Source organism: Pseudoalteromonas sp. P1-11 (genome assembly GCF_001399995.1).
GTDB classification, from domain to species: Bacteria; Pseudomonadota; Gammaproteobacteria; order Enterobacterales; family Alteromonadaceae; genus Pseudoalteromonas; species Pseudoalteromonas atlantica.
In genome coordinates this window covers 1-56361 of record NZ_LJSP01000010.1, presented here as the reverse complement: position 1 = coordinate 56361, position 56361 = coordinate 1, and the positions used below count along the sequence as shown (strand labels likewise).

Here is a 56361-nt window from a genome sequence, read left to right as displayed (position 1 = left end):
TACTTTTTTGCGCTAGAATTTCCATGTAACGCACCAGTTGGTCGTGCCTTACATGCCACTCACCTACTTCGTAACCAAGTACGTCTTGTGGGGTGGGTATTGTTTTATCAAACTCTACATCTTGTTCAAAATAATACGAAAGTGGTTTTGCCATACTTGAAAAGCTAAGTATTGCCACCATTATAGTTACTATCCAGCGCATATAAATCACTCTAAAAATGTTTGTTATTTGCACGCTAGCATTGCTTAAAATAGATGCCAACTTTTTACGCTCAACACTAGCCGCAACACGATGAGCGGAGTATGATATGCAGTATCCGAGTAATTTAGTCAAGTATAGACGGTTTTATGATTTCTATTTCCGAAACAGCACAAGCGCATTTTGCTAAACTTTTAGCAGATCAAGCACAACAAACTAATATTCGTGTGTTTGTTGTAAACCCTGGTACATCACAAGCGGAATGTGGTGTTTCTTATTGCCCAGAAGACGCCGTAGAAGACAGCGATATTCGTCTTAACTTTAATGGTTTTGATGCCGTAGTAGATACAGAAAGCGCTCCTTTTTTAGAAGAAGCTGAAATTGATTTTGTTACCGACAAAATGGGCACTCAGTTAACTTTAAAAGCGCCTAATGCAAAGGCACGTAAACTAAGCGATAACGCATCGCTAAATGAGCGTGTTCAACACATGCTAGAAACCGAAGTAAACCCACAGCTAGCTAACCACGGTGGCCAAGTAAGCCTAGTTGAAGTAACCGCTGAAGGTATTGCAGTACTTCAATTTGGTGGTGGTTGTAATGGCTGTTCTATGATCGATGTAACGCTTAAAGAAGGCATCGAGAAAGAAATGATTGCAAAGTTTGATGAAATCACCGGTGTTGCCGACATTACCGAGCACCAAGCGGGCGATCACTCTTATTACTAAGCAATAATGTTAAAGCCGCTTATTTATCGCTTAGGGAGTAACCCTAAGTTGAGTTTAACGCGCTTTTTTCGCGGCTTAGCACTGTTTGTGCTAGCCGTGATATTTATTGCCCTTGGCTACTACATCCACTTTAGTTTACAAATTATAGGTGTGGTTATTTTAATCCCGGCATTATTTTTTGCTGCATGGGGTTATAGCGGTATTTTTGCCAATCGTTTCTCGCAAGTTTTAAAAGATATGGGGCCAAAAGATCACGACCCCGACCTATGGAAATGACACGTTCGCTTAATCTAGCAGCTGATTAGTTGCTTTTAACTGCAAATACTTAATAATTAACGTAACGCCGCGCATAAGCATAAAGCAACTCATAGCCAGCCATAACGCATTATTTTGCCACTCTATAAACACCCAAAACACCCCAAAAAAGCCAACAGCAGCAGAAAAAATCATACTGTTACGCATATTTTTTGCCCGTGTAAGCCCTACAAATACGCCATCAAACAAAAAGCAGCTCATTGCTAACATAGGCAATACTATTACCCACGGTAAGTAATTTGTCGCAGCTTCTATTACCTCGGGTACATTGGTTAAAAGCTTAATAATAGCGCTGCCAAATACAGCAAAAAATACGCTGTATAACACGCCAAAAAGCATCCCCCAAAACACACTTATTTTTACCCACAATCTAATGTTATTAACGCTTCGCTGGCCTTTAGCTTGACCAACTTTGGCTTCGCTTGCATAGGCTATTCCATCAAGCGCAAAGCTTACTAACATTAAAAAGTTAAGTAACACGGCATTCGCTGCAAGCGTTGTTTCACCTATGCGGGCGCCATAAAAGGTCATGAAGCTAAAGCATAATTGCAAAATTAAAGAGCGAATAAATATATCTCTATTTAAACTAAGTAGCTCTGCCATTTTGCTAACACTGAGCCAGTTGGGCACGCTTAGCTCCACGCCTTGCTTTTTAGCGAGCTTAATCACTAGTAGCAACGCAAAAGCCAACGCGCTGTAATCTGCAATTAACGACGCCCACGCTGCTCCCGCTACTGCCCAGTCTAAATACACCACAAAATATATATCGAGCACTATGTTGGTAATATTGGTCACTAACAGCAAGTAAAATGGCCCTCGCCCATAATGTACGCCAAGCATCCAGCCAAGCAGCACTAAATTACAAAGTGCGGCAGGGGCACTAAATATACGAATACTAAAATACTGATATGCTTGAGCAAGAACCTCGCTATTTGCGCCTGATAAAAATGCAATGGCTTGTTTTATCAAGGGCGATAAGGCAATAAGCGCTAACGCCACACATACGGCAAGTAATAAGCTGCGTTTTAAAAGCGCTGCTAACTGTGTTAAGTTATTTTGCCCGTATGCTTGGGCCACTAACCCTGTGGTGCTCATACGTAAAAAACCGGCGAGCCAAAATAAAATAGAAATAACAGCTGAGCCAAGTGCGATGCCCGCTAAGTAATGTGCGCTACCTAAGTGGCCAATAACAGCGGTATCAACAATTCCTAACAGTGGGACAGTAATATTTGATAATATCATTGGACCCGCTAGCAACAGCAAGCTTTTATGGTGTGCCTTATTATGTTTAAGAAATTGTTTCATTTAGTTTTAATTACTCTCATTTGTTTATCAGTACGTGCTCATGCGGCGGTTATTTTACAGTATCACCATGTAAGCGAAACCCTTCCGGCTGTGACCAGTGTAAGCGCAAATACGTTTACCAAGCATTTGAGCTACTTAAAAGAGCATAATTTTAATGTTATTGCACTAAATGAGCTAATAAGCGCTATACAACAAGGCAAAACCTTACCTGAGAAAACAGTCGCTATCACCTTTGACGATGGTTACAACAATAACTACGAACAAGCAGCGCCTATTTTAGAAAAATTTGGTTACCCCTATACTATTTTTGTAAACCCTACCCTTATTGATGAAGGTAAAGGCTACGTAATGGGGTGGGATAAATTAAAAGAGCTCGCAGGCAAAGGGGCGTTAATTGCCAATCACACTGCTCAGCATGACTACCTGCATATTAAGCTAAAAGATGAGAGCGATGCACAGTGGCAAGCACGTATAAAACAAGATATTTTGCATTCTCAACAGCGTATTAAAGAAGAAATAGGCCACGACTATAAATACCTAGCGTACCCGTATGGTGAGTTTAATAACAAACTGCAAGCGCTTGTAAAAGAGCTTGGCTTTGTTGGCATTGGTCAGCACTCAGGCGCGGTAAATAAAAACGCTAACTTTACCCGCTTACCGCGTTTTCCAGCCTCCGGCTTTTACAGTAAATTAGATACGTTAATTACAAAATTAAACTCTCGGGCATTTAGTATTAAAACCCTAGATTACCAAGACAGTGTAACCTCACAAAACCCACCAACGCTCAGCATTGAGTTTGAAATGGGTGATTTTCATAAAAGTCAGTTTGCGTGTTATGTCTCAAGTGTTGGGCAGGCTAAGTTAACTTGGATAAACGACACAACTGTAAAAATTGACTCTCCAAAGGCGCTAAATAAAGGTCGTTCACGCTTTAATTGTACCGCCCCTTCTATTGAGCACCCTGGTAGTTACTATTGGTTTTCGCAGCCATGGGTTATTCAGTAGCAATTACACCTTTATAGCCTGATGCAATAAGCGTTGGGTTACTTTATCAAGCGCAACAATTTCGTGAGCGGCGCCTAAATCAACCGCCGCTTTGGGCATTCCCCACACCACAGAAGAAAACTCATCCTGTGCAATGGTGTAACCACCCGCTTGTTTAATGCTAAGCAAGCCCTTTGCTCCATCGCTCCCCATACCGGTTAGTAACGCTGCCACAATGTTTTTTGCGCCGCACTCAAGTAACGAGTTAAATAATACATCTACTGCCGGTTTATGGCGGTTAACAGGCTCAGAATCATCAAGCTCGCAATATAAACTTGCCCCTCTTTTTTTTATGCTTAAGTGCAAACCACCTGGGGCTATATAAGCCCATCCCGCAGTGAGCTTGTCGCCGTGCTGCGCTTCTTTTACGTTAATTGCACAGGTGCGGTCCATACGCTGGGCAAACGAGGTACTAAATACCGGAGGAATATGTTGGGTAATCACAATCGCAGGGCAATTGGTCGGCATTTTTATAAGCACTTCTTTTATTGCTTCTGTGCCCCCTGTTGAAGCCCCTATCGCTATTACCTTGTTTAATAAAAATTGTGCATTGCTAGGTAAAGGCTCGCTCACTGTGCTTACCTTTTTAAAACTTCTTACCCTTGCACCTGCTGCCACGCGCACTTTTTGCTGCACAACATATGCATATTGACTCATTTGCTGCTTAACATTCACGGTCGGCTTAGCAATAAAATCCACTGCACCAAGCTCAAGCGCTTCTAAGGTGATAGGCGAGCCTTGCTGGGTTAGTGTAGAAATCATCACAACGGGCATAGGTCTTAAGCGCATTAGGTTTCTTAAAAAGCTAATGCCGTCCATTTTTGGCATTTCTACATCGAGGGTAAGCACATCCGGATTGAGCAATTTAATCATTTCCCGTGCTTGATAAGGGTCTTCAGCACAGCCAACAACCTCGATATCGCTAGCCTGAGATAATATTTCGCTCAGCAAACGCCTTATCAGTGGTGAATCATCTATTATCAGAACTTTAACCATTACGGCTCCTAAAACAGCTCTATGTTAGTCTCGGTGGCTTTATCTTGTTGCTTAAGGTTTTGCAGGTAGCGCACTTCGCGTTTTTCAATTGTGTTATTGTGCAAATTCTTCAGCTTTTTTACGTGGACTTTGCCCGTATGCGGATGAAAAAAAATTTTTCGAGGCCACGGCCCCCCCATATCTTGTGCGACAAGATTGAGCGACTCTTCCTGAATATACGCATTAGCAAAGCTAATATTACCTATCCCTATGTCAGTCATTGCGCTAATTATTTTGCCGCCACCAAAGAGTTTTATTTTTAAATTTTTTCGCGCAGCACCACCTTTGAGTACTTCGTTGATCAGGTATTCCATTGCCCAATTTCCGTAACGGCAGCTCAAACTATGGGCACTGTTTAATTCTAGGCCTTTTTTTACTGGCAACATAAAATGATTTACGCCACCTATACCGGCTTTTTCATCGTAAACACACGCGGCTATGCACGACCCAAGCACTGTAGAAATAAGCTCATCATTTTTTGAGACATAAAATTCGCCAGGTAATATTTTTGCCACCACGCTTGTGCGCCCTGCATCCCAGTAACGTTTTATATGTTCAAACCCTGGGAGCACAGGCCTAAACTGTGCGTGCATTGTGTTGCTTTTGATACATGGTTTTCCCTAAATTTTTAAACTCAGAATGCTCTTTTCCCATACTCTCTGAGTGTCCTAAAAACAAATAACCGTCACGATTAAGTGCATTTGCATAACGTTTAAACAAGGTGTCTTTTGTTTCTTTATCAAAATAAATAACCACGTTACGACATAAAATTAAGTCAAACTGCCCTTTCATAGGCCATTCTTGTAAAAGGTTAAGGCGTTTAAAAAAAATGTGCTTATTTAACTGTGGTTTTACTTTATATGTTTGCCCGTCTTTGCTTTTTAAAAACCACTTTTTAAGTACATTGTTTTCTAAGCCATTTACATTAGCCGCGGTATAAATACCCGCTTGTGCTTTGGCTAATACATTAGAATCTAAATCGGTTGCTAAAATTTTTACATCCCAAGAACTTGGGAATAAATCGGCAAGGGTTATTGCTAAGCTGTAAGGCTCTTCGCCTGTAGAGCAACCCGCTGACCATACGCGTACTCGTTTTGTTACTTTGTTACTGCTAAGTAACTGCGGCACTATGGTGTTTTTTAAAAACTCAAAGTGGTGGGGTTCTCTAAAAAAGGAGGTTAAGTTAGTGGTAATAGCATTAATAAATGCGTCAAACTCAGCCTCTTTATTATTGTGTAAGTACTCTAAGTATTGAGAAAAGTTTTTAAGTTTATGCTCTCTTACCCTTCTTGCTAAGCGGGAATACACCATTTCGCGTTTATGATCGCCAAGCACAATTCCGCACGCGTTATAAACTAAAGTGGCAATGTCTTTAAAATTTTTATCGGTACATAAAAATTCTTTCATTGTCATACCATCCCTTGTAAAGCAGGCTTGCTAGGGTATTAACTAGCAAGCCAGTAATGACTAAAACTCTTCCCATTCATCTGCTGAGTCTAGAAAGTTTTCGCCTTTGGGTTGGGTATTTTTTAAATAGCCACTAGGTTGGCGCGCAGGGGGCGCTGAGCGTTCAAAGTGCGTATTTGGCAATGTGTTCATGCCTTGCTGCCCGAGTGAAAAAAAGTGCAATAACTGACGCATCTCGTTTGCTTGCTCAGCCATTGACTCGCCCGCCGCAGACGCTTCTTCTACAAGGGCCGCATTTTGCTGGGTCATTTCATCCATTTGGGCAACCGCTTTATTAACTTGCTCAATACCTGCGCTTTGCTCTTCAGAGGCTTCGGTTATATCCGAAATCATTTGCGTAACACGTTGTACGCTTGAAACAATTTCTCTGAGTGTTTCGCCCGACTCATTTACAAGCACAGAGCCATCGGTCACTTTTGCAACGCTGTCTCTAATAAGCTCTTTAATTTCTTTGGCTGCTCCAGCTGAGCGCTGCGCTAAATTACGCACCTCACCAGCAACAACGGCAAAGCCACGGCCTTGCTCACCCGCTCTAGCTGCTTCAACGGCGGCGTTAAGTGCCAGTAAATTAGTTTGAAAGGCAATTTCATCAATCACGCCAATAATGTCTGCAATTTTTTTACTCGACTCGTTAATGGCCGACATACTCGTTACAGCTCTATTAACTACTTCACCACCTTGAATTGCTTTCTCGCAGGTTTCTTCGGCTAAATCGTTAGCGACTTTTGCGTTATCTGCATTTTGTCTTACGGTACTGGTCATTTCTTCCATACTTGACGCGGTTTCTTCAAGTGATGAAGCTTGTTCTTCGGTACGCTGGCTTAAATCGGCGTTGCCTTGCGAAATTTCCTCTGCGCCACTGGCTACTAACGTGGCCGATGAGTTAATTCGATTAATCACATCGGTCAATTTATCTGCTGTGGTATTAGCATCTTGCTTGAGCTTATCGAACGAGCCTTGATACTCTTTTTCTATGCGTTTTGATAGGTCACCATTGGCCATTGCATCAAGCATTTGCGCGGTATCACTAACGGCATCATCCACAATTTCAACTAAGCTGTTTAAGCCTTGCGCTAAGCGTAAGAAAAAGCCTTCTTTACCTTTTTCATCTACTCGGGTTTCTAAATCGCCATTACCTGCATCGCTGACTAATTGTGCAATTTCTTTTTCTATTGCAACTTCGCCCGTTCTATCTTCCCACTCAACTACGGTGCCTATGCGTTCTTGTTCTGGTGTAAAAATAGGGTTTGCAACTAAACCAAACGTGCGCCCGCCTACTTTTATTTCGGCTCGGTAAGTTGTTGTAAGCTTAGCTAGTAGGTTTTGTTGATGAGCCGGATTTTTATGGAATATATCAATGTTTTGCTGCATTAAATTGGTGCTATCAAAATTTGGCAGCTCCTTTTTCAAATCATCTTCGGCAATACTCATCATCGATTTAACCGCGTTGTTCATGTATACAATTACATTTGAAGCATCGGCTATCATGGTGTTTGTTGCTACGGTATCAAGCGCTTGTTTTACTCGTAAGTTTTCTTGTGCTTCAGCACGTTCTTGCTCCACTTTTGCTACGCTATCGGTAATATCTTCCCACTCAACAATGGTGCCTAAATGCTTACCTTCATGGTTTATCCACGGTGTAGCAATTAAACTAAAAATAAGCCCCGCTAAACGTAACTCAGTTTTATAAGGTTGTTTTAAGTTTTTTAATAGTTCGCGTTGATGAGCTGGGTGCTTATGAAAATCATCAACACACGTGCCTATTAAATTATCAACAGAAAAACTAGGTAGCACACCTTGCAACTCAGTTTCTCGCGCTTTGAGCATTAACTTAACCTGATCGTTTACAAATACAATATTTAGGTCTTTATCGGCAATCATTACATTGGCTTGGCAAACAGTTAACGCACTTGCTAAATCGGCAGCCTTTTTAGACTCGCGCTCTAGCTGTTTTTGCGCGGTGATATCACTGGCGTATTTAATAACTTTATAAGGCTTGCCGCTTAAATCGAAAATAGGGTTATAAGAGGCTTGGATCCATATTTCTTGCCCTTGTTTGCCTATTCGCATGTACTCGCCCGAGTCGTACTCGCCTCGTCCTAACTTATCCCAAAATTGTTTATACTCGTTTGTTTTAGCGTATTCTGGGTCGACAAATAATTTATGATGCTGGCCTTTTATTTCGCTAAGTTGATAGCCTAAACCATTTAAAAAATTGTCATTGGCAGTAATAATTGTGCCATCAAGATTAAACTCAATCACCGCCTGAGATTTACTAATTGCCTCAAGCTGGCCTTGCGCTTCAGCGGCCTGTTTCTTTTGTTCGGTAATGTCGGTAGCAAATTTAATTACTTTTAGCACTTGCCCTTGGCTATCAATAATTGGGTTATAGGTAGCTTGGATCCATACTTCTCGCCCTCCATTAGCAAGACGCTTAAACTCATTAGAAATAAACTCACCACCGCGCAAGCGTTGCCAAAAATTTTTATACTCGCTGCTTTGTGCTTCATCTGGTTCAACAAACATAGAGTGGTGCTGCCCTTGCACTTCCTCTAAACGGTATCCCATTGCATTTAAAAAGTTTGAATTAGCCGTAATTATTCTGCCACTGGGTTCAAACTCAATAACCGCTAATGATTTATTTAATGCATTAACGATTAAGTCATTACTTGATTCTGACTGCTTCGGATTACTAAACCATCCCATGCCCATCACCACCTTTATGTTTGTTTTTGTTGCTACATAGCGCTTTGGCTATATATCCATTGTTCTTTGTAAATCTATCAACGAGACCATTTTTTCGCCCACGTTCACCAACCCTGCGACATATTCACAATTACTCGAATCAGACAGGCTAGGAACGGGCTTGGCGTCTTGCTCTGCAATGCTGTAAACATCTGAAACCGCATCTACTGCGATGCCCATTATTTTTGAATCATTTTCAAAAATAACTTTTACAACAATAACAACCGTTAATGGTCCATATTCAGTGCTTGGCAAGCCAAAACGTAAGCGTAAATCTATTATTGGCACTATGGTGCCGCGAAGGTTTATCACTCCTTTAACAAAATCCGGCGCGTTGGGTAGTACGGTAATTTTTTCCCAGCTCCTGATCTCTTGCACGGTTAATATATCTACGCCGTATTCTTCGCCAGCCATAATAAAGGTTAAAAACTGCTTAACGCCTTGCTGTTGCCCTAAATCAATTTTGTTGTTTAGCTCGCTTTGCTCACTAATCATGAAGCCTCCAGAGGTGTTTTAGATTCTATGATTAGCTCTTGGCTACCTGGTTTTTTAAGCCCTGATAATTTTATTAAGCCGCTAATATCAACAATTAACGATACACGCCCGTCGCCTAAAATAGTTGCTCCAGACACCCCATCTACTTTTTGGTAATTGGCCTCTAAACTTTTTATGACTACCTGCTGCTGCGAAAGTAAGTCATCTACCAGCAAACCCACTTTTTGGTTGTCGGTTTCAACAACCACCAGCAAGGTTTTGTCTAATGACTCTATGGCGTTTTGATGGTTAAAAATTTGATATAAGCGTAAAATAGGAATGTATTCGTCACGCAGCCTTAGTACATCTAAGTCTTTACCCACTCGGCTTACTTTAGTGATATCAATCTGTAGTGATTCAACAATAGAAATAAGCGGAATAATATAAGTATGCTGGGCAACTTTAACTAATTGCCCATCTAAAATGGCAAGCGTAAGGGGCAGCCTAATTGTAAAGGTAGAGCCAACGCCAGGCGCTGATGAAACCTCAACCGAGCCATTTAAAGATTGAATATTGCGCTTAACAACATCCATTCCTACACCACGCCCAGATAAGTCGCTAACCGCATCGGCGGTAGAAAAGCCGGGCATAAAAATAAGCTCGTTAATTTCATCATCTGTTAAATTACAATCAGCGGTGATCAGCTCATTAGCAATGGCTTTTTCTTTAATTTTTTGCGTATTTAAGCCTTGCCCATCGTCCATTATTTCTATCACGATATTGCCGCCTTGATGAAAGGCATTTAAGGTCACGGTGCCCACTGGGTCTTTACCTGCGGCAACCCGCTGTTCAATTGTTTCAAGGCCATGGTCGAGCGAATTTCTGACAAGGTGCACCATAGGGTCAGATATTTTTTCCATTACCGTTTTATCTAGCTCGGTTTGCTCACCTAATAATTTTAACTCCACCTGTTTATTTAGTTTTTGCGCTATATCGCGCACTAAGCGCGGAAACCGGCTAAATACAAAGTTAATCGGTAACATACGAATACGCATAACATTTTCTTGCAGGTCTCGGGTATTGTGCGCCAGTTGTGCCAAACCTTCTTGTAATGACGTAATGGTTGATTCGCTAATTTCTTGCTCGCTCAACTGATTTAACATGGCTTGTGTTATCACCAGCTCACCGACCATGTTTATTAACGAGTCTACTTTGTCTATTCCTACTCTTATGGAGGTAGACTCTGGTGCTGATGTTGGCTTTTTATCGGCTGTGGGTTTGCTTTTAGGTTTGTCGGGTGCTTTTTGAGCATCGCTAATAGGCTGTGTTTGAGCTGTGCTATCGCTGTTCTTTTCATCAGCGTTTGCGGTGTGAGACGTGTCTTCATCAAATAACCCGCCACAGAGCTCTATTTTTATATCGGCATCATCTTCTACCCATTCAAATACCTCTTTAATGGCGGCTTCTTTTTCGCTGGTATTTAAAAAAAAGCGCCAGTGTAAGTAGCACTCGTCACTGCTTAAATCTTTAATATCTGGGATATCGTCTAAAAAGGCCTGTGTTTCAAGCTCGCCGAGTTCAGCTAATTCGCTGATCATAAATAAAGGCTCGTTGCCTGTTTTAAAAAGGTGATGATGCGGTTTAAAATCAATTTGAAAGGTATTTACCTCAGCAGCAGCCGTTACTTCGCTTGCCTCGCTTGGGGCTGAATCGGCTTGCATTTCCAGTACAATTTCAAACTGTTTTTTTAAGGTTGTAGCGTGTGATAAATCAGGCTCTTGCTCTGCTTGCAGCTCACCGAGTAACCCACGCAAGCAATCAACAGCTTTAAGCAATAAATTAACGTGCTCGGTGGTGAGTTCGCGCTCACCTTGGCGTATTTGATCCAGTAGGGTTTCTAGCACATGGGTAAACTCAGCAACAGAGTTAAAGCCAAAGGTGCCACTGCCCCCTTTAATTGAGTGCGCAGCTCTAAAAATAGTATTTATTGTTTCTAAGTCTTCTTCGCCGGGCTCTAAATTTAATAGCTCGGCCTCCATTGTATCTAGGCCTTCAAAACTTTCTTCAAAGAACACTTCAAAAAATTGACTTAAATCTATACTCACGCCGCACTCCTCAGTTAACGAATTACTTTTTTAAGTACCGCTAGTAACTGATCCGGGTTGAAAGGCTTTACAATCCAGCCTGTTGCGCCAGCTGCTTTACCTTCTACTTTTTTATCTAATCCTGACTCTGTGGTTAGCATAAGTAGCGGCGTAAATTTGTAATCAGGAAGGCCTCTGAGCTCTCTGATAAGCGTAATGCCATCCATAATAGGCATATTTACATCTGAAATTACCGCATCAAAACTTTGCTGCTTGGCAATCGCGAGGGCTTCGCTGCCATCTTTTGCTTCGGTAACATCAAAACCTGCGGTTTTAAGCGTAAAGCTCACCATTTGACGCATTGACGCAGAATCATCAACCGCTAAAATTTTCTTCATATAAACCTCTAACCTTTACTTTCAAGTGTTAAATATTGACTTAAGCCAAGTTGATTAATGGCGTTTTGAAGTGCATCACTGCTGCCTACCCATACAATTTTATGGTGTATGGTAAGTAGGTGTTTTTGTAAGGCACACAAAAGTTGAATTGACGCGGTATCGGCTGAAACAACCTCACTGACATCTAAACAAATATCGTTGTTGCTATTGAGTTCTTGTAATAAATCTTGGTGAAGAGTCTCTACTTGCATAATCGCAAGTTCGCTTGGAAGTTTTAGCATTTTTTCAGGACTTTCCCTGTCAATTCAATTCATAACAAAAGCTTAGCCTTAGTTATTAAAATTGCCATAAAAGGCTCAAAAAAATTAATAAAACTTTTAAAAGTGGCGCTAAAAAGCAAAAAAGGAGCCTAAGCTCCTTTTAAAATGCGTGAAAAGTTTAAAACTAGTTTTTATAGTAATCCGCTATGTGTTTAAATTCGCTAATAAGTTGAGTGGTATTAATAAGGGGCACATTTCCTTGTTGGAATTCAGGCTTAAATATGGCTCTTACCGCTCCATTTGCATCAACTAAAGCCACCGAAGCACTATGATCGACCGCATATTCTGATTCTTGCGAGTCACTAATGGCATAAATTAGACCAAGCTCTCTAACCACCGGGAATAGGTTTTTGTGCTCACCCGAAACAGCTAAAAAGTCAGGGTTAAAATAATCAATATACGCTTTGCGCTTTACCGGCGTATCGCGTTGAGGGTCTACCGACATAAACCAAATTTGCAGTGGGTATTCGTTATGTAACTTTTTATACACGCTGTTTAGTTTAGCAAGCGTTAATGGGCAAATATCTGGACAACTGGTATAGCCTAAAAACACTAAGTTCCACTGCCCCAAAAATTGCGCTTTGGTGACTAACTCACCGTTTTGGTCGTTAAGAGTAAAATCAGAAAGAGGCTTTGCTTGCTCATACACTAAGGCTTGCACATCGGGTGCACTATTTTGCTCTGAGCAAGCGACTAATAAAAACGAAAAAATTACAACTAAGCTAATCCGTAACTGCTTCATAAAGGGAGCCATTTATCTATAAATAAGATCACGAAGAGTACCATTAAATGCACAATTGAAAAGCGAAATAAGTCCATTGCGGTATCATCGCTAGGGGCTAATTTAAGCTTAACCGCTTTATACAAAAAGAGTGCATTGAGCACACATGCGCCTACTAAATAAATACCGCCCGACATACCAATTAAATAAGGTAATACACATACAAGCGCCAGTAATATGGTGTAAGCCACAACACAGGTTTTGCAAAAATCGATACCGTGAGTTACTGGCAACATAGGAATTTTAGCGCGTTCGTAATCGCTTTTGCGTGCTATTGCCAGTGCCCAAAAATGCGGTGGGGTCCACGTAAATATAATCATTACGAGTAACCATGGCGCGGCTGCCATTTGATTGGTTTCAGAAACCCAGCCCAATAAAGGCGGCATTGCCCCAGCTAAGCCACCAATTACAATGTTTTGCGGTGTGGCACGCTTTAAAAAAGAGGTATAAATAAAAGCATACCCAACTAATGCAAACAAAGTAAGTACGGCTGTTAGAGTGTTTGCCCAAAGCATTAGCATTATAAAACCAGCAACCCCTATCACGCCTGCAAAGCTTAGCGCATGGGTTTTACTAAGCCGGCCTTTGGCTACAGGACGGTGGCGTGTACGCGCCATTTTTGTATCTATTTCGCTATCAACAACATGATTTATTACCGCCGCAGCGCCAGAGAGCAAACCAATGCCTAATAAACTAATAAATTGTACTGCAATGCCTCGCCCTACATCAGGCGCCAGTGCCAAGCCAACCCAAGCAGTAAGTACCAACATAGCCACTACTTTAAACTTGCTAATAGCTAAGTAATCTTGCAGTAAATTATAAGCACGTTGAATAAAAGGGTGTGCGCTAATAACCTGTAGTTCTTTTTTGTCGAGTGTGAGTGCCATAATTATTCCCCTTTAAGTGCGTGCTTTTAGGTAGTAACACAACCTAACCATAGTCAATAACAAGATAGCTGCCATTAAATTGTGCGCCAGCGCTACTCCAAGCGGAAAGTGCCAATGCACCACCGCAAGCCCCAAACTAATTTGGCAAAGTAGCGCAACAAGCACGCTGACAGTACAGTGTTTTATTTTTGCAGATTGCGCCTGACTGTATATACGCCACATAATTAGCGCCAACACAATGCATGTAACTAGCGCCCAAATTCTGTGTAGTAGATGAATAGACATACGCGCCTGTTGCGATAGCACTCCGTACTCATAATTACTGTGCTCCAGCGGCAGCTGAAACACACTACTGAGTGAAAATGGCTGCGCATAACTACACAGCGGTAAGCCATTACAGTGTGGCGCTGCATAATTTGCTGCAAGCCATCCTCCTAATGCAATTTGAATAACCAACACAGCCAATGCAACTAAGCTCAATGAAAAATAGCCTTTAGCGCTACTATCTCCGCCCTCTATGGGTTTAGTAGTTAAACGCAGGTATAAAAGAGTGATTAGCGATAAAATACTAAATCCCCCCAACAAATGCCCCATTACAATAAGTGGTTGCAAGTTCATAGTAACGGTCCACATACCCAGCGCAGCCTGAAATATAACTAACAATAATAAGGCTAGCGGTAATTTAACCGGCGTGTTTGAGTAATGGCGCTTTACAAAAGCCAATACAAATAGCGCTAAAATAAGCAACCCCAGCGCGCCTGCAAAGTAACGGTGGATCATTTCTTTCCACGCTTTGGCGGTTTCAAACATCATATCAGGGTAACTTTGGGTAGCCAGTGCGATATCGGCTTCATGCTTTGGTACAGTTAAAAAGCCATAGCAACCGGGCCAATCAGGGCAACCAAGACCTGCGTCACTTAAACGTGTATAAGCACCTAGCCCTACTACTAACAGCGCAAGTAACCCCGTTGCAAGTACCCAGTTTTTATAATTTTTATACATAGGAATCTCCCATTAACAATGCGCTATTAATTAGCTTGAACGAGAATAATTAAGCAGTTTTTTTAAATCTTTTAATAAACCTTTTTGCACTAAACGGTTTTCTTGTGGCTGCTCTTTAAACGGATACTCAAGCACCACTAACCCCATATGATCGATTAAATATAGGCTAGCGGGCTGCAAATTTTGTTGCGCGTTAAAGGTTTTCCAAGGAATGTTTTTAACTTTAGGCGCTCCCATTACAGCCATATCAACCTTGCCCTGATTTTTTCCTAAGGCGATATATAAGTTATCAAGCGCATTGAGCTGCTCATTGCACGAAGCATTACATTTATTGGAGTAATTAAGCGCAATTGTCCATTGCTTAGGGTTGTGTTGCTGCCAGTTTTCAAGCTTTACTTCGCGCTGTAAAAACTCGCCATTATTGGTAATGGCGCTCGGCAACCAGTCTAGTTTTAGCGCACCGTATGCAAGTACTAGCGGTACAGCGCAACATACAACAAACAAAACTAAGGGGTTATTTTTCATTGTTAGTCCTCTTTTTACTGGCAAAAATGGCCACCACTACACAGGCTAAGGCTATTAAAAACCATTGCACTGCATACGCTTGGTGCTTTTGCGGACTCATCACCACCGCTTTATAATGCGGTATAGCTAGCGCATCTCCTGCACCTTGACGATAAGCCATAAAATTAAATAACGATTGATTACTCTGCTCACTTAGCTTTTGTAAATCTATTGATTGAATTCGTTTTTGAAGGTCTTGTTTTGTCGAATTGGTTTGTAAGTTAAAGCTCGTTAAATTTCGCTCTTTTATCTGCGCTTTAAACGTAATATTACGTTTAGGAAGTTGGATGTTCGGTAGTTCGCTGCGTGAAATAGGCGCTTTTACCCACCCTAAATTAACGAGTAAAGCGTCACTTGCTTGGCTTGGCTTAAATAACACCAATAAATCGTAACCGACTTGCCCTTGGTAAACTTGGTTATCTAAAAGCCAGTATTGCTGATTTATTATTTTTCCGACAAGCTCAACCACTACACCTGTTTTATTCCACTTTGAAGGCATTGCCTGTAATTGCTGCCAGCTCATTACGCCTTGGGTTTGCATGTTAGCTATAGCTGTTAACTGTTGCTGCTTTTGCTCAGCCCTTGCTAATTGCCAATACCCTAAACGTACACATACCAGCACCACAGCTACCACAACGCAAAGTGCGATAAATGAGCTAAGCTTTTGTTTACGCCTTAAAATTAACTGCATAAAGGGTCAACCCAGTGATTATTAAAATTATTATTGTGCTGCTGTTACTATTTATACTTTTCAACTTGTTTAGAGCGTTATTTATTATGGTGACCGATAAATCTGGCGGTCGGCCTATGTCGCATTTTTTAGGCCGTCGCGTGCTGTTTTCTGTGGTGGTTTTGGTGATGGTGATAGCCGCTGTAAAACTTGGTTTTATAAAGGCTAATCACTCACCATTAGCCGTTACAACACATACACAAAAACAAATAAACACAGCCACACCACATCAACAAAATGCCAGTACCAAGCCGCTGCTTGAAACGCAAAATGTTTATCTTTCGTAAAGTGGCCTTTTAAAATACGCACAAATACAACAAACAAAATAATGGCGCCAAGGGTCACATGCATGCCATGAAAACCTGTCAGCAAAAAGAATGTATTCCCGTAAATGCCTGCATCTAGTGTTAAGTTTAAGTCGTTGTAGGCATAAATATATTCTTCTACCTGCAATGCTAAAAAGCACACACCCAATAAAATGGTTGCCCCTAGCATCACTTTTAGCGGTTTACGTTTATTGTTTTCAATGGCTACGTGAGCAAAATGCAAAGTAACCGAAGACGCTAATAAAATAAGCGTATTAATAAGGGGTAAGCCTTGCCACCCCATAGCTTGCGTGGTTTCACCTGCTGGTGTGGTTAGTAGTGGCCATACGGCCTCAAAGGTAGGCCAAAGCACCTCGTTGGTCATCGCATTATTCCCAGCGCCGCCAAGCCAAGGCACCGACAGTATGCGGGCGTAAAATAATGCGCCAAAAAAGGCCATAAAAAACATAACTTCAGAGAATATAAACCAGCTCATTCCTTGTCGAAATGAGCGGTCCATTTGCGCTGAATATAAGCCCTGATCAGACTCGCTAATTACATTTTTAAACCAGCTAAAAATCATATACAGCAGCACTGCAATGCCTGCATATAGCAAGTACACACCGCTGCCCCCTTCACTTTCTAAGTTCATGACTGTTAAAGCCGCACCCACTGCAATAAAAAATAACGCCACCGCGCCCACTATGGGCCAAGGACTTTGCTCGGGTACGTAGTAGTTTTCATAATTTTGATTCATGTTACTTGCTCCTAGTTTTACACTAGACATGCAGGCTAGTTATTACTTGCTACTAGCTGCTCACTAATATCAAATACGGTGTACGATAGAGTTAGCTCTTCTACATCGCTCGGCAGTGCGGTATCAACATAAAAAAGCAGCTTAAACTCAAGCTCCTCACCCGCTTTTAGCGGTTGTTGATCAAAGCAAAAGCACGCTATTTTATGTAAGTACTTGGCTGCCTTTCCGGGCGATACAGAAGGCACCGCTTGCATTACTTTATCAATATCACTGGTGTTTTTTGCGCTAAACATTACCTCACGCATGGCACCTGGTTTCACATCAACACTGTATTCTTTAGATTTAACAATAAACGGCGCACCACTTTGCGCATGGGTTGTAAAGCTCACACCTATTTCTCGATTTTGTGCAACCTGTGTACTTTGTTTAGCTTGCTCAAGCGATGGCTTGCCATTAAGCCCAGTTATGTCGCAGAACACGTCATATAAGGGCACTAAGGCAAATGCAAAAGCAAACATACCTATACAAATAAGAATTAGGCGCTTTAATAGCGGTGCATGTGTCATTATTTAATTTCCGGCGGCGTAGAAAAAGTATGATACGGCGCAGGAGAGTCCACTTCCCATTCTAAACCTTCAGCACCATCCCATACTTTTGCAGGGACTTTATCGCCCCCTCGGGCACATTTAATTACCACCGCCACAAAGAGTAACTGCGATAAACCAAAGGCAAACCCACCTATGCTTATGATTGCGTTAAAATCAGCAAACTGCAGGGCATAATCGGGAATACGGCGCGGCATGCCTGCCAGTCCTACAAAATGCATAGGGAAAAACAATACATTTACGCTTACCAGCGACAACCAAAAGTGCCACTTAGCCAAGGCAATGTTGTACATATTGCCCGTCCACTTAGGCAGCCAATAATAAGCCCCCGCCATAATCGAAAATATTGCCCCCGTAACTAACACGTAATGAAAGTGCGCCACCACAAAGTAAGTATCGTGATACTGAAAATCAGCAGGGGTTATAGCCAACATCAGCCCCGAAAAGCCCCCTAAGGTAAACAGCACAATAAAGGCAATACTAAATAGCATGGGCACTTCAAAACTTATTGACCCTCGCCACATAGTGGCCACCCAGTTAAATACTTTTACCCCTGTAGGTACCGATATCAGCATGGTCGCGTACATAAAAAATAACTCGCCAGCAACCGGCATACCGGTCGTAAACATATGATGCGCCCACACAATAAAGCTCAGTAATGCAATAGAGGAGGTTGCGTAAACCATTGAGGCATAACCAAATAGTTTTTTACGTGAGAATGTAGGCACTATGGTCGAAATAATACCAAAGGCGGGTAAAATCATGATGTACACTTCGGGATGGCCAAAAAACCAAAATATGTGCTGAAACATCACCGGATCGCCGCCACCTGCCGCATCAAAAAAGCTGGTTCCAAAGTATTTATCGGTGAGCACCATAGTGACCGCTCCGGCCAATACGGGCATAACAGCAATTAATAAAAATGCGGTTATTAGCCATGTCCAAACAAATAATGGTAGTTTCATCCATGTCATGCCTGGGGCCCGTAAATTAACAATGGTCACAATTACGTTTATTGCGCCCATAATTGAGCTAATCCCCATAATATGCACTGCAAACACAAACATTGCGGTGTTGTCGTTACTGTACGTTGTTGAAAGCGGCGCATAGAACGTCCAGCCAAATGCGGGGCCGCCTCCAGGCATTAATAGCGATGCCAATAAAATTAAAAAAGCGAAGGGTAAAATCCAAAAGCTCCAGTTGTTCATTCTGGGCAGTGCCATATCTGGCGCGCCAATCATGAGCGGTACCATCCAGTTAGCAAGCCCTGTAAAGGCTGGCATTACAGCACCAAACACCATAATTAAACCGTGTACTGTGGTCATTTGGTTAAAAAAGTGTGGGTCTACCAATTGTAATCCTGGCTGAAATAACTCAGCCCGAATAACCATGGCCATTGCACCGCCAATTAAAAACATAGTCAGCGAAAAAATTAAGTACATGCTGCCAATATCTTTATGGTTTGTTGTGTATAACCAACGTTTAAAACCTTTGGCTGGGTGATGGCCGTGGTGAGCGTCATTGGCGTTAGGTTGTTCTACTATGCTACTCATTAGTTCGCCTCCGCATCAAGTGCTGCCTGAATTTCACTAGGTTGGATGACATCACCCGTTTCATTACCCCACGCATTACGTTTATAGGTAATTACCGCTGCAAGTTGTTTAATTGAGAGCTGCTTTGCAAATGCCTGCATTGCAGTTCCTGGGCGGCCATGAATCACTACATCAATGTGATCTTTTATATCACCCAAAACAATGGGGCTGCCTTTTAGCGCAGGAAATACTCCCGGTAACCCCATACCAGTAGGTTGATGACACGCAGCGCAACTTGCCATATACACTTGCTCACCTAGTGTCATTAGCTCTTCTTTAGGAATTGTTGTCTCAAGCAATGCGGCATCAGCAAGTGCGGCTTTTTGCTTAGCTTGCTTAGCATCTGCAAGCCATGCGTTAAAGTCCTCTTGCGATTTAGCTTCAACCACCACGGGCATAAAACCATGATCTTTACCGCACAGTTCTGCACACTGTCCTCGGTAAATACCTTCTTCGTTAATGTTGGTCCACGTTTCGTTGATAAACCCCGGATTGGCATCTTTTTTAACGGCAAAATCGGGTACCCACCAAGAGTGAATAACATCATCAGAGGTCATTAAAAAACGCACCTTTTGATTAATTGGCAGTACTAAAGGTTTATCAACCTCAAGTAAGTAATTAGGGTTTTTATTAGCAAGGTTGGCTATTTCGTCTTGAGGGGTAGATAAAATAGAGTAAAACTCTACGTCTTCTCCCATGTATTCATAATGCCACTTCCACTGTGACCCTGTAATTTTAATGGTTAAGTCGGCCTTACTGGCATCTTCCATCGCAATGAGGGTTTTAGTGGCAGGGATTGCCATGGCAATTAAAATAACAAACGGAATGGCAGTCCAAAGAATTTCTACTTTGGTACTTTCATGAAATTGGGCAGGAACTGCCCCTTTAGATTTACGGTGATGAATCAGTGCCCAAAACATTATTGCGAACACTATCACCCCAATCACACAACATATTAAAAATATGGTCATGTGTAGCTGATATACATTATTACTTATATCGGTTACGCCCTTGCGCATATTGTATTGGCTATTAGCCAGCACTTGCTGCGGGAACATAATCAACACAAGCCACAAGGTAGAGGTCAGTTTACCCATGTGACGGCTCCTTTGATGCTATTGCGAATGCAAAGCGAAGAGGCATACGGCTTAAACGCCAATTCGTTATTTTTATTTTTTAACCAATCTTATTTTTGATCGGTATCGCTAGGACAACAAAAGGTTTGTGTATATTGTGTGTTCTCATAACTAAAAAGCTGTGAGTTATTGTTAGTCCAGCACATTAATGATTAGCTAAAAAACGTACAACAAGCAAGTTTTAGTATAAAAAACAATCAAGTGATATTTTAAATTTGACTAAATGACGGCGTATTAAATTGTTATTTAACAGCCAAGATACGAGCAAAATTAAGGGATGTAACACGCTTAGGAAGATAAAAGTATGAGTGAAAAAAAGTTTACAGCCTAAATAATTTTAGGGCGCTTTGAGATGGTGGAAGGTTTGTTTCTAAAACAAAAATGCACACTAAAAAGTGCGCATTTATAGATATTACTTAAAAATAGTTAAAAATTACATCCAGTCGGCATTTCTTATTACGCCAACGGCTAACCCTTCAATATTAAAAGATTCGTTTTCAAGGTCTACTTCAATTGGCGTAAACTCTTCGTTTTCGGCGTGTAATAATACTTTTCGGCCTGCTTTTTCTAGGCGTTTTACGGTTACGTCTTCATCTACTCGTGCAACCACAACTTGGCCGTTTTCTGCTGTTTGAGTACGGTGTACGGCAAGCAAGTCACCATCCATAATACCTATATCTTTCATACTCATGCCGTTAACACGCAGTAAAAAGTCGGCGGCTGGTTTAAACATGAGTGGGTCTATTTTACAGTGACTCTCAACATGTTCTTGCGCCAAAATAGGCGAACCCGCTGCAACTCTACCTATTAATGGTAGACCTAGTTGCTCAGGCTCCTCTTCTTCAACCAATTGAATACCACGGCTTGCGCCTGGTTTCATTTTAATAACACCTTTTTTGGCAAGCGCTTTTAAGTGCTCTTCTGCGGCATTGGCACTTTTAAAACCGAGTGTTTGCGCAATTTCGGCACGTGTAGGAGGCATACCAGTGTCTTTAATAAAAACTTTTATTAGTTCGAGTATTTGAGCTTGGCGTTTAGTTAATGGTCGCATACAACTGGTTTTCCATACAGTACATTTAACTGTGAGTATATACAGTTAAATAAAAATCGCAAATTTAAATTGTGCTTTAAAATAGCCAAATACACCGCACTTGGATAAATTTTAGGTAATTACAGACGTTCAGTATTTAAAATGCTATAAATTTGCTTTCAATATAAAGGAGTAATTATGAGTATTTGGCATCAACCCATCACATTAGAGCTTTGCAAACAGTTAGATGAGGGAATAAACGGCCAAGGCACGCTAATGAAAACCATGGGCATAGAAATAACCGAAATAGGAGATGATTACCTAGTGGCTACCATGCCTGCTATTCCTGAGCATCATAATCCTATTGGTATGGTACATGGTGGCGCAAATGTGGTACTTGCCGAAACCGTAGCAAGCTACGCCGCTAACTTTGTCGTGGACTTTACAAAATTTTATTGTGTTGGACAGGAAATTAGCGCCAGCCACTTAAAGGCCTCTCGAAATGGCACTTTAACCGCCGTTACTCGTGCATTTCATATTGGTAAGCGCAGTTCTGTATGGGAAATAAAAATAACCAATAGCCGCGGCGAGCTTTGCTGCGTATCAAAAATGACCGCAGCGGTTGTCGAGCGCAAATAATTAACTATGGCTACTTTTCGATAGGGTAAATCGTTATTTCCATACCAGCGCCAATGGCAGATATACGTAGCAGTGTATCTGCATGTAGAGCTTGGTTAAAACACTTAGGTGACGTGCCCGACTCAAAGCCTATATCAAACGTTCTGCGCGAACAGCTTAGCCACTGCTTAAGCGCATTACGTGAACACGACTCTATTAATTCACATAAGTGGTTGATTGCTTTGTCTGGCGTGGTTATATCACCTGAGGCTTCAATACGCGCCAATTGACGATATTCGTCTTTGTCATAATGCAAAACCATCGCGTTTTTCTTTAAGTCTGCCACCAGGGCGCTAATATCTTGTTTAGACTCAAGCTCTAGATCTACATTTAAAAATTGAATTTCCGACATTGTCTGCTTTTTACCCTCTTATAGTTTCATCGCAAACTTTAACGCAGTTTTACTTTTATACCAAATCAACTAAGCGCTAAACATGGCTTTATTCATAGAAAATACCTGTTTAAACGCCATTGGCACCTAATTTGCCTTATAAAACGGGTTAGGCTAGTTACGCTTAATTTTACCGTTTATGTATGAAAGTTATACACACACTGTGTAATTAAACGCTTCAGGAGGACAATTATGGTAGATCATGGCCCGCAAATTAAAAACGACGATCAGTACGATGCACTTCGAGATGAAGGCATGAGCAAACAAAAAGCCGCGCGCATTGCTAATAGCAATACTCATAAAACCGCAGTTAAAGGCGGCAAAGCCTCAAAGTATGAGCAGCGCACTAAAAAGCAGCTGTACAATAAAGCTAAAGAGCTCGGCATTAGCGGCCGCTCTAAAATGAGTAAACAAGGGCTAATAAATGCCTTACGTGAGCATTAAACACAGCCTCACTGATTTTTTATCGCTCCTTTTTATTATTTTTATAAAGTTAGAGTAAGCTTATGAATAACTGCGACAAAATGCCGCAGTAAAAGCATGGGCTGCTGTAATACACTAACGCTAAAAATAATAAGAAGCACAAAATGAGAAAACAACTATTTAAGCGCGCTCGAAAACTACATAAGTGGCTAGGCTATTTACTTGCCTTACAAATTTTAGCTTGGCTGTTAGGCGGCTTAGTAATGAGCGCGATACCACTTGAATACGTACACGGTAAGCACCTTGCTAAGCGCACACTTACAAACCCATTTACTCAAGCAGACTACCCCACATCACTCGATAATATTACTGCGCAAGTGCCTAACCCCACGCAAATAGTGTTTGAGCACTTTTTAACGATCCCGCTTATTACTGTTATTAATACTGACGAGCAGCAGAGCTTTAATGGTTTAACGGGGCGCCCTTTTCAGCCACCCACTAAAATACAAATTACCGCTAATGCACAAGCGCATTTACTCATCGACGCTAAGCCAATTAATACAACGCTTTTAAAACAAGGCACTCGAGAGGTGGGATACAAAACAAATGTGTGGCAAGTACAATTTAACGACACCTTTAATACCACGCTGTATTTGAATGCAATTAACGGCAAAGTTATCACCGTTCGCAGCACACTATGGCGCATATTCGACTTTTTTTGGATGCTACACATAATGGATTACGATGAGCGAGAAGATTTTAACAACCCGCTTCTCATCAGTTTTGCAGCCACCAGCGTACTATTTTGTTTATGCGGTATTATTTTATTAATACAAAACGTTAGGCTAAAAAAACTTACACGTGTTGGTCAATCAAAATAGGGTTGCCGTCTGGGTCGGTAATAATAAAACTTTTATCACCCACAGGTTCAACTTGGATATGAGCGTTTTGAAAATATTCGCTAAGCGCATCAACATCCTTAAACTCTGTAACGGTTTGTGCGTTTTGATCCCAGCCAGGATTGAAGGTCAGCATGTTTTTATCAAACATACCCGAGAACAAGCCAATTAAATACTCACCGTTTTTCATCACTAGCCAGTTTTGCTCTATCTCACCTGCAAACTCGCTAAAGCCCAACTTTTCGTAAAACGCTTTTGAGGCTCTAATATCTTTAACCGTTAAACTTATTGAAAAAGCACCTAGCATAGCCATCTCCTCGCTATTTTTATATCAGTATAGAGTGTACTAAGCATTGCGGATTAAAATTTGTTCAGGCTTTATCTTTTAGCAGCAAAACTTTAGACTAGCGCCTCCTGTAGTTCACGTATGTGATGGATATGCTTAAATTTATTTTGGCCTTTGTGGCTTGTTGTATTTGTTTTTCTGCATCGAGTGAAGAATTTACCCGCTTTTCAACGGCTAAAAGGCACTTAATTAAAACCCTACCCGAAAACGCCAAAAGCCTTTACTGCGGCTGCGACATTAAAAAACAAGGTAAAAAGCTAATCCCCGACCCTAGCAACTGTGGTTATATTCCGCGTAATACGTTAACTTCCTCTGGCAAGGTTAATGTACGTGCACTGCGTATAGAGTGGGAGCATATAGTGCCGGCGTGGGAATTTGGTCACCAGTTACAATGCTGGCAAAACGGTGGTCGTAAAAACTGTCGCAAGGTCAGTGCTAAATTTAGAAAAATGGAAGCCGATATAAACAATTTAGCCCCTGCTATTGGCGAAATTAACGCAGATCGCTCTAACTATCGCTTTGGTATGCTTAGCGAAAACGCTACCCAATATGGCCGCGGCCAAGTAAAGGTTAACTTTAAACAACGCGTTGTAGAGCCTCCTTTTTATGCCCGTAAGCGCATTGCCAACACCTACGCCTATATGCAAAAAACATACGGCTTAAAAATATCAGACAAACAACAAAAACTATTTGATGCCTGGCAAAAACAAGCATTTGCAGATAAAAGCAGCGCAAGTAAGCTGTAGCACACCTAAGTGTATACACTCATTTACATAATTTAGGGGCGAATACGTTGAATAAATGAGCGGGTGTTGTAGTATTTTAAACAACTTATTTACAAAAAGTAGTTTTGTATGTTTAAAAATAATAAAGCAACACTCGCTATTATTGCTGCACTTTCAAGCCTAACGCTTGTGGGCTGTGGCGGTGGTAGCAGCATGAATGAAACGCCCGACCCAGGCGTCACCCCCCCTGCTAGTTCAGCCCCAACTTGGACGGCAGGTGTATTTGAGCCATCGGAGGAGTTAAAAAACTTTTGCGAAAACCCACGCACAGGTAACGATCCGTTTAATAATAATGAGCCTTACCCAGACCAAGCCGGTTCGGCCCTTTACGAAAAGCTTTGGCTTCGCTCCTGGAGCGACGAAACCTACCTTTGGTATGATGAAATAGCCGATAACGACCCTGAAAACTTTGCTACAGTGGCCAATTATTTTGCCCAACTAAAAACCGAAGAACTAACCGACTCTGGTGATAAAAAAGATAATTTTCATTTTTCAGAGCCTTCTGAGGACTACTTTCAAGAAGCGCAATCAGGTGTAACCTCAGGCTATGGTATAAATTGGGCATTTATTGGCGACCCAGCTGATAGAATTTTACGTGTTGCCTACCTAGAAGACGACTCACCAGCAAGCCAAATTGGTTTTCAACGTGGCGATACTGTACTTGAAGTTGATGGCGTAAGCATTAATACCAGCACACAAGCAGGCGTAGATACCTTAAACGAAGGCTTATTTAGCCCCACTAATGGCGACTCGCACACCATCGTTGTGCGCAGTAACGATGGCGCTGAAAAAACCTTTAACGTAACTGCCGGCAACATAGAGCAAACGCCGGTTCAAAACGTAAAAACCATTACCACTGCAAATGGCACTAGCGTAGGGTACATGCAGTTTAATAGCCATATAGGTATTGCCCAAGAAGGCTTAATTGCTGCAGTTAATAAATTTAAAACCGATAACGTAGAAGAGCTTGTTATCGACTTTAGATATAACGGAGGCGGTTTATTAGCGCTTTCTTCGCAGCTGGCTTACATGGTGGCGGGCAGCGCCAACATTCAAAACCGTATTTATTACCAAACTCAGCAGAACGATAAACAACCGGTAGAGTCGCCTTTTCCGTTTATAGATGAAGAAATTGATTACTCAACTTTTTTTAGCACTGGCGAAAGCCTCCCCGATTTAAACCTATCTAAGGTGTATGTGCTTAGTACATCGGGTACGTGTTCAGCCTCAGAAGCCTTTATTAATGGCTTAAAAGGCATTGACGCCGAGGTAGTGCTCATTGGCGACACAACCTGCGGTAAACCATACGGTTTTACCCCAACACATAACTGTGGCACCACCTATTACACCATTCAATTTAGCGGTATTAACAGTAAAGGGTTTGGTGAATATGCAGCAGGCTTTACGCCAACGCCTACACCACAGTTTGATGCTGATGTAAAAGGCTGTGTAGTCAGTGACGACTTTGATAATCAACTAGGCGATCCAAACGAAGGGATACTCTCTACTGCGCTTTATCATATTGATAATAACGGCACGTGCCCTGTTAGCACCGCCTCTGCAAGTATTAAAACGCAAGTACAAAGCGCTGCTGGCGATAGCAAGCAGCTATTACCTTTAAACGCACCTAATAACGTTAACCGTGGCAATATGGATTTAACCTGGCCTACGTTAAATAAGGATAAGTAATGGCTAAACTACTGGCAATATTAACCTTATTATTTATTGGAGGCTGTAACAGTATGAGTAATGCCACTGCTAAGCCTGCACTACTAACCGAGGTAAACCCAGGCGTTATAGCCACGCTCCAGCAAGCGATTATAAAAGCAAAGGGCGGCACACTAGTTACACTGGCCGACACCGTTTTTACTAAACGCAGCGAGCTATTATTAAGCCATGGAAATAGTAAAGACTCAAATGGTATGCCCATAATGGGCGCGCATAATATCAAGCCAGAAAAGTTTGTTTTACAAATAATCGACAAGCAGTGCGTGCTTTATTATCCTAAAAAAGATATATCTATTGAGCTTAAAAACGTAAATTGTAAAGCACGATAAAATACTATTAAAAAGGCACACAGCATTTATGCTGTGTGCCTTTATCATTTTTCACTTGGTGTATAAGTCTTGATGCGGACCAAACACTTCGTAATGAATATGCTCGTTTTTAACACCTAGTGCCAGTAACTGGCTTTTCACAAACGCCATAAACCCAGCGGGGCCACATAAGTAAAAATCGCCATTTTTAAGAGGTAACTGTGTTTTTATGGCAGTTAAGTCCATTAACCCTGTAAAATCAGCCCCTTCACTACTTTGATTAAACCACGTAATAGTTTGCAAGCTGTTATAAGCCGTACTTAATTCATTTAAATAGTGTGCAAACGAGTGCTGCTGCGCATTTTCGCACGCATGTAAATACATAATATTTTGCTTAGGGTTATCGCTTAATAGCGTTTCGAGCATCGCAAGCATTGGGGTTTGCCCTACACCTGCTGAAATAAGTACCGCTGGGTTTTTACTATTTCGTAAAAAGAAATCACCTGCAGGCGGGTATAGTTCAACTATGTCACCTTGAGCTAGTGAGTGTAAATAATTAGACACCATGCCAGGCTTTGGCTGTAGCTCTTTTTTAACGCTAATACGGTAGTTTTTACCATTGGCTTTTTGTGAAATAGAATACTGGCGAATTTCTTCATATTCAGCGCCCGCTGGTTTAACTTTAATCCCTAAATACTGGCCAGGTTTATGGGTAATCACCGCTTTGCCATCTATAGGCGTAAGTGTAAAGCTTGTTACGAGTGCTGATTCAACCTGTTTATTGGTTATTTCAAATTGGCGCGTGCCCGCCCAACCACCGTGTTTATTTTTACTGTGCTCATATAAAGCCGCTTCTTCGGTAATACAAATATCAGCAAGCAGTGCGTAAGCTTCACGCCAAGCGTATTCTACATCTGGTGTAAACTGCTCTGGTATTAGCTCTTTTAAGGTGCCAATTAAGTGAGCACCAACAATGGGGTAGTGCTCTGGTAAAATATTTAAACTGGTGTGCTTATGGTTAATGCGCGCTAATGCCTCTTTTAACACCGCTAAGTTATCAATATTTTGGGCGTATGCCGCTAAGGCGTTAAACAAAGCAAATTGCTGACGCCCGGTGTTTTGGTTGCTCATATTAAAAATATTTTTAAGCTCTGGGTTATGGCTAAATAGTCGCTTATAAAAATGAGCGGTCACAACCGTGCCGGCCTGTGCTAATAACGGAACAGTGCTTTTAACAATCTCAATGGTTTTATCAGATAACATAATGTAGTCCTGTAGGTAAACTAACCACGGCGCCCATCAACACGACGGCGCGTTAATATAGGTGTGCAGTAAATTAAAAATAACAAAAAAGCCACTAACCACAGCAAAGCACTGATCTGCCAAGCAAAGTGTGGCCCAATAATTAAGGGGAGTATGGAGCGAGTAATAGCTGCCACCAGCACAAGCGCAAAAGCAACAGATATATATTTAGGTGTATTAAGCGTACGCCCTGTATGGCCTAGCGATACACGGGTCATCATGGCTAAAATCATCATCCCTATTGTGCCAATAGTGATAAGGTGGAGCGCATCTTTGAAGGGTATTACGCTTGTGTAAAAGCTCAGTGAAATCATCATTAAGCCAACACCTAAAGCAAAATAAGAAAAATGCAAAGACCATAATAAAGGCACTTTTAGCACGTTTGTATGCCACCAAAGTTTTGCGCGAATTAAGTGAAGCACAGCCACTATTGCAACAATGAATGCAGGGCTAATTGAGCTTAAAAATAATTTACTAATAAAAAATAAAGTAATTGCCAATATTGATAAATACAGCAGTGCTTTATCAATTTTAGGAGTGCGTACTTGCTCGCTAAGCGCTAAGCCTTTAGCAGTAAAAAAAGGAATAACCCGCCCTGCTACAATGCCGACCAGTAAACTGACAACCAGTACCGCAGTGTCAACCACAGCTAATGCAAGCTGCATGTTGTTATTTAAAACAAGGAGTAAATAAAGAGTATTAAGGGCGCACAACACGCTTAAAATAACTAAAAACGGGTAATTATTTTTACTGCGTGCTGTTAATAGCATATTAGCCAGTGCCGTAATTGCCCCAAGCCACCATGCTAGCTGTAGCAAAGTAACAAGCCATAAATTAGCATTAGCAAAATCAGGCAGCTTTATAAAAAATGCTAAACGAGCACTTATCCATACAAAAGTAAGTAGCATAAGTGCTTTGCCACTTATACTTTCAACGCCCGTCCAATTTTGTGCCGCCGTAAGTAAAAAACCGACTGCTACCACTCCTGCAAAGCCAAATAGCATTTCGTGCGCGTGCCAAAGTGTGGCTGGCATGGTTAAGTGCCAACTAGCATAGCCCGTTAAAATAAGTAACCAATACCCTATCGATAAAAATGCCAGCAAACCGCCTGCTAAAAAGTAGGGTCTAAATGCAAGCATCCATAACGGCCATTGTGTTACGTGATGAATAGCTATGTGCGCTGGCATTGGCTCTGTTAAATTTAGTGGGCGCATTAGCGTACTTCCTGCCCTAAACCATGTTGCGCAACACAACGCAGCACATAACTAACTTTTAAAATAGCTGCCACTACAATCGTACTAATATGCGCTGATATTTGTACCTGCATCGAAAAGTGCTCTGCGTACGGGTAACTAATTAAAATGCTCACAACCATACAAATAGCGCTAAGCCCTAATACTGTATTAGCAGTAAATAATAGCGATTTAAAAAATGCGCCTAACTCAACCTGGTTGTTTACATTATTTAGTGTAAGTGTGTTCATAACTACCTCAGCAACCATTAACGTTACTTAGCTATTACACATAGTGTGCCAATAAAATAAAACACTAATATTCAGTAAGTTAAATATAAACACTTTACAAATTGAGTCTTTATGACACACTCTAATTTAAATCATAAAAACACAAATAGGTCATTTTGACATGAACCCACAATTCAACCTTACCCAAGTGGCTTTAGAGCTTGCCCAGAGCACTCTGCACGAGCACAGCTTTGATCAATTATTGGCAACGGTTGAACGTGTAATACCTAGCGATGCCAGTGCGTTACTTATCGTGCAGGGCGAGCGACTTAAGCCCTTAGCCATCAAAGGTCTGATGCCCGACAGCCTTGGCAGGCGCTTTAAAATAGCAGAGCACCCTCGATTAGCGGCCATTTGTAGTGCAAACCACGCATTACAGTTTGCACACGACTGCCCCCTGCCCGACCCATACGACGGCCTGCTGCTGGCCAAAACGGGCGATATTCCTGTGCATGCCTGCTTAGGTTTACCCCTTTACGATAAAAGCACTTTGCTAGGCGTGCTTACATTCGATAGCTTAAACGCAAATGCCTTTTGCAGTATTAGCGCAGATACGCTCAGCACATTACAAACGCTGTGTAGTGCACATTTTAAAACGGCTCTGGAGCTTGCCCACTACAAACACCATGCACAGCATTCAAACGCCCTTGTGCAAGAGTTAACGCGTGATGCGCTTACTCGCGATGGCGGCGAAATTATTGGCCAAAGCCCTGTAATGCAAACGCTTAAAAATGAAATAAAACTCGTAGCGGCCTCTAATTTTAGTGTATTGGTGTTAGGAGAAACGGGCGTAGGAAAAGAGCTAGTAGCGCGTAATATTCACTTAAATTCTGTCCGAAAAGATCAACCGCTGATTCACTTAAATTGTGCTTCACTCCCCGAAAACCTTGCAGAGAGTGAGTTTTTTGGCCACGCCAAAGGCTCATTTACTGGCGCACAAAATGCCCGCCAAGGTAAGTTTCAGCTAGCTGATGGCGGCACGTTATTTTTAGACGAAATTGGCGAGCTACCATTGGCTATGCAAAGTAAATTATTACGTGTGTTACAAAGTGGTGAAATTCAAACCGTTGGTGAAGACACACCAAAATATGTGGATGTAAGGGTAATAGCAGCCACTAATCGTGATTTAAAACATGAGGTAGCGCAAGGCCGCTTTAGAGCCGATTTATATCACCGGCTAAGTGTTTACCCTATTACCGTGCCGCCACTTAATAAACGCGAGCACGACATAACTTTATTGGCTGGTTATTTTATTGAACAAACTGCCCGTAAATTAGGTATTAAACAATTAAAGCTAAGCACTGAAGCGCAAGTATTGCTCAACCAATACAGTTGGCCTGGTAATGTACGCGAGCTTGAACATGTTATTAGCCGCAGCGCATTAAAGGCTAAGCAAAGCCAGTGGCAAAACCCAATAATAACAATTACAAGCGAGCACTGCGATTTAGCCCAACAACCAAACAACAACGCGCACGTTAGCACGCCAATTACCGCCCACACTGCCCATCATCAGCCTTTAAAACAGGCCGTTGAATCTTTGCAATTTACGGTTATTACCGAGCAATTAAAACAGCATAATTATAATTGGGCAGCTACTGCACGAACCCTTGAACTCGACAGAGCCAACCTAGTTAGGCTTGCCAAACGCTTAGGCATTAAAGTTAAAAAAACTATTTAACGTGTGGCATGTTACTAAAGTAGGTTTTTAATAACGCAGCAAAGGCTTGCACTTTGGCCGTGCGGTGTACTAAATGGTGAGTAACCAACCAAGAGTCAAACTCCCAATGTAATTTGTCGTGCAATATAGGCACTACGTCGGGGTTATTTTCTATCGCGCTTTGATGCAACCCCCCTATGCCTAAGCCTTTAATAACCGCGCGCGCCGCTTCTGAGGTTTCTGATACTCTTAATTTAATTTGCGACTGAGGAATAAACTCATCAACCCAGCTAAAGTAAGGTACACGCGCATTAAATCCCGCAATACCCGATATAAAATTATGCTGCTTTAAGTCATCTAAGGTTTTTGGCATGCCGTGTTTAGCAATATAACGTTTGTGGGCATATAGGCCGGCTGATAGCTTAGCTAAGTGCTGCGCTATATAGTCGCCTTCATCAGGTTTGGGGCCTACACGTATTGCTATATGAGCTTGTCCGTGGTCAAGCCTTAGGCGCTTTTGCTCTAAAATCACTTCTAGCTGCACTTGCGGATGCAATGTTTGAAACTGCTCACACACGTTGCTTAGCATATCCATAAAACCACTTACGGTAGTCAGTAACAAGCTCCCTCTGAGCTCACTATCGGCTGCGGCAATGGCATTATGTAAACCTTCGAGTGAGTTATCTATTGCTTGTGCGGTTTCAAATAATTTTGCCCCGCTTTCGGTTACTTTATATCCGCGCGCATGGCGATGAAATAACCGTACATTTAAGTTTTTCTCTAAGTTATTTATGCGCCTCAACACTGTGCTATGGTGCACACTTAGTGCCTCTGCTGCGGCGGTCAAAGTACCTAGCCTTGCCACTTCAAAGGCAACTTTTACGTCTTGCCAGTCGTCAAATTTTATTGCCACGCTACCCGCCTTCTACTTATGTGCATATACGCACATAAGTGTTGCGTTTATTCGGGTTTTCTACAAGCAAAAATTTGCTACATTAGTGTCATACCCAACTAATAAAAGGTCTAAATTATGTCAGCACCAAAAATTATCGCGCTCGCGGGTAGCCTGCGTAAAGATAGCTTTAACCAAAAACTCATTAACGAAGCAGCTCGTTTTGCTCTGCAAACCGGTGCTGAAGTGGAAGTAATTACACTCGCCGAGTTAAATTTGCCATTATTTAGCGAAGACATTGAAGCGCAAGGCACACCTACCGATGCACAACTATTAAAAGATAAACTGCGTAATGCTGATGGTATTTTACTAGCAAGCCCAGAGTACAACGGCTCAATTACTGCTGCGCTTAAAAATGCAATTGATTGGGCATCGCGAACAGAGCAAGGCGCAGTACCCGCATTTCGCAACAAAGTAGTGGCTTTGTTTGCTACATCACCAGGTGGTTTAGGTGGTTTGCGCGGCCTAAACCATGTACGCGATATTTTAAGCGGGATTGGCTCGTTAGTACTTGCCGATCAGCTCGCTATCCCATCAGCATTTACTGTATTTGACGAAGATGGAAAAATTAGCGACCCAACCACAGCAGAAAAAGTTAGCGTATTAACGCAGCAGCTCGTTTCTGTTGCTAGTAAATTAAGCTAATATTTACGATTGTGTCGCTGCTAATTTAGCAGCGATAAAATCGGTGTGCGCTACATATAAAAGCCCAGCCACTTTGCGTATTACATACTCTTCTTGAGGATCTATCTCTCCATCGGCATACGCCAATCGCCATAATAGCTCAATTATTTCAATGCGCTGCGCCGCACTGCAGTGATCGTTAATCTGCTTAGAAAATTGAAAGTAATCAATAGCCCCATCTAAGCTACCAGCGGCATTGTTGGTGAGCTCATCAACTTCCGATTCTGTTAAATTAAAGTATTTTTTTAAGGTTACAGTCAGGGTGTGTTGTTCATTATGGTCGAGCTTAGAATCAGCACGCATTACTTCAATAAGCAGCGCAGCAACCGCTGTTTTTAGATCATGCTGCTCTATGCTTGGCTGTTGCTCGTCAAAAGCGGCAAACAGTTGTTTTATTTGTTTGAACATCACATATTCTCTTTTTGGGTGTTAGACTTAACTTAAATACATCGCACTTAATGCTTTATTAATGGGTATTAAGTTCGCAAATTAAAGGATACATTTTTATGAAAGGCTTATACACACCGCATTTAGTTGTTGGCGCTGCATTGCTAGCCTTTTCTGGTATAGGGAGCGCCTTTGCAGAAGTGGGCGAAAAAGAAAAGTCATACGACTTTGATAACAAAGTACATTACTACCAAACCAAAATTGGTGAAGACAACTATAAAATAGAAATACAATCAGACGACTACAAACACTTTGCTAATCAAAGTATGTTTTTACTGCGCCACGCAGACAGATTATGCCGCGGCAGAACCTTTATGTTAAAAGTGCTTGAAGGCGTGCAAGAGTACGAACGTTTTCCTACTAAACCACGCGCTTATCAACCACCATTAAACGTTTTACTACAATGTGACGCACCAGAGAAAAAAGAAAAATAGTTTATTTTTCGTAGCCCCACGGCGCTGCTGGTGGAGTAATTGGTTTAGTTAAATCAAAGTCCACCTTAAACTCGCGCCCTTGGCGAATTAACCGATACGTAAATACCTCAGGATAAATATACATTTGCCATGTATTACCTGCCGACTGTGCTATCCCTTGTGCTACAAATAACTCTTTAGAGTATTGATCGGCCGGGAAAGACTGCATTTGTGCAAAACCCGCATCAAGAGTATGACCGCCATACATAGTTGAAGCATCGTCGCTGCCATCTTCATGGCGATGATCATGCTTTAAGCTCAAACCACTGCCCGTTTTAGTAATGATCCATGTACGCGATGCATCATCTCCCACATGAAATGGTACTTGTAGCTCGCTATCTGTGCATTTACGAACATGCATAATTAGTTTTTTATTCTCAAATGAGCTTGGTCCTTTTGCGTTATCTACGCTTACTTTGCCCTCAAACGCTTTACCACAATGCGCTGCTATATTATTAAAAAATGCATCGTGTGTTGGTATAGATACCAAAGGCGCAGGACGCGCGATAGCCGCTGTTGAGGCAAGCAATAACGTTGCTGCCGTTAATAATTTCATAAAGTACTCTTATAATAGTTTTTTAATACCATAGCGGTTTAAGTTAATAATGGGAAATAGCTGCGACAAGTGGCTTTTCTGCTCTGTTTTTCATTAATGTTAAAAGTGAATAATGGAAGTCTTGAAAAATCACCTCACCCCATATTCGCGAATAAACACCAAAATTTGTATTATCTTGCACAGTCGTTTTTAAAGTTAAAATCGTATTGCCGCTTTTATCTTCACTTAACGCATACCCACCATAAAGAGGTGAAAAGTATTCGCCGCCTAGTTTTACGTGTTTATCGAGTGCGTCATCGGGAATAGCATCAGGGTCTATCTCAAATCTATAAAGCATCTGTTTATTTGGCTGCCAATCCGTAATCACTTCTTTAAATTTAACTCCTTTTTGCCATTTACTGGTTCTAACAGCCCCAACCCCCGTAGCATTCATATTTGCCTCTAAAGGTTTAGGTACACCTATTAATTGGGTAAGCGAAAATGGCAATTCTTGTGGCTCTATGGTGCTTACATTTGCAAGCTGCTGCCACACACGGTTTATAGGCGCTTCAATAACTATAGAGTTGGTGACTTCGTACGTTTTTGATAAGTGTAAATAATTTACCTCAATAGGTGAGAGCAATACAGGAAGCAAAGCTATTGAAAGTAAAGGCCTGTTAGCGTTTTTTGTTTGGCGGTTTTTAATAAAGCCTGCCAGTAAACCACCCATACTTGCAAAGAGCATAAAGGCAGGTAAAGCCATTGCCACACAAATACTGCCTTCAAGCAGTGTAATAACGCTTACAAGTAAAAAAACAAAAATTGGCTGCCAAGCAATTGTCACCATTTGCCTTTTAGTTAATGTATTTGAGCTTTTAAATTCAAAATGAATACGAATATAGCCAATTGCAACGGGCACTAAAAACATAAATGAAATGGATACAAGGCTACTTAAATTATAAGTATCAAGCAGCTCTACAAACAGCCGCATAAATATGCCGTAAAGCGTACCGAGTAAAATACCAACTGATTTAGGAGATTGAATTTGCATTGTATTTCTTATTATTTGAGTAACCATTGAACCTAGCAGATGAGCTATTTCAGTTCAATTAAAATACATAGACCACTACTTAGACTAAAGGATAACAGCCTTGCTTTTACAATGTTTTACCAAATTAGAACACATAAAAAACAAATCAACACACTGATTTTAAACAAAATATACTTTACATTTAAGAATGCCAACACAATGATTTAGCATAAAATAAAGCCATACACGACCTTTTGCCTATACATTCCTGAGTAAAAGCTGATCTACTCTGCTCCTTCACTATTCATTTGCTTTAACAAAAGCCGTATTAATAAATAAGCAACGAGTAACAGGAGGGACTATGTCAGTAACCCCAAAGGGTAACGAGCCAGAAAAAACAAGCGCACCGCACGTAGATGATGCCAACAGCTATCAAAATAAGCATAAAGCTAGTTCAGAGTTTAATACCCGCGACGAATACCTAGAGCACGAGCTGCAAATTATGCAGCCTAAACGCTGGCGGCCTAATTTACCATTTAGAGACTACCGCTTTGAATTTGAAGACACGATTCCTGCCATGGCGGGCACCATTGGTAAAGTCGTTATGGTGGGTGCTATTGCCGCTACATTTGCAGCGCCCCTGGGTTTAAGCGATGCGTTTGTGTTAGAAAACGTACGCTATGAATTACTGATTGTTTCTATTTTTATTATTTTGTTTTCGGGCTTTATTTTACCTACCGCTAACTTAGCAGGTACTCATGGGCCACTTATTCCTCTTATTCCTATTGTGGTTGCCGCTGGTGGCCACCCTATGGCGTTTGGCTTACTGATTGGTGCCTTTGGCTTTATTTTAGCCATAACCAAAGGAGGGAGCTTGTTGGCACGCTTAACCAGTAAAGGCGTGTGCGGAGGATTACTTATATATTTAGGTTTTATTGGCACAATTTCGCAGGTTAAAAAGCTGTTTGCATGGGCTGAGGCCATTGATATGGCGCACATTGCATTTATTGTTATTTTGGCGACCATTTTATTGTATGCGTTACTTGAGCACTTTAAAAAGCGCTGGTTAGCTGTGCCGCTTAGCTGCCTTATTGGCGGTGTGGTTGCATTTGCACTCGGTGCGCCGTTTGAATTTAATACCGCGCCGGGCTTACCAAATATGAACCCAGCTTATTGGTGGGGCGAAAACACAGGCTGGATGCTTGGCTTACCTTCGCTTGAAAGCTTTGTGGTTGTGCTGCCGTTTGCGGTATTGGCTGTGGCTATGTGGTCACCGGATTTTTTAGGGCATCAAGTATTTCAAAAAATTAGTTACCCGCAACGCACTGAAAAAGTTCAAATGAACATAGACGACACCATGCTAAGCGCATCGGTTAGGCAGACCTTTGGCTCGCTGGCCGGTGGTGCTAACTTTACCTCATCGTGGGGGACTTATATTGTCCCTGCCGCTATTGCTAAACGCCCTATCCCGGCGGGCGCCATTTTAACAGCCGTATTTTGTATTATTGCGGGTTTATGGGGCTACCCAATGGATTTAGCCATTTGGCAACCTGTGCTGTGTGTTGCGCTTATTGTAGGTGTGTTTATTCCGCTGCTTGAGGCGGGTATGGAAATGACACGCGAAGGTAAAACAACGCAATCGGCCGCTATTGTTGTATTTGCGTCAAGCTTGGTTAACCCTGCTTTTGGTTGGTCTCTAACTATGCTGCTTGATAACTTAGGCTTAATTGGCTGTAAAGAGCGCAGTGCTAATTTAACTAAAATGAGCCGTTGGGTTATTCCGCTAATTATGTTTGTTATTTTAACTACCGTTATGGCTATTGTTGGTATGCTGCCAGGCATACCTGCGCTAATGGCAGATTTTAGACATTAATAATTAGAAAACTTAAACATAAAAAAAGCGCGGCTTATATACTCAGCCGCGCTTTGTTTTCATATGTAATTAATTGTTTTTCGTTACTGCCAAGGGCGCTCAGCAGCAAGTTGTTTTTCAAACGCATCAATTTGTGGATTTAGCGTTTCGGTCACACCAATAAAATCTAAGCCACTTAATAAACGCTCTTTTACGTCTTTACGTATATCAAAACTAATTGGCGCAAACTTATCGCTTGTTAGTGTTTGGTTTTCAAGATCGATTTGAATGTTTATATCGTCGTGTTGCTCGCTAAGTACAAACAATTGCTCAAGCGTATCAGCGGGTAGCGCAATGGCTAGCATTTGGTTGTTGCCACAGTTATTAAAGAAAATATCAGCAAAGCTTTCCGCTAAAATTACTTCAAAACCATATTGCTTAAGCGCCCATGGTGCATGCTCGCGTGATGAGCCACAACCAAAGTTGTCGCGGGTTAATAATATTTGCGCGCCTTGGTAGCATGGGCGATTTAAAATAAAATCAGGATTTGGTTCGCCGTTTTCGAGGTAACGCCAATCGTAAAACAGTGCTGCATCAAAACCATCACGGCTGGTTGATGTTAAAAACTGCTTAGGAATAATTTGGTCTGTATCTACATTGTTTTTATCAAGTGGGGCCATTAAGCCACTAAAAAATACGCTCATTAGGCTTCTCCTCTTATATCAACAAAGTGACCATGTATTGCAGCAGCGGCTGCCATTGCAGGGCTCACTAAGTGCGTACGCCCGCCACGGCCTTGGCGGCCTTCAAAGTTACGGTTAGACGTAGATGCACAGCGTTTGCCCGCTTCTAAGCGGTCGTCGTTCATTGCTAAACACATTGAACAGCCCGGCTCGCGCCACTCAAAACCTGCCGCTTTAAATATATCGGCTAAGCCTTCGTCTTCGGCCTGCTTTTTAACAAGGCCGGAGCCTGGTACGATAAGTGCTTCAATGCCTGCGACTACTTGCTTGCCTTCAACAATTTTTGCCGCGGCACGTAAATCTTCAATACGGCTATTAGTACACGAACCAATAAAGACCGTATCTACTTTTGCGCTTGATAATTTATCGCCGGCTTTTAAGTCCATGTATCTAAGTGCGCTGCGTATAGCATCAGCTTTAATTAAATCTGGTTCTTGGTCAGGATCTGGTATGCATTCATCAACGCCAATTACTTGCTCTGGGCTTGTACCCCACGTAATTTGCGGCTGAATGTCGTCAGCTTCAAGCTCAACACTCAAGTCAAACTCAGCGCCTTCATCTGATTTTAAGGTTTCCCAGTATTCAACTGCGGCGTCAAAGTCAGCGCCTTTAGGTGCAAATGGGCGACCTTTTAAGTAATCATACGTGATTTGATCTGGTGCTATTAAACCTGCTTTTGCACCCATTTCAATACTCATGTTACATAGCGTCATACGGGCTTCCATTGAAAGTGCTTCAATGCCTTCACCACAAAATTCAGCAACATAACCTGTACCGCCAGCTGTACCTAACTTACCAATAACCGCCATAATTAAATCTTTAGAGGTTACAGTTGGGCGAAGCACACCGTTAATTTGAATTTTTAACGATTTTGCCTTTTTTTGCTGTAGCGTTTGCGTTGCTAATACGTGCTCAACCTCAGAAGTACCAATACCGTGCGCTAATGCGCCAAACGCGCCATGCGTAGAAGTATGGCTATCACCACATACAATGGTAGTGCCAGGCAAGGTAATACCTTGTTCAGGCCCCATTACATGCACTATGCCTTGGTTAATTGAGTTTAAATCGTAAAGTACAATGCCAAACTCTTTACAGTTAGCATCAAGTGCCATTAACTGGTTTTTAGATACTTCGCTTGCGGCATCAAGTGATCGGCTTTTAGTCGATACGTTATGATCCATTGTTGCAAAGGTTTTTTCTGGGCAACGTACCGTACGGTTTTTTTCACGTAGGCCTGCAAAAGCCTGTGGTGATGTCACCTCATGTACTAAATGACGGTCAATATAAAGTAAATCAGTTTGCTCGTTTATGCTGGCAACGGTATGTGCTTGCCAAATTTTGTCGTATAACGTTTGGGCCACTTGCTAATTCCCTACTTTGTTAAGTCGCAGCATAACGGTGCTGCGGCTTTAATAATTAAATACGTGAAACGATGGCAGCTGCCACATCGCTTGTGCTGTATCCACCTTGTGGGTAGATATCTGGCGTGCCAACGCCTGCTTCTACGGCTTCGGCTACGGCTTTTTCAATGGTGCGCGCAGCTTCGTCTTGGCCTAATGAGTAACGTAGCATAAGTGCAGCACTTAAAATTTGTGCAATCGGGTTTGCAACCCCTTTGCCTGCAATATCTGGTGCTGAGCCACCGGCTGGTTCGTATAAACCAAAGCCCGATTGATTCAAGCTGGCCGATGGTAATAAGCCCATTGAGCCTGTGATCATCGCACACTCATCTGACAAAATATCACCAAATAAGTTATCGCAAAGTAGCACGTCAAACTGGCTAGGCTGTTTAACTAATTGCATAGCTGCGTTATCTACGTATATGTAATCTAGGCTTACTTCTGGGTAGTCTTTGCTTACTTCGGTAACTACTTCACGCCATAATACGCTTGATGCAAGCACGTTTGCTTTATCAACCGAGGTTACATGGTTACTACGTAATTTTGCTGCCTCAAAGGCAAAGCGGGCAATGCGTTCAATTTCTTTACGCGAGTAAGTTTGTGTATCAAATGCGGCTTCTTCAGCGCCTTCGCCGCTTCGGCCTTTTTCACCAAAGTAAATGCCGCCAGTAAGTTCGCGTACACATAAAATATCAAAGCCTTTTTCGCTAATATCTGCACGTAATGGCGATGCTGCGCTAAGCGCTGGTAAAAGCTGTGCTGGGCGTAAGTTACAAAACAAACCAAAGTGCTTACGAAGCGGTAAAAGCGATGCACGCTCAGGTTGCTCATTAGGTGGTAGGTTTTCCCATTTTGGGCCACCTACCGAGCCAAATAAAATGGCATCGGCGTTTTCACACGCGCTTAGCGTTTTTGGTGGTAATGCTTCACCAAATTCGTCAATGGCTGCGCCACCAATAGCATGATGCTGACGGTTCAGGGTAAAACCAAACTTATTGCTTACAGCATCAAGTACTTGCTCTGCTGCTGCCATTACTTCTGGGCCAATACCGTCGCCTGCTAATACGGCAACGCTGTAGTTTGTTTTACTCATCCTGCTTTCCTTTGTTGTTTTAAATCAGACACTTTTTGTGCACGATAAATTAAGTTGTAAACACGGATCATGGCGCGTACCGACGCCTCTACCACATCCGCAGCAATACCCGCACCGTGATAAGGGCGACCATCGTATTTAGCAATAATGTTTACTTGACCAAGCGAGCTTGCTCCTTGGCCAGTGGCTTCTAAATTGTATTCAATCATTTCAACGCTCATACCAGTTAAGCGCTCAATAGCCGCAAATGAGGCTTCAACAGGGCCATTACCTGTAGCAGCTTCTTGTTTTGCTTCGCCATCAATTAACATCCCAATGGTAGAGCTGGCTACCGACTGTGAGTTAGATGCTGAGTTTACAAACTCTAATTGGTATTTTTCGTCTTTGTCGTTAATTTGGTTAAAGTAAATCATGGCTTCAAGGTCGTAATCGTATACGGTACCTTTTTGATCAGCTAACGCTAAAAAGCTCTCGTATAAGCTGTCCATATCGTAGTCAGCTTTTTGATAACCTAACTCTTCTAAGCGGTGTTCAATAACATGACGACCCGAACGCGAGGTCATATTTAATTGGTTATTTGGCACACCGACGCTTTCTGGCGACATAATCTCATAAGTATTTTGCGCTTTTAATACGCCATCTTGGTGAATGCCCGAGCTATGTGCAAAGGCGTTTTCGCCCACAATCGCTTTATTTGGCTGTACCGGCATATTGCATATTTTTGCCACTTGGCGAGATGCGCGATAAATTTCTTCGCTTTTAATATCGGTGTGTACGTTTAAGTGGTCTTTGCGCATTTTCATGATCATCGCCACTTCTTCAAGCGAGCAGTTACCCGCACGCTCACCAATACCATTTATTGTACACTCAATTTGGCGAGCACCTGCTTGTACCGCGGCTACCGAGTTAGCTACAGCTAAACCTAAATCGTTATGACAATGTACACTTAAACGCGCTTTATCTATATTCGGCACGTTATTCATTAAATGGCGGATCATTGCGGCGTATTCGTCTGGCGTTACAAAGCCAACGGTATCAGGTAAATTAATAGTAGAGGCACCGGCGTTAATTGCCTGCTCAACAATTTTACATAAATCCCAGTGCGGCGTACGCCCTGCATCTTCACACGAAAACTCAACATCATCAGTGTAGTTACGCGCTAATTTAATTGATTTAACCGCCATGGCCGCTGCATCGTCTAGGCTCATACGTAATTTGTGTTCAAGGTGCAAAGGGCTTGTGGCAATAAAAGTATGAATACGGCTTTGCTGTGCTGTGCGAAGTGCCTCACCACAGGCTTCAATGTCTTTTGCTACTGAACGTGCTAAACCACAAATAATTGGGCCTTTAACCTCGGTTGCAATACGTTGCACCGAGCGAAAATCAGCGGGGCTCGAAACCGGAAAACCCACTTCCATCACATCCACGTTCAAGCGGCTAATGGTATGCGCTAGCTGAATTTTATCGTCTTCTGTAAGGCTTGCTTTAAGTGCCTGCTCGCCATCACGTAAGGTGGTATCAAAAATCCATACTTTATCTTTGTCTTGCATAACTGCCCCTCATTCCTCTGTTACCCAAATTTCAATTTATCCCAGCCGCGAGATAATAAAAAACCCCGCAATTGCGGGGTTTTTAGTGTTTAACTCGATGCAAACACACTAATCCCCGCTCACTGACCATAGCAGTAAGAGGTTAAGTTTTAGTGTAATTAAACGAATATTTTGCATCTTGTTTCTTGTGTGTGTGTTCAGTGAGGCCTATTTTTAACATTACAAAGCTGTTGGTGCAAGCATAAATATTCCAAACAAGGGAATGAAAACCCTACATTAAAGAAATTTATATACCTAAAAATAGCAAATTCAGGTTTTATAAATCACACAGCTACACTTTTTAGCTTAAATTAATGTGTTGAGTAAACTTGCGTGCTTAGATTAACTTATTGCTAATTTTTTAAGCTAAACCTGATTATTTGTTTCACGAATATAATGACCTGCACCGCGGGTAATATAACGTAGCTGCCAAATAACCCGCTCAATGAGTTCTTCACGTTGTTGACCTTCTATATCGAGTGCTTCAGCGCCGGCATTAAATACCAGTGTTACCATGGCTTCGGCCTGAATATAAGCATGAATTGAATCACACTTGGTTTCGCTTTCTAAATAATGCGCAAGCTCTAAAATAAAGTGCTTTACCTCACGCGCTACGGCGGCTCTAAAGGCTTTTGAGGTGCCAGAACGTTCGCGCAGCAGTAATCTAAATTGGTTGCTTGAGTTATCAATAAACTCCATAAAGGTAACGACCGAGGTATTTATTACGCTACCACCACTGGCTATACGTCTGCGGGCTTGGCGCATAAGCTGGCGAAGGGTCAAGCCTGCTTCGTCGACCATGGTTAAACCTAGCTCGTTCATATCTTTAAAGTGGCGATAAAAAGAGGTGGGGGCGATACCTGCTTCGCGGGCAACTTCGCGTAAGCTTAAATTAGAAAAACTATGATCAGCACTAAGCTGATTAAATGCCGCCTCAATTAAGGCTTGTCGTGTCTTTTGTTTCTGTTGTGCTCTAACACCCGACATCCACAGCTCCCTGAGTAATTTTATATGAAGTTTTAATGATAATTAGCCGAATTGTCTAGTCTAATACTTGACGCCAAGAGATTGAAACACTATTTTAGCTTACAGTTGTACGCTGAGAGTAAAAACGATGAATAAACCACCGATTATTTGGACAAACGTCCTATTTTTTAGCCTAACCTTTTTGGCGGCTGTCACACTTGTACCTTGGTACGGCATTAATTACGGATTTACCAGCGCGCATTGGATTGCATTTGTAGGCTGTATGTTTTACGCAGGCCTCTCTATCACTGCCGGATACCACCGATTATGGGCGCATAAAGCCTATAATGTACACCCTGCAATAGAATTTATTTTTGCTCTTGGTGGCGCATTTGCTTTGCAAAACAGTGCGTTGCACTGGAGTAGCGATCACCGTATACACCACGGCCAAGTAGATGACCCAGTAAAAGACCCTTACGCCGCAACTAACGGCTTTTGGTACAGCCATATTGGCTGGATGCTACGTGATTACCAAGGCGACAGTTATAACGATTACAGTAATTGTCGCGATTTACAGCGCAATAAAATTGTTATGTGGCAGCATAAACACTACTTAAAGCTTGTTATAGCCATGAATGTCGGTTTACCGCTTGTGCTTGGTTTATTAGTAGGCGATGTGTGGGGTATGCTACTACTTGCAGGTTTATTACGCTTAGTATTGAGCCAGCACTTTACCTTTTTCATTAATTCATTGGCTCATATTTGGGGCTCACGCCCATACACTGAAAAAAACACCGCACGCGATAATGGCTTTTTAGCGTTATTTACTTATGGCGAGGGTTACCATAACTTCCACCATATTTTTGCAAGCGATTACCGTAACGGTATTAAGTGGTTTCATTACGACCCAACTAAATGGATGATTCGCTCTTTAGCAGCGCTCGGTTTAGCCAGTAAATTAAAGCGCACCCCGGTTGAGCGCATAGAAAAAGCCAAAGCCGAAACGCTAATGAGTAAAACGCAAACGCGCCTTTCAAAATTGCCTTTAGCGCAAGATAAGCTTACATTATTACAACAAGAGTACGATTTACTGCTGAAAAAGCTGCAAAATTACTGTTCACTACAAAAACAAGTGTTAGAAGCTAAAAAAAATAACATGGCAAAGCAGTGTGAACAATCAGCATTAATGACACAATACCATGAGCTGGAAGCCGCCTGGGAAAATCAAAAACAGGCATGGCTAGCACTTAATGCGAGGTTATTAAAAGCCTCTTTTAATTAATTTAGGAGTGGCTGTGGCCAAACAACCAGAACAGAAAAAAGCACCCGTAAGTTTCCAATATGACGCAATAATTATTGGTACGGGCCCTGGCGGTGAAGGCACCGCCATGAACCTATCTAAAAACGATAAAAAAGTAGCGGTTATTGAGCGCCAACAAGCTGTTGGCGGTGGCTGTGTACATTGGGGAACAATTCCTTCAAAAGCATTACGCCACTCGGTTAGCCGCTATATTGAATACAAAGCAAACCCACTTTTTAATGTTGGCGAGCGCCCTAGCCGCTTAACGTTTCCTGATATTTTAAGTCATGCAAGTTCTGTTATTTCTAAGCAGTCAAACTTACGTAGCAGCTTTTACGACCGTAACCGCATTCATATGTACCAAGGCGATGCGAGCTTTGTAGATAAACACACGGTTGAAATTAAGCGTCTTGATGGCTCAGCAGAGCGTATTACCGCTAAAACCATTGTAATTGCTACTGGCTCACGCCCATACCGCCCACCTGAGGTCGACTTTAGCCATTCACGTATTTACGACAGCGATACTATTTTAGGCCTAGAGCACGACCCACAACGTGTACTTATATACGGTGCGGGTGTTATTGGCTGTGAATACGCTTCAATCTTTAAAGGCTTAGGCGCTAAGGTAGATTTAGTAAACACACGCGACCGCTTATTAGCCTTTATGGATGCAGAAATTTCTGACGCGCTTAGCTACCACTTTTGGAACAGCGGTATTGTTATTCGTCATAACGAAGAGTTTGACCGTATAGAAACGCGCTCAGATTGCGTTGTAATGCATTTAAAATCGGGCAAGCGTGTAAAAGCCGACTGTATTTTATTTGCTAACGGGCGCACAGGTAATACCGATACGCTAAACCTTGAAGCTATTGGTTTAAAAGCCGATGGTCGAGGCCAGCTTAAAGTCAACGAAATGTACCAAACCGAGGTAGATAACGTTTACGCAGTAGGTGATGTAATTGGCTACCCAAGCTTAGCGAGTGCTGCATTTGATCAAGGCCGTATAGCTGCCGATGCTATTGCCTGCGGTAATTGCGAAGATAAGCTAATTATAGATATACCGGCCGGTATTTATACCATTCCTGAAATGAGTTCGGTAGGTAAAACAGAGCAACAGCTAACCGCTGCAAAAGTACCGTATGAAGTTGGCCGTGCTCAGTTTAAGCACTTGGCTCGTGCGCAAATTGCGGGCACAGAAGTTGGTAGTTTAAAAATATTGTTTCACAGTGAAACAAAAGAAGTACTTGGCGTGCATTGCTTTGGTGAGCGTGCCTCAGAAATTGTTCACATTGGCCAAGCCATTATGGAACAAAAAGGGGCAGGCAACACCGTTGACTACTTTGTAAATACCACATTTAACTACCCAACGATGGCAGAAGCCTACCGTGTTGCGGCGTTAAATGGATTAAATAGGTTATTTACTTAACCCGATTACTACACAGCAAAAAGCCCGCTAATTAGCGGGCTTTTTAATAGCTATTAATACTACGGTTGTTATTTGTGGTATTGCGCGCTTAGCTCATGTACTGCATTAATAAATACACTGGCGTTTTCTGGGTCTACATCTGGTGTAATACCGTGGCCTAGGTTAAATACGTGGCCATCACCTGTGCCAAAGTCTTCTAAAATAGTGCCTACTTCCTGGCGGATACGATCAGGCGTACCGTGCAGCATTGACGGGTCCATATTCCCTTGCAATGCAACTTTATCGCCTACACGGCGTTTAGCGTCGCCAATATTAATAGTCCAATCAAGACCTACTGCATCACAGCCTGTTGCTGCAATTGCTTCAATCCACTGACCACCATTTTTGGTAAATAGCGTTACCGGTACTTTACGGCCGTCGTATTCGCGAATTAAACCATCAACAATTTTATGCATGTATTGCAGTGAGAATTCGTTGTAATCGCGCGGGCTTAATACGCCGCCCCACGAGTCAAATACCATTAACGATTGCGCACCGGCTTTTACTTGCGCGTTTAAGTAATCAATGACTGAATCAGCTAATTTATCTAGTAATAAATGTAGTGTTTGCGGCTCTGCAAACGCCATTTTTTTAATTTTACCAAATACTTTACTGCTTCCACCTTCAACCATGTAAGTTGCTAGTGTCCACGGTGAACCCGAAAAGCCAATTAGTGGCACTTCGCCTTTAAGTTCACGGCGAATAGTACTTACTGCGTTCATTACATAGCCAAGCTCGTCAGTTGGGTCTAGCTTAGGAATCTTTTTAACATCAGCAAGTGACGAAATAGGGTTTTCAAATTTAGGGCCTTCACCGGTTTCAAAGTACAAACCTAAACCCATAGCATCGGGAATAGTTAAAATGTCACTAAATAAAATAGCAGCATCTAACGGGTAACGGCGAAGTGGTTGTAGTGTTACTTCACATGCAAGCTCAGCATTACGGCACAGGCTCATAAAATCGCCCGCTTGTGCACGTGTAGCACGGTACTCTGGTAAATAGCGTCCTGCTTGGCGCATCATCCATACCGGTGTTACATCAACGGGTTGTTTTGCAAGTGCACGTAAATAACGGTCGTTTTTTAATTCGCTCATAGCGTAAATAATCCTGAGGCTTATAGAAATTGTTCAAGATTGTACCACCATATTCTCCGGCTCTCTATCGCTAAGCTCGTAAAACATGTGTTACAGCTAACAGAACCTATTTTGTTGCTTATTTAGTCACATTTGAGTATTAAATAACCAAAAAGAACTAACAATAAAAACTTTTTGTTAATATGTTTGCAACATAACAAAAACCTTGGTATTGTTTGTCCCGCGTTAACAAGAACAATAATAAAAATCTTAAACAACAATAACAAAAATATTTATAATAAAAATAACAAAAATCTTCTATAACAATAAGAAAGCTTGTATTAACAGGCCAAAACAAGAAATTAAGCCACCTTAACCGGTGGTTTTTTCTTGCCTGCAATAAAATAATAATTTACCTACAATAAATACACTCATGCACCAGCTCATACCTTTTACTTGTTGATATACACTTAAATAAAATATATCTTGATGTATAAGAAAATTTAAATTTAACCATAAAAGTGACCCAGCTTAGGAGAACAGTAATGCTGACGCGCGTAGAGAAAGCTCAACAAAAATGGGGTGGTAGCCATACTGTCATTGATAAATGGTTAAACGAGCGCCAAGAGTTAATTGTACTTTATTGTAAAATGGCTGGGTTTTCGCCATACGACAAAAAAGATCACGCCTTACCAGAGCCAGAACAAATTCAATCATTTTGCCAAATTTTAATGGATTACTTATCTGCCGGCCATTTTGAAGTGTACGATGACATTGCAAAAGCCTGCGAAAGCAAGGGCCTTGAAAGCCAAGAGCTGGCAAATACAATTTACCCGCGCATTTCTAGCACAACAGATATTGCTTTAGACTTTAACGATAAATACGCAGAAGTAGGTAAAGAGGACTTATTAGCAGAGTTTGATAACGATTTGTCGGTACTTGGCGAAACGTTAGAAGCACGTTTTGAACTAGAAGATGAGCTAATAGATAATTTGTTTTCTAACCACACAGATTAATAAAATAGCCTACAAAAAAGGGACCGTTATGGTCCCTTTTTGCGTTATAAGCTACCGCTTATTGCGCAGGTGCTTCGTCATCTTGAATTTCAAGTAGTTCTACTTCAAAAACAAGCGTTGAGTTAGCTGGAATTTTACCTAGGTCACGATCGCCGTAAGCAAGTTCAGAAGGAATAGTGAACTTGTACTTAGACCCTACTGACATAAGCTGTAAACCTTCAGTCCAACCCGCAATTACACGGTTAAGAGGGAAAGTAGTTGGCTCGTTACGCGCATAAGAGCTATCAAACTCAGTGCCGTCTAATAAAGTACCTTTGTAATGTACTTTAACTACGTCTGTTGCTGCTGGCTTTTCGCCTTCGCCTTCGCTAAGTACTTCGTACTGTAGACCTGACTCAGTTACTGTTACGCCTTCTTTTTTAGCATTTTCTTCTAGGTATTTTTTACCTGCTTCTTTGCTTTTTTCAGACTCAACTTTAGCTTTAGCTTCTTGCTTTGCACGCACTGATGTATCTAGCTCAGTTAGCACTTCACGGATTTTTTCTTCATCGATTTTTGCATTACCAGCAAGCGCGTCTTCAAAACCACGAATTAATAGTGCTTGGTCTAGTTCAATACCAATCTCTGACTTATCAGCTAGGTCTTTATTTAAAAAGTTACCTACTGATGCACCAATACCGTATGCTTGTTGCTGCTCTACAGTGTCTAATTTAACTTCAGCTTGTTCTTGTTTTGCTTCTTGATTACAAGCTGTAAGCGCTAAAACCGACGCTGCAATCAATGACAATCTAATCGTCTTTTTCATTTTAAATCTCCGACACACTTTGCAGTTGTCATTTATTGTATTATTACTAGTTAAAGATTAACGGCCTACATGATAGGCTGCTTGTTTAATAACTAACTAAATTAAAACCTAACCTATTATAGTGATTAGACAAACACCCTAGGCCTTCAACGTGACCTAGTCTAACCTCTCAGTCACTAAGAGTTAAGAGGAAATACCTGTGATATGTCGATATTTCGTACTTTTTTAATCGCTTTTAGCTGTTTATTAGCCCTAGCTTGTAGCGATCAAAAACAGCAAGCTGCACAACGCTTTGAACACGCAGCACAGGGTGCGTTTTCCTCGGCAGTATCTAACGATGGTAAATACAGCCTAGTCTCCTCCATTCACCATGGGGTCGCCCTGTGGGATAATCAACAGCAGGTGCTAAAATATCAATGGTTTCAACAGCAATCACAAGAAAGCCTAGTGTATGCTGTGGCTATTGCCTTTGATAATAGCGTGGCCGTTACCGCAGAAAAAACCACCTTTGCCGTGTGGGATATTAGCAGCGGCGAAAACCGCGGCTATTATAAAATTCAACAAGCCACTATTCGCGATATTGCGATAAGTAACCAAGGCCGCAGTGTTTTATACGGCAGAAGCGACGGCGTAGTGGTATTTTTAAACCTAGAAACCGGACGCCGCATTGAGTTTTTAGGCCACCAAGACAAAGTAAACACCGTTGATTTATCGCCTAATGGACGCTATGCCTTAAGCGGCTCAAACGATTACGTTGCTTATTTTTGGGATACACGTACAGGGCAAGTAATTCATCGCTTTAATCACCCGACGCGTGTTACCCAAGTAACCCTAGACCCACAAGGTCGCTACGCATTTACCGCAGATAGTATGAAGCAAGCACATGTATGGAAGCTGACTACAGGTGATCTTGTGAGTAAACTGGCGTATATTGCGCGTCAGAAAATTTTTACTGCGGTACGCTTTAACGAACAAGGCACATTGCTGGCCACAGGCTCGCCCAATAAGCGCGTTGACTTATGGCAGTTACCCAGCGGAGAAAAAATTCAAACTTGGCAAGTCACACCACGTGAAGGCAGTAAGCCTAAATCGGCTGTGGTGCTAGATGTAACGTTTATAGATAACGGCAAGTCGTTGTTAACCGAGAGCTCGAGCGGAATTGCAGAGCACTTTACAATACGAGAAGCAAATGAACACAATTGAAAATCGTTTAATGGAGCTTGAGGCAAAAGTTGCTTTTCAAGACGAAACAATAGAAATATTAAATGACGAGCTAAAAGCACACCAACAGCAGCTTGCAAAAATGAAGCGCCAAACTGAGTTACTAGCAGAAAAACTTAAAGAAGCGCAGCAGCCGTCGCTAATGTCGCAAATGCAAGAGCCGCCTCCGCCACATTACTAAGGTGGGTAAAAAATAAAAACCGGGTTAATCGCCCGGTTTAAATACACCAATTACTTGTTCAAATTGGCGAGTAGATGCCTGAACAGCGTTATCGGGTTGCGCCATTTTGTGGCCACACTCTACACACTCTACTTTTTCAACATCATGTTCTCTGTATAGCATCATGGTATCCATGGCTTTACACTCAGGGCACGATGCACCAGCAATAAATCGCTTCTTTTGTCTCACAACATTTTTCCTGTGGTTTGAACTGCACATATTTTATCGTATAACTTCCTACGTTGATACGCTTGATAAGAGCAATACGTTCTATGGTATGATAGCGCCAACTTAACCAGGGCACAGTAAAGTAACGCATTCATGATCCAAATCTCAGAAATAGAACTACTTCGTGGCGGAAAAGCCTTATTAAAAAATGCCTCGGCTACTTTATTTCCACAGCACAAAGTGGGCTTAGTTGGCGCTAATGGCTGTGGTAAATCTACCTTATTTAGTTTATTAAAATCTGAGCTGCAACTCGATGCGGGTGATTGCAATATACCTAAAGATTGGTCTATTGCCTCTGTAAAACAAGAAACCCCAGCCCTTGAAATAAGCGCCATTGATTATGTACTTCAAGGTCACCCTGAATACTATGCATTGCGCATTGCCCTGCGTGAAGCTGAGCAAACAAACGATGGTGACACCCAAGCCAAAGTACATATTCAGCTTGAAAATATTAAAGGCTACAGCATAGAGTCAAAAGCAGGCGAATTGCTGCACGGCTTAGGCTTTGCTAATCACCAAATAGAAAACCCTGTAAGCGCGTTTTCTGGTGGTTGGCGTATGCGTTTAAACCTTGCACAAGCACTTATTCGCGATGCCGACTTACTATTACTCGATGAGCCTACCAACCACCTTGATTTAGACGCCGTTTACTGGCTTGAGCGCTTTTTACGCGCCTACACAGGCACCTTGGTACTTATATCTCATGACCGCGAGTTTTTAGACGCCGTGGTTGATCAAATTTGGCATGTCGATAAACAGCTTATTAATGTGTACAAAGGTAACTACTCACAGTTTGAACGCCAAAAAGCAGAGCGCTTATTGCAACAACAAGCAATGTTTGAAAAACAACAAGAGCAAATTGCCCATCTTGAGCAGTTTATAACTCGCTTTAAAGCCAAAGCCAGTAAGGCCAAACAGGCACAAAGCCGTGTTAAAGCGCTCGAACGTATGGAAAAACTGGCACCTGCGCATGCCGACTCACCGTTTGACTTTGAATTTTCCGAGCCAACAGCCCTGCCTAACCCGCTAATGACCCTAGATAAAGCAAAAGCAGGTTATGGCGATGTCACTATTTTAAATAATATCGCGCTAAACCTAGTTCCTGGCAGCCGTATTGCGTTACTCGGTCGTAACGGCGCGGGTAAATCAACGCTTATAAAGCTATTAGCGGGCGAGCTTGAGCCGCAAGCAGGTAAAGTGGTTCAGCACCATGGCTTAAATATAGGTTACTTTGCGCAGCACCAACTTGAATCGCTTGATTTAAAAGCAAGCGCAGTGACCCATATTCAACGCTTAAACCCACAGGCCACTGAGCAATCATTACGTGACTTTTTAGGTGGCTTTGCATTTATTGGCGATAAAGCACTTGAACCCGTGGCGCCGTTTTCGGGCGGTGAAAAAGCCCGCTTAGTGCTAGCCATGTTAGTGTATCAAAAACCCAATTTACTACTACTTGATGAGCCAACTAACCACCTTGATTTAGAAATGCGCCACGCGCTAGTAATGGCACTGCAAGGCTTTGAAGGCGCCATGGTTACCGTATCGCACGATCGCCACATGCTTAAAAACACCGCCGATGAATTTTATTTAGTCGATGATGGCAAAGTCACTCAGTTTGGTTACGACTTAGATGCGTATTACCAATGGTTACTCAATGCCAATAAAGAAGCCGCTAAAAGCCAGCAACCTGACGAGCCAAAAGCAAATCCAAGCGTTAATCGTAAAGAGCAAAAGCGCCTAGAAGCTGAGTTTAGAAAAGCCATTCAACCGCTTAAAAAGCAAATTGAAAAGCTTGAAAAGCAGCTCGATAAATTTACTGCAGAGCTTAGCGAAGTTGAAGTAGCCCTTGGCGACAACACACTCTACAACGACGATAACAAAGCCCAGTTAAAAGAGCTAATTGCTAAGCAAGCAACGCTTACCCCTAAAGTAAACGACACTGAAGAAGAGCTACTGATGGCGCTTGAAGAAATGGAAGAAAAAGAGCAGGCCTTTGCCGATGAACTTGCTCAATAAAAACGACTTTTGGCAATTTGCCTGCGCTTTGTACGCAAAGCCAGGGCAACAACAAACCTTGCTGGCGCTACAAAACCAGCAAGGTAAAAACGTTAATCTGTGCTTATTTTTGCTGTATTTAGACTCACTTAAGCTAAGCATTAATGCCGAGCAGCTCAGTGCGTTAATAGCATCTATTAATGAGTTTGATACGCAGGCACTTAAGCCACTGCGTGCAACGCGCAAGTATTTAAAAGCCAATCAAGAAAGTATCAGCGACTATGCAAAAATACGCCAAGAGCTATTAAGCGCCGAATTAAAGCTTGAAAAGCAACAACAGCAAATACTGATTGATACAGCGAATAAACTTAGCTTTTTAGAAGCTGTAAAGCCAAACAATATTGAGCTGTATGTGAAAGCGACTTAGGCTGTCAGTTTTTATACCCTCTTCTAAATGTTCATTCTATTTTCTTTGTGCAAAAAATCTTTAAGCCGATTGATTCTTCAAAGCCTATAGGCGCTGTAGTAGGAACTGAATAGCCCCTAAAACATGATCTACATCAACTTTACTTGGTTACTTTTTCCACGCAGGGAAATAGTTTGATCTCGATCACATTATGCTTTGCAAAGTCACTTTATAATGTCTCCATCAACTGAACGAGGAGATTAATCATGAACGTATTCTTTAGAGACTTTTTTAGCGACCCTGTTTTATTTATGTCTTTTGGGATTTTAGGCGTCGTGATTTCTCTTTGCCTATTTTACGCTTTTTACTTTATTAAAAAAATTAGCGAGGCTGAAGTTCCCGAGCATCATTAAGCACGACGCACAAAGCGCCTACTCAGGTTACTGATTAGGCGCTTTTTATTTTATAAAGCGAAAAATTTGGTACACTAACGTTTCGTTTTTTTCATAGTGCGTAGTACAAACATGATCAATAAGTTTAAACCAGCATGGTGGATGACCAATCGTCACGTTCAAACCATAATGCCGCGTTTTTTCCGTCCATTTCACAATACGTCCTACGAACTTGAGCAACTTGATACGCCCGACGGCGATTTTATTGAACTTGCATGGTCGCTGCCTCATAATGAAAACGCTCCCCTTGCTGTGGTTTTACATGGTCTTGAAGGCAACATAAATAGCTTTTATGCCAAAGGCATGATGAAAGCCTTAAAAAAGCAAGGCTATGCCGTAGTACTTATGCACTTTAGAAACTGCTCAAGTGAAGTTAACCGCTTACCGCGTGCTTATCATAGTGGCGATACCGCCGATTTAGCTTTTTTTATAAATCATTTAAGGGAGCAATTTCCCAGCCGCCCTATTATGGCTGTTGGTTTTTCGTTAGGGGGCAATGTACTGGCTAAATACCTAGGGGAAGAGCGCGAAAACTGCCCCTTAAGTGCTGCAGCCGTGGTCTCGGCTCCTTATGATTTATCATCATCAAGCGATGTTATTCGTAAAAGCTTAGGCAAAATTTACCAAAAGTATTTGCTCGATAGAATGAAAAAATCAATGCAGCGTAAATTGCCACAAATCAAGCAGCAAATACCTATTACCTCTGAGCAGTTAATGAAAATTGACGATTTGCTAGAGTTTGATAATCAACTAACCGCTCCACTGCATGGCTTTGAAAACGCACACGATTACTATCGTCAAGCCAGCGCAATGCCCTACTTAAAACATATTGCGATTCCTACGTTAATAATTCATGCCAAAGACGACCCAATGTTGTCGATTAAAGCCGTGCCAAGTAGGCAAGATGTGAGTGAGCATGTTACCCTGAGCGTCTCTGAAAAAGGCGGCCACGTAGGGTTTATTAGCGGTAATAATCCGTTTAGGCCGGTATTTTGGCTTGAACAAGCCGTCCCTCATTATTTTGGCCAGCACGTCCCCACTAAAGCGAGCAGTAAGCAGTTATGATTATCCCTTTTGAACAACTTGATAAAGACACCCTCTATAACCTAATTGAAAGTTACGTGCTTCGTGAAGGCACCGATTACGGTGAGCAAGAAGTGAGTATTCAAAGTAAAGTAGCGCAGGTTAATCAGCAGCTTAGAAATGGTGAAGCGATGGTGTTTTTTTCTGAGCTACATGAGTCGGTCACTATTATTTCAAAAAATGAATTTAAAGCACTGCAAAGCGAAGAGCATGAAGCACAGTCGTTTGATTAACGCCTAACACTTGTAACTTTTGAGCTGAACGTACACAATGGCTTTTTACCCAAAGAGCCAAAACATGATAAAACTCAGCACTCTAGTGGTAGCCATATCACTAGCTTTAACACCACAAGCCTTTGCAGAGCAAGTAAAAAGCCCGTCAGACAAAGCAGTAAAATTAGCAAAAGACACTATTTTAATCGACACCCATATTGATGTACCTTATCGCATCCACGAAAAATGGGTTGATGTAACTAAAGCCACCGAAGGCGGCGACTTTGACTACCCTCGCGCAGTACAAGGGGGGCTAAACGCCCCTTTTATGTCGATTTATATTCCTGCTCACTTAGAATTTGAAGGCAAAGGTAAAAGCTACCAGCTAGCCAATCAAATGATTGATAGCATGGAAGCCATTGCACAACGTGCCCCTGAAGAATTTGCTATTGCTAGCTCAACAGCGGATATAGAAGCGCAATTTGAGCAAGGTAAACTGTCAATTGCGATGGGCATGGAGAATGGCTCGCCAATTGAAGGAAAAATGGAAAACCTTCAGCACTTTTTTGACCGAGGTGTACGCTACATCACGCTTGCGCACTCGCAAAGCAACCATATTTCTGACTCGTCGTACGATATTCGCCGTAAATGGAAAGGTTTAAGCCCATTTGGTAAAAAGCTAATTACTGAAATGAACAACGTCGGTATGCTAATTGACGTATCACATATATCAGATGATGCGTTTTATCAGGTAATGGAGCTATCTAAAACGCCGGTTATTGCTTCACACTCTTCACTTCGCAAATACACGCCAGGCTTTGAGCGTAATATGAATGATGACATGTTATTAGCGCTTAAAAAGAATGGCGGGGTTATTCAAATTAACTTTGGCTCAAGCTTTGTAACCTCTAAAGCCGGTGCGTGGTACAAAGACCTTAAAAGTACTAAAGAGACCGTTAAAAAAGAAGGCACTAAGCCAAGTAAAGACTTTGATGCAGCGTACCGCGCTAAAAACCCATTCCCGTTTGCAAGCCTTGAGCAAGTACTTGATCATATTGATCACGTTGTAGAGCTTATTGGCATTGATTACGTGGGCATTGGCTCTGACTACGATGGGGTTGGCGATTCGTTACCGATTGGCTTAAAGGATGTATCTAGCTACCCTAACCTAGTGCAAGGCTTAATGGACAGAGGCTACAGCGATTCAGACATTAAAAAGATTTTAAGCGAAAATACGCTAAGGGTTTGGAAGCAAGCCGAAGCATATGCGAAAAAGCACTAAGCTGTAAGTTGTCAGTTGTCAGTTGCAGTTGTCAGTTGTCAGTTGTCAGTTGTCAGTTGTCAGTTGTCAAAAAGTTTAATTAATAGCACGGCTTAAAGTCGTGCTTTTTTATGTGTTAAGTATAATTTAACACCAAGCTACTGATAGCTGAAAACTAAACACTTTTATTCAGGCATTAAAAAACCCGAGGCTAAGCTCGGGCTTTTTTAGTATTAATTAACTTAAATGTTAACTATTACTCAACGATAGTGGCTACAACACCAGCACCTACAGTACGGCCACCTTCACGGATAGCGAAAC

General features: G+C 41.9%; 62 protein-coding genes (1 of these 62 only partly in view). 25 read left to right on the top strand and 37 right to left on the bottom strand.

Annotation, left to right across the window (positions count from 1 at the left end; translation table 11 throughout):
• A protein-coding gene (locus tag AN390_RS15355; protein ID WP_173644038.1) for a M14 metallopeptidase family protein crosses the window boundary here: on the bottom strand, window positions 1-202 show its beginning. It extends 2354 nt beyond the left edge of the window; 202 of the gene's 2556 nt are visible here — the first part of the coding sequence; its start codon is at window positions 200-202; its stop codon lies off the left edge, out of view.
• A gap of 146 nt (window positions 203-348) precedes the next feature.
• On the opposite strand from AN390_RS15355, the gene nfuA reads away from it, so the two are divergent.
• On the top strand, window positions 349-924 hold the full coding sequence (nfuA, locus tag AN390_RS15350) for a Fe-S biogenesis protein NfuA (RefSeq protein WP_055255283.1): 576 nt from the start codon (window positions 349-351) through the stop codon (window positions 922-924).
• A gap of 6 nt (window positions 925-930) precedes the next feature.
• A complete protein-coding gene (locus AN390_RS15345; protein ID WP_024033900.1) occupies window positions 931-1200 on the top strand; it encodes a hypothetical protein in 270 nt (89 codons plus the stop codon).
• Window positions 1201-1209: 9 nt separating this feature from the next.
• Here the strand turns inward: AN390_RS15345 and AN390_RS15340 are convergent, their stop codons facing one another.
• Window positions 1210-2481, bottom strand: coding sequence for an MATE family efflux transporter (locus tag AN390_RS15340; RefSeq protein WP_055255282.1), 1272 nt, complete (start codon window positions 2479-2481; stop codon window positions 1210-1212).
• 42 nt (window positions 2482-2523) lie between these two features.
• Between AN390_RS15340 and AN390_RS15335 the strand changes: the two genes are divergently transcribed.
• Entirely contained in the window at window positions 2524-3549 is a 1026-nt protein-coding gene (locus tag AN390_RS15335) for a polysaccharide deacetylase family protein (RefSeq protein WP_055255310.1), read from the top strand.
• A 3-nt stretch (window positions 3550-3552) separates the two neighbouring features.
• On the opposite strand, the gene AN390_RS15330 is transcribed toward AN390_RS15335, so the two are convergent.
• The 13 genes from AN390_RS15330 to AN390_RS15270 all read right to left on the bottom strand — a co-directional run bounded on the left by AN390_RS15330 (window position 3553) and on the right by AN390_RS15270 (window position 16036).
• Window positions 3553-4584, bottom strand: a complete 1032-nt coding sequence (locus AN390_RS15330; protein WP_055255281.1) for a chemotaxis response regulator protein-glutamate methylesterase — start codon at window positions 4582-4584, stop codon at window positions 3553-3555.
• An 8-nt stretch (window positions 4585-4592) separates the two neighbouring features.
• A complete protein-coding gene (gene cheD, locus AN390_RS15325) occupies window positions 4593-5216 on the bottom strand; it encodes a chemoreceptor glutamine deamidase CheD (RefSeq protein WP_029774194.1) in 624 nt (207 codons plus the stop codon).
• Window positions 5200-6030, bottom strand: a complete 831-nt coding sequence (locus AN390_RS15320; protein WP_055255309.1) for a protein-glutamate O-methyltransferase CheR — start codon at window positions 6028-6030, stop codon at window positions 5200-5202. The genes cheD and AN390_RS15320 overlap by 17 nt, the downstream gene beginning before the upstream one ends.
• A 60-nt stretch (window positions 6031-6090) precedes the next feature.
• Window positions 6091-8796, bottom strand: coding sequence for a methyl-accepting chemotaxis protein (locus AN390_RS15315; RefSeq protein WP_055255308.1), 2706 nt, complete (start codon window positions 8794-8796; stop codon window positions 6091-6093).
• Between the two features lie 48 nt (window positions 8797-8844).
• Entirely contained in the window at window positions 8845-9330 is a 486-nt protein-coding gene (locus AN390_RS15310) for a chemotaxis protein CheW (protein ID WP_055255280.1), read from the bottom strand.
• The gene (locus tag AN390_RS15305; RefSeq protein WP_055255279.1) at window positions 9327-11414 is read right to left on the bottom strand and encodes a chemotaxis protein CheA; all 2088 of its coding nucleotides are present in this window, start codon (window positions 11412-11414) and stop codon (window positions 9327-9329) included. Before AN390_RS15305 ends, AN390_RS15310 begins: the two co-directional genes overlap by 4 nt.
• A gap of 14 nt (window positions 11415-11428) precedes the next feature.
• Complete coding sequence (locus tag AN390_RS15300) at window positions 11429-11791, bottom strand: response regulator (RefSeq protein ID WP_029773320.1); 363 nt, start codon at window positions 11789-11791, stop codon at window positions 11429-11431.
• Between the two features lie 8 nt (window positions 11792-11799).
• Complete coding sequence (locus AN390_RS15295; protein WP_004588224.1) at window positions 11800-12072, bottom strand: STAS domain-containing protein; 273 nt, start codon at window positions 12070-12072, stop codon at window positions 11800-11802.
• A 163-nt stretch (window positions 12073-12235) separates the two neighbouring features.
• A complete protein-coding gene (locus tag AN390_RS15290) occupies window positions 12236-12853 on the bottom strand; it encodes an SCO family protein (RefSeq protein ID WP_029773321.1) in 618 nt (205 codons plus the stop codon).
• Window positions 12850-13779, bottom strand: a complete 930-nt coding sequence (gene cyoE, locus AN390_RS15285; RefSeq protein ID WP_024033912.1) for a heme o synthase — start codon at window positions 13777-13779, stop codon at window positions 12850-12852. Before cyoE ends, AN390_RS15290 begins: the two co-directional genes overlap by 4 nt.
• 12 nt (window positions 13780-13791) lie before the next feature.
• Window positions 13792-14781 carry a heme A synthase gene (locus tag AN390_RS15280; protein ID WP_024033913.1) on the bottom strand — a complete coding sequence of 330 codons (990 nt, stop codon included), beginning with the start codon at window positions 14779-14781 and terminating at the stop codon, window positions 13792-13794.
• A 30-nt stretch (window positions 14782-14811) separates the two neighbouring features.
• A complete protein-coding gene (locus AN390_RS15275) occupies window positions 14812-15306 on the bottom strand; it encodes a hypothetical protein (protein ID WP_055255278.1) in 495 nt (164 codons plus the stop codon).
• Window positions 15296-16036 (bottom strand): SURF1 family protein, encoded by a 741-nt coding sequence (locus AN390_RS15270; protein WP_055255277.1) that lies wholly within the window; start codon window positions 16034-16036, stop codon window positions 15296-15298. Before AN390_RS15270 ends, AN390_RS15275 begins: the two co-directional genes overlap by 11 nt.
• A 14-nt stretch (window positions 16037-16050) precedes the next feature.
• Between AN390_RS15270 and AN390_RS19965 the strand changes: the two genes are divergently transcribed.
• The gene (locus tag AN390_RS19965) at window positions 16051-16362 is read left to right on the top strand and encodes a DUF2909 domain-containing protein (protein WP_085065488.1); all 312 of its coding nucleotides are present in this window, start codon (window positions 16051-16053) and stop codon (window positions 16360-16362) included.
• Here AN390_RS19965 and AN390_RS15265 read toward each other — a convergent pair.
• The 5 genes from AN390_RS15265 to lexA all read right to left on the bottom strand — a co-directional run bounded on the left by AN390_RS15265 (window position 16262) and on the right by lexA (window position 21521).
• Window positions 16262-17137 carry a cytochrome c oxidase subunit 3 gene (locus tag AN390_RS15265; RefSeq protein ID WP_055255276.1) on the bottom strand — a complete coding sequence of 292 codons (876 nt, stop codon included), beginning with the start codon at window positions 17135-17137 and terminating at the stop codon, window positions 16262-16264. The two genes, AN390_RS19965 and AN390_RS15265, sit on opposite strands and share 101 nt — an antisense overlap.
• A 35-nt stretch (window positions 17138-17172) precedes the next feature.
• Window positions 17173-17703, bottom strand: a complete 531-nt coding sequence (locus AN390_RS15260) for a cytochrome c oxidase assembly protein (RefSeq protein WP_004588216.1) — start codon at window positions 17701-17703, stop codon at window positions 17173-17175.
• Entirely contained in the window at window positions 17703-19295 is a 1593-nt protein-coding gene (gene ctaD / locus AN390_RS15255; RefSeq protein ID WP_004588215.1) for a cytochrome c oxidase subunit I, read from the bottom strand. The genes AN390_RS15260 and ctaD overlap by 1 nt, the downstream gene beginning before the upstream one ends.
• Window positions 19295-20431 (bottom strand): cytochrome c oxidase subunit II, encoded by a 1137-nt coding sequence (gene coxB, locus AN390_RS15250; protein ID WP_004588214.1) that lies wholly within the window; start codon window positions 20429-20431, stop codon window positions 19295-19297. Before coxB ends, ctaD begins: the two co-directional genes overlap by 1 nt.
• A 472-nt stretch (window positions 20432-20903) precedes the next feature.
• The gene (gene lexA / locus AN390_RS15245) at window positions 20904-21521 is read right to left on the bottom strand and encodes a transcriptional repressor LexA (RefSeq protein WP_004588213.1); all 618 of its coding nucleotides are present in this window, start codon (window positions 21519-21521) and stop codon (window positions 20904-20906) included.
• A 177-nt stretch (window positions 21522-21698) separates the two neighbouring features.
• On the opposite strand from lexA, the gene AN390_RS15240 reads away from it, so the two are divergent.
• The gene (locus AN390_RS15240) at window positions 21699-22139 is read left to right on the top strand and encodes a PaaI family thioesterase (protein ID WP_004589367.1); all 441 of its coding nucleotides are present in this window, start codon (window positions 21699-21701) and stop codon (window positions 22137-22139) included.
• A 10-nt stretch (window positions 22140-22149) separates the two neighbouring features.
• Here AN390_RS15240 and AN390_RS15235 read toward each other — a convergent pair whose 3' ends face one another.
• Window positions 22150-22530, bottom strand: a complete 381-nt coding sequence (locus AN390_RS15235; protein WP_004589368.1) for a hypothetical protein — start codon at window positions 22528-22530, stop codon at window positions 22150-22152.
• Window positions 22531-22761: 231 nt separating this feature from the next.
• On the opposite strand from AN390_RS15235, the gene AN390_RS15230 reads away from it, so the two are divergent.
• Together AN390_RS15230 and AN390_RS15225 are read left to right on the top strand one after the other, a co-directional pair.
• Entirely contained in the window at window positions 22762-23013 is a 252-nt protein-coding gene (locus AN390_RS15230) for a Rho termination factor N-terminal domain-containing protein (RefSeq protein WP_029773325.1), read from the top strand.
• A 143-nt stretch (window positions 23014-23156) separates the two neighbouring features.
• A complete protein-coding gene (locus tag AN390_RS15225; RefSeq protein ID WP_055255275.1) occupies window positions 23157-23873 on the top strand; it encodes a hypothetical protein in 717 nt (238 codons plus the stop codon).
• Here AN390_RS15225 and AN390_RS15220 read toward each other — a convergent pair.
• The gene (locus AN390_RS15220; RefSeq protein ID WP_055255307.1) at window positions 23848-24198 is read right to left on the bottom strand and encodes a VOC family protein; all 351 of its coding nucleotides are present in this window, start codon (window positions 24196-24198) and stop codon (window positions 23848-23850) included. The two genes, AN390_RS15225 and AN390_RS15220, sit on opposite strands and share 26 nt — an antisense overlap.
• A 125-nt stretch (window positions 24199-24323) precedes the next feature.
• Between AN390_RS15220 and AN390_RS15215 the strand changes: the two genes are divergently transcribed.
• The 3 genes from AN390_RS15215 to AN390_RS15205 all read left to right on the top strand — a co-directional run bounded on the left by AN390_RS15215 (window position 24324) and on the right by AN390_RS15205 (window position 27079).
• Complete coding sequence (locus tag AN390_RS15215; protein ID WP_055255274.1) at window positions 24324-24983, top strand: endonuclease; 660 nt, start codon at window positions 24324-24326, stop codon at window positions 24981-24983.
• A gap of 108 nt (window positions 24984-25091) precedes the next feature.
• A complete protein-coding gene (locus AN390_RS15210) occupies window positions 25092-26711 on the top strand; it encodes a S41 family peptidase (RefSeq protein ID WP_055255273.1) in 1620 nt (539 codons plus the stop codon).
• A complete protein-coding gene (locus AN390_RS15205; RefSeq protein ID WP_055255272.1) occupies window positions 26711-27079 on the top strand; it encodes a hypothetical protein in 369 nt (122 codons plus the stop codon). The genes AN390_RS15210 and AN390_RS15205 overlap by 1 nt, the downstream gene beginning before the upstream one ends.
• Before the next feature lie 51 nt (window positions 27080-27130).
• Here the strand turns inward: AN390_RS15205 and hmpA are convergent, their stop codons facing one another.
• The 3 genes from hmpA to AN390_RS15190 are packed head-to-tail and all read right to left on the bottom strand — an operon-like array spanning window position 27131 to window position 29843.
• A complete protein-coding gene (gene hmpA, locus AN390_RS15200; RefSeq protein ID WP_055255271.1) occupies window positions 27131-28321 on the bottom strand; it encodes an NO-inducible flavohemoprotein in 1191 nt (396 codons plus the stop codon).
• A 20-nt stretch (window positions 28322-28341) separates the two neighbouring features.
• Window positions 28342-29574 carry an NnrS family protein gene (locus AN390_RS15195; RefSeq protein WP_055255270.1) on the bottom strand — a complete coding sequence of 411 codons (1233 nt, stop codon included), beginning with the start codon at window positions 29572-29574 and terminating at the stop codon, window positions 28342-28344.
• Window positions 29574-29843, bottom strand: a complete 270-nt coding sequence (locus AN390_RS15190) for a hypothetical protein (RefSeq protein ID WP_055255306.1) — start codon at window positions 29841-29843, stop codon at window positions 29574-29576. Before AN390_RS15190 ends, AN390_RS15195 begins: the two co-directional genes overlap by 1 nt.
• Window positions 29844-30003: 160 nt before the next feature.
• Here AN390_RS15190 and norR point away from each other — a divergent pair, with 160 nt between their 5' ends.
• Window positions 30004-31560: a nitric oxide reductase transcriptional regulator NorR gene (norR, locus tag AN390_RS15185; RefSeq protein ID WP_055255269.1), complete on the top strand. Its 1557-nt coding sequence runs from the start codon at window positions 30004-30006 to the stop codon at window positions 31558-31560.
• On the opposite strand, the gene AN390_RS15180 is transcribed toward norR, so the two are convergent.
• Window positions 31553-32452, bottom strand: a complete 900-nt coding sequence (locus tag AN390_RS15180; protein ID WP_004589379.1) for a LysR family transcriptional regulator — start codon at window positions 32450-32452, stop codon at window positions 31553-31555. The two genes, norR and AN390_RS15180, sit on opposite strands and share 8 nt — an antisense overlap.
• Window positions 32453-32569: 117 nt before the next feature.
• Between AN390_RS15180 and AN390_RS15175 the strand changes: the two genes are divergently transcribed.
• Complete coding sequence (locus tag AN390_RS15175) at window positions 32570-33136, top strand: NADPH-dependent FMN reductase (protein ID WP_029773331.1); 567 nt, start codon at window positions 32570-32572, stop codon at window positions 33134-33136.
• A gap of 3 nt (window positions 33137-33139) precedes the next feature.
• On the opposite strand, the gene AN390_RS15170 is transcribed toward AN390_RS15175, so the two are convergent.
• Window positions 33140-33583 carry a TerB family tellurite resistance protein gene (locus tag AN390_RS15170; RefSeq protein WP_024033928.1) on the bottom strand — a complete coding sequence of 148 codons (444 nt, stop codon included), beginning with the start codon at window positions 33581-33583 and terminating at the stop codon, window positions 33140-33142.
• 98 nt (window positions 33584-33681) lie between these two features.
• Here AN390_RS15170 and AN390_RS15165 point away from each other — a divergent pair, with 98 nt between their 5' ends.
• On the top strand, window positions 33682-34056 hold the full coding sequence (locus AN390_RS15165; protein ID WP_004589382.1) for a hypothetical protein: 375 nt from the start codon (window positions 33682-33684) through the stop codon (window positions 34054-34056).
• Between the two features lies 1 nt (window position 34057).
• Here AN390_RS15165 and AN390_RS15160 read toward each other — a convergent pair whose 3' ends face one another.
• Window positions 34058-34651 (bottom strand): hypothetical protein, encoded by a 594-nt coding sequence (locus tag AN390_RS15160; RefSeq protein WP_055255268.1) that lies wholly within the window; start codon window positions 34649-34651, stop codon window positions 34058-34060.
• Between the two features lie 43 nt (window positions 34652-34694).
• The gene (locus AN390_RS15155) at window positions 34695-35681 is read right to left on the bottom strand and encodes a hypothetical protein (protein ID WP_055255267.1); all 987 of its coding nucleotides are present in this window, start codon (window positions 35679-35681) and stop codon (window positions 34695-34697) included.
• A 340-nt stretch (window positions 35682-36021) separates the two neighbouring features.
• On the opposite strand from AN390_RS15155, the gene AN390_RS15150 reads away from it, so the two are divergent.
• Complete coding sequence (locus AN390_RS15150) at window positions 36022-37533, top strand: DUF3360 family protein (RefSeq protein ID WP_055255266.1); 1512 nt, start codon at window positions 36022-36024, stop codon at window positions 37531-37533.
• 83 nt (window positions 37534-37616) lie between these two features.
• Here AN390_RS15150 and leuD read toward each other — a convergent pair whose 3' ends face one another.
• From leuD to fabR, 5 genes are all read right to left on the bottom strand, one after another.
• Window positions 37617-38216, bottom strand: a complete 600-nt coding sequence (gene leuD / locus AN390_RS15145) for a 3-isopropylmalate dehydratase small subunit (RefSeq protein WP_004589386.1) — start codon at window positions 38214-38216, stop codon at window positions 37617-37619.
• Complete coding sequence (gene leuC / locus AN390_RS15140) at window positions 38216-39616, bottom strand: 3-isopropylmalate dehydratase large subunit (RefSeq protein ID WP_024033932.1); 1401 nt, start codon at window positions 39614-39616, stop codon at window positions 38216-38218. Before leuC ends, leuD begins: the two co-directional genes overlap by 1 nt.
• A gap of 55 nt (window positions 39617-39671) precedes the next feature.
• Complete coding sequence (gene leuB, locus AN390_RS15135; protein ID WP_004589388.1) at window positions 39672-40748, bottom strand: 3-isopropylmalate dehydrogenase; 1077 nt, start codon at window positions 40746-40748, stop codon at window positions 39672-39674.
• A complete protein-coding gene (gene leuA / locus AN390_RS15130; RefSeq protein WP_029771895.1) occupies window positions 40745-42298 on the bottom strand; it encodes a 2-isopropylmalate synthase in 1554 nt (517 codons plus the stop codon). The genes leuB and leuA overlap by 4 nt, the downstream gene beginning before the upstream one ends.
• A gap of 405 nt (window positions 42299-42703) precedes the next feature.
• Complete coding sequence (fabR, locus tag AN390_RS15125; protein WP_004589390.1) at window positions 42704-43324, bottom strand: HTH-type transcriptional repressor FabR; 621 nt, start codon at window positions 43322-43324, stop codon at window positions 42704-42706.
• A gap of 127 nt (window positions 43325-43451) precedes the next feature.
• Here fabR and AN390_RS15120 point away from each other — a divergent pair, with 127 nt between their 5' ends.
• Together AN390_RS15120 and sthA are read left to right on the top strand one after the other, a co-directional pair.
• Complete coding sequence (locus AN390_RS15120) at window positions 43452-44585, top strand: fatty acid desaturase (RefSeq protein ID WP_055255265.1); 1134 nt, start codon at window positions 43452-43454, stop codon at window positions 44583-44585.
• Between the two features lie 13 nt (window positions 44586-44598).
• Complete coding sequence (gene sthA / locus AN390_RS15115) at window positions 44599-46029, top strand: Si-specific NAD(P)(+) transhydrogenase (protein ID WP_055255264.1); 1431 nt, start codon at window positions 44599-44601, stop codon at window positions 46027-46029.
• 68 nt (window positions 46030-46097) lie between these two features.
• On the opposite strand, the gene hemE is transcribed toward sthA, so the two are convergent.
• Complete coding sequence (gene hemE, locus AN390_RS15110) at window positions 46098-47162, bottom strand: uroporphyrinogen decarboxylase (protein ID WP_055255263.1); 1065 nt, start codon at window positions 47160-47162, stop codon at window positions 46098-46100.
• A gap of 524 nt (window positions 47163-47686) precedes the next feature.
• Between hemE and AN390_RS15105 the strand changes: the two genes are divergently transcribed.
• A complete protein-coding gene (locus tag AN390_RS15105) occupies window positions 47687-48157 on the top strand; it encodes an Rsd/AlgQ family anti-sigma factor (protein WP_055255262.1) in 471 nt (156 codons plus the stop codon).
• 58 nt (window positions 48158-48215) lie between these two features.
• Here AN390_RS15105 and fkpA read toward each other — a convergent pair whose 3' ends face one another.
• Window positions 48216-48962, bottom strand: coding sequence for an FKBP-type peptidyl-prolyl cis-trans isomerase (gene fkpA / locus AN390_RS15100; protein WP_004589617.1), 747 nt, complete (start codon window positions 48960-48962; stop codon window positions 48216-48218).
• 204 nt (window positions 48963-49166) lie between these two features.
• Here fkpA and AN390_RS15095 point away from each other — a divergent pair, with 204 nt between their 5' ends.
• On the top strand, window positions 49167-50165 hold the full coding sequence (locus tag AN390_RS15095; RefSeq protein ID WP_024033936.1) for a WD40 repeat domain-containing protein: 999 nt from the start codon (window positions 49167-49169) through the stop codon (window positions 50163-50165).
• Window positions 50152-50364, top strand: a complete 213-nt coding sequence (locus tag AN390_RS15090; RefSeq protein WP_004589619.1) for a SlyX family protein — start codon at window positions 50152-50154, stop codon at window positions 50362-50364. The genes AN390_RS15095 and AN390_RS15090 overlap by 14 nt, the downstream gene beginning before the upstream one ends.
• Before the next feature lie 24 nt (window positions 50365-50388).
• Here the strand turns inward: AN390_RS15090 and AN390_RS15085 are convergent, their stop codons facing one another.
• A complete protein-coding gene (locus AN390_RS15085) occupies window positions 50389-50592 on the bottom strand; it encodes a YheV family putative zinc ribbon protein (protein ID WP_004589620.1) in 204 nt (67 codons plus the stop codon).
• Between the two features lie 132 nt (window positions 50593-50724).
• On the opposite strand from AN390_RS15085, the gene AN390_RS15080 reads away from it, so the two are divergent.
• The 6 genes from AN390_RS15080 to AN390_RS15060 all read left to right on the top strand — a co-directional run bounded on the left by AN390_RS15080 (window position 50725) and on the right by AN390_RS15060 (window position 56061).
• Entirely contained in the window at window positions 50725-52647 is a 1923-nt protein-coding gene (locus AN390_RS15080) for an ATP-binding cassette domain-containing protein (RefSeq protein WP_055255261.1), read from the top strand.
• Complete coding sequence (locus tag AN390_RS15075) at window positions 52631-53053, top strand: TIGR02444 family protein (protein WP_055255260.1); 423 nt, start codon at window positions 52631-52633, stop codon at window positions 53051-53053. Before AN390_RS15080 ends, AN390_RS15075 begins: the two co-directional genes overlap by 17 nt.
• A 245-nt stretch (window positions 53054-53298) precedes the next feature.
• Window positions 53299-53445 carry a hypothetical protein gene (locus tag AN390_RS19800; RefSeq protein WP_004589623.1) on the top strand — a complete coding sequence of 49 codons (147 nt, stop codon included), beginning with the start codon at window positions 53299-53301 and terminating at the stop codon, window positions 53443-53445.
• Window positions 53446-53556: 111 nt separating this feature from the next.
• The gene (locus AN390_RS15070; protein WP_024033940.1) at window positions 53557-54549 is read left to right on the top strand and encodes a hydrolase; all 993 of its coding nucleotides are present in this window, start codon (window positions 53557-53559) and stop codon (window positions 54547-54549) included.
• Window positions 54546-54800: a YheU family protein gene (locus tag AN390_RS15065; protein WP_004589625.1), complete on the top strand. Its 255-nt coding sequence runs from the start codon at window positions 54546-54548 to the stop codon at window positions 54798-54800. Before AN390_RS15070 ends, AN390_RS15065 begins: the two co-directional genes overlap by 4 nt.
• A 64-nt stretch (window positions 54801-54864) precedes the next feature.
• Window positions 54865-56061 carry a dipeptidase gene (locus tag AN390_RS15060; protein ID WP_055255305.1) on the top strand — a complete coding sequence of 399 codons (1197 nt, stop codon included), beginning with the start codon at window positions 54865-54867 and terminating at the stop codon, window positions 56059-56061.
• Window positions 56062-56361: the final 300 nt, after the last annotated feature.

Excerpts from the sequence above, each read along its gene's own strand:
- nfuA (WP_055255283.1), top strand. The coding sequence starts at position 349 with ATGATTTCTATTTCCGAAACAGCACAAGCGCATTTTGCTAAACTTTTA.
- AN390_RS15345 (WP_024033900.1), top strand. The coding sequence starts at position 931 with ATGTTAAAGCCGCTTATTTATCGCTTAGGGAGTAACCCTAAGTTGAGT.
- AN390_RS15340 (WP_055255282.1), bottom strand. The coding sequence starts at position 2,481 with ATGATATTATCAAATATTACTGTCCCACTGTTAGGAATTGTTGATACC.
- AN390_RS15335 (WP_055255310.1), top strand. The coding sequence starts at position 2,524 with ATGTTTAAGAAATTGTTTCATTTAGTTTTAATTACTCTCATTTGTTTA.
- AN390_RS15330 (WP_055255281.1), bottom strand. The coding sequence starts at position 4,584 with ATGGTTAAAGTTCTGATAATAGATGATTCACCACTGATAAGGCGTTTG.
- cheD (WP_029774194.1), bottom strand. The coding sequence starts at position 5,216 with ATGCACGCACAGTTTAGGCCTGTGCTCCCAGGGTTTGAACATATAAAA.
- AN390_RS15320 (WP_055255309.1), bottom strand. The coding sequence starts at position 6,030 with ATGAAAGAATTTTTATGTACCGATAAAAATTTTAAAGACATTGCCACT.
- AN390_RS15315 (WP_055255308.1), bottom strand. The coding sequence starts at position 8,796 with ATGGGATGGTTTAGTAATCCGAAGCAGTCAGAATCAAGTAATGACTTA.
- AN390_RS15310 (WP_055255280.1), bottom strand. The coding sequence starts at position 9,330 with ATGATTAGTGAGCAAAGCGAGCTAAACAACAAAATTGATTTAGGGCAA.
- AN390_RS15300 (WP_029773320.1), bottom strand. The coding sequence starts at position 11,791 with ATGAAGAAAATTTTAGCGGTTGATGATTCTGCGTCAATGCGTCAAATG.
- AN390_RS15295 (WP_004588224.1), bottom strand. The coding sequence starts at position 12,072 with ATGCTAAAACTTCCAAGCGAACTTGCGATTATGCAAGTAGAGACTCTT.
- AN390_RS15290 (WP_029773321.1), bottom strand. The coding sequence starts at position 12,853 with ATGAAGCAGTTACGGATTAGCTTAGTTGTAATTTTTTCGTTTTTATTA.
- cyoE (WP_024033912.1), bottom strand. The coding sequence starts at position 13,779 with ATGGCACTCACACTCGACAAAAAAGAACTACAGGTTATTAGCGCACAC.
- AN390_RS15280 (WP_024033913.1), bottom strand. The coding sequence starts at position 14,781 with ATGTATAAAAATTATAAAAACTGGGTACTTGCAACGGGGTTACTTGCG.
- AN390_RS15275 (WP_055255278.1), bottom strand. The coding sequence starts at position 15,306 with ATGAAAAATAACCCCTTAGTTTTGTTTGTTGTATGTTGCGCTGTACCG.
- AN390_RS15270 (WP_055255277.1), bottom strand. The coding sequence starts at position 16,036 with ATGCAGTTAATTTTAAGGCGTAAACAAAAGCTTAGCTCATTTATCGCA.
- AN390_RS15265 (WP_055255276.1), bottom strand. The coding sequence starts at position 17,137 with ATGAATCAAAATTATGAAAACTACTACGTACCCGAGCAAAGTCCTTGG.
- AN390_RS15260 (WP_004588216.1), bottom strand. The coding sequence starts at position 17,703 with ATGACACATGCACCGCTATTAAAGCGCCTAATTCTTATTTGTATAGGT.
- ctaD (WP_004588215.1), bottom strand. The coding sequence starts at position 19,295 with ATGAGTAGCATAGTAGAACAACCTAACGCCAATGACGCTCACCACGGC.
- coxB (WP_004588214.1), bottom strand. The coding sequence starts at position 20,431 with ATGGGTAAACTGACCTCTACCTTGTGGCTTGTGTTGATTATGTTCCCG.
- lexA (WP_004588213.1), bottom strand. The coding sequence starts at position 21,521 with ATGCGACCATTAACTAAACGCCAAGCTCAAATACTCGAACTAATAAAA.
- AN390_RS15240 (WP_004589367.1), top strand. The coding sequence starts at position 21,699 with ATGAGTATTTGGCATCAACCCATCACATTAGAGCTTTGCAAACAGTTA.
- AN390_RS15235 (WP_004589368.1), bottom strand. The coding sequence starts at position 22,530 with ATGTCGGAAATTCAATTTTTAAATGTAGATCTAGAGCTTGAGTCTAAA.
- AN390_RS15230 (WP_029773325.1), top strand. The coding sequence starts at position 22,762 with ATGGTAGATCATGGCCCGCAAATTAAAAACGACGATCAGTACGATGCA.
- AN390_RS15225 (WP_055255275.1), top strand. The coding sequence starts at position 23,157 with ATGAGAAAACAACTATTTAAGCGCGCTCGAAAACTACATAAGTGGCTA.
- AN390_RS15220 (WP_055255307.1), bottom strand. The coding sequence starts at position 24,198 with ATGCTAGGTGCTTTTTCAATAAGTTTAACGGTTAAAGATATTAGAGCC.
- AN390_RS15215 (WP_055255274.1), top strand. The coding sequence starts at position 24,324 with ATGGATATGCTTAAATTTATTTTGGCCTTTGTGGCTTGTTGTATTTGT.
- AN390_RS15210 (WP_055255273.1), top strand. The coding sequence starts at position 25,092 with ATGTTTAAAAATAATAAAGCAACACTCGCTATTATTGCTGCACTTTCA.
- AN390_RS15205 (WP_055255272.1), top strand. The coding sequence starts at position 26,711 with ATGGCTAAACTACTGGCAATATTAACCTTATTATTTATTGGAGGCTGT.
- hmpA (WP_055255271.1), bottom strand. The coding sequence starts at position 28,321 with ATGTTATCTGATAAAACCATTGAGATTGTTAAAAGCACTGTTCCGTTA.
- AN390_RS15195 (WP_055255270.1), bottom strand. The coding sequence starts at position 29,574 with ATGCGCCCACTAAATTTAACAGAGCCAATGCCAGCGCACATAGCTATT.
- AN390_RS15190 (WP_055255306.1), bottom strand. The coding sequence starts at position 29,843 with ATGAACACACTTACACTAAATAATGTAAACAACCAGGTTGAGTTAGGC.
- norR (WP_055255269.1), top strand. The coding sequence starts at position 30,004 with ATGAACCCACAATTCAACCTTACCCAAGTGGCTTTAGAGCTTGCCCAG.
- AN390_RS15175 (WP_029773331.1), top strand. The coding sequence starts at position 32,570 with ATGTCAGCACCAAAAATTATCGCGCTCGCGGGTAGCCTGCGTAAAGAT.
- AN390_RS15170 (WP_024033928.1), bottom strand. The coding sequence starts at position 33,583 with ATGTTCAAACAAATAAAACAACTGTTTGCCGCTTTTGACGAGCAACAG.
- AN390_RS15165 (WP_004589382.1), top strand. The coding sequence starts at position 33,682 with ATGAAAGGCTTATACACACCGCATTTAGTTGTTGGCGCTGCATTGCTA.
- AN390_RS15160 (WP_055255268.1), bottom strand. The coding sequence starts at position 34,651 with ATGAAATTATTAACGGCAGCAACGTTATTGCTTGCCTCAACAGCGGCT.
- AN390_RS15155 (WP_055255267.1), bottom strand. The coding sequence starts at position 35,681 with ATGCAAATTCAATCTCCTAAATCAGTTGGTATTTTACTCGGTACGCTT.
- AN390_RS15150 (WP_055255266.1), top strand. The coding sequence starts at position 36,022 with ATGTCAGTAACCCCAAAGGGTAACGAGCCAGAAAAAACAAGCGCACCG.
- leuD (WP_004589386.1), bottom strand. The coding sequence starts at position 38,216 with ATGAGCGTATTTTTTAGTGGCTTAATGGCCCCACTTGATAAAAACAAT.
- leuB (WP_004589388.1), bottom strand. The coding sequence starts at position 40,748 with ATGAGTAAAACAAACTACAGCGTTGCCGTATTAGCAGGCGACGGTATT.
- leuA (WP_029771895.1), bottom strand. The coding sequence starts at position 42,298 with ATGCAAGACAAAGATAAAGTATGGATTTTTGATACCACCTTACGTGAT.
- fabR (WP_004589390.1), bottom strand. The coding sequence starts at position 43,324 with ATGTCGGGTGTTAGAGCACAACAGAAACAAAAGACACGACAAGCCTTA.
- AN390_RS15120 (WP_055255265.1), top strand. The coding sequence starts at position 43,452 with ATGAATAAACCACCGATTATTTGGACAAACGTCCTATTTTTTAGCCTA.
- hemE (WP_055255263.1), bottom strand. The coding sequence starts at position 47,162 with ATGAGCGAATTAAAAAACGACCGTTATTTACGTGCACTTGCAAAACAA.
- AN390_RS15105 (WP_055255262.1), top strand. The coding sequence starts at position 47,687 with ATGCTGACGCGCGTAGAGAAAGCTCAACAAAAATGGGGTGGTAGCCAT.
- fkpA (WP_004589617.1), bottom strand. The coding sequence starts at position 48,962 with ATGAAAAAGACGATTAGATTGTCATTGATTGCAGCGTCGGTTTTAGCG.
- AN390_RS15095 (WP_024033936.1), top strand. The coding sequence starts at position 49,167 with ATGTCGATATTTCGTACTTTTTTAATCGCTTTTAGCTGTTTATTAGCC.
- AN390_RS15090 (WP_004589619.1), top strand. The coding sequence starts at position 50,152 with ATGAACACAATTGAAAATCGTTTAATGGAGCTTGAGGCAAAAGTTGCT.
- AN390_RS15080 (WP_055255261.1), top strand. The coding sequence starts at position 50,725 with ATGATCCAAATCTCAGAAATAGAACTACTTCGTGGCGGAAAAGCCTTA.
- AN390_RS15075 (WP_055255260.1), top strand. The coding sequence starts at position 52,631 with ATGAACTTGCTCAATAAAAACGACTTTTGGCAATTTGCCTGCGCTTTG.
- AN390_RS19800 (WP_004589623.1), top strand. The coding sequence starts at position 53,299 with ATGAACGTATTCTTTAGAGACTTTTTTAGCGACCCTGTTTTATTTATG.
- AN390_RS15070 (WP_024033940.1), top strand. The coding sequence starts at position 53,557 with ATGATCAATAAGTTTAAACCAGCATGGTGGATGACCAATCGTCACGTT.
- AN390_RS15065 (WP_004589625.1), top strand. The coding sequence starts at position 54,546 with ATGATTATCCCTTTTGAACAACTTGATAAAGACACCCTCTATAACCTA.
- AN390_RS15060 (WP_055255305.1), top strand. The coding sequence starts at position 54,865 with ATGATAAAACTCAGCACTCTAGTGGTAGCCATATCACTAGCTTTAACA.